Below are 57,671 nucleotides of genomic sequence, written 5' to 3'. Positions count from 1 at the left end.
GCTCGTTCTGGCCGGCTCGCTGCCGCCCGGCGTCCCCGTCGACTTCTACGCCGACATCACCCGGGAGCTTCGCAGCCGGTTCGGCGCGAACGCCCCCCGGGTGGCCGTCGACTCGTCCGGCGCGCCCCTCGCCGCAGCCGTCACTGCCGGGCCGGACCTGATCAAGCCCAACGCGGAAGAGCTGGCCGAGCTCACCGGCATCCCCGACCCGGACAGCCTCGAGGGTCATCCGGTGCTCGTGGCCCGCGCCGCCGAGCGGCTCGTCGCCGCCGGCGTCGGTGCCGTGCTGGCCACCCTCGGTTCCAAGGGCGCCGTGCTGGTGACCAAAGACGGCGCCTGGCTTGCCCAGACGCCACCGATCGTCGCCCGCAGCACCGTCGGAGCCGGCGATTCCTCCCTGGCCGGCTACCTGCTCAGCAGCATCGCCGGCGGCTCCGCCCCGGACTCCCTGCGCCAGGCCGCAGCCCACGGGGCTGCAGCCGCTTCCCTGCCCGGATCAACCGTTCCGGCACTGCGTCAAACGAGACCGGGCGACGTCACCCTGACGTTGCTCAACACCCATCCAAAGGAGGATGTCCAGTGAGTTCACTGATCACCCCGGAGCTTGTCGCTCTGGATATGAACCTCGGAGCCGCACCCTCGAGCGTGATCCGGCATCTTGCCGAGCTCGTCGTCGGAGCCGGCCGCGCCACCGAGATCGAGAGCCTCTACGCGGATGCCCTCGCCCGCGAGGCGAAGACGGCCACCGGCATCCCCGGTGGCCTAGCCATCCCGCATTGCCGTTCGGCAGCCGTGACGGAGCCGACGCTGGCGTTGGCCCGACTGACCTCCCCGGTCGATTTCGGCGCCGCAGATGGTCCTGCGGACCTCGTCTTCCTGATCGCCGCCCCCGAGGGCGCGGACCAGGAACACCTTAAGATCCTGGCCAAGCTGGCCCGCTCGCTGATGAAGGCACCTTTCACCGCGGCGCTGCGCGCCGCGAAGACCCAGGCCGAAATCGTCGAACTGGTCACCAGCGTCGTCTCCCCGGTGCCCGAGGCCGCGGGCGGCGTCGCCGGCGCCCACGTCGGCAGCACGCCGTCCGCAACATCCGTGGGCACCAAGCGCATCGTCGCCGTGACCGCCTGCCCGACCGGCATCGCGCACACCTACATGGCTGCCGAATCCCTCGCCGCCGCGGCCAAGGCCGCCGGCGTCGACCTGCAGGTCGAGACCCAGGGCTCGGCCGGCCTGACGATGCTCGACCCGGCCGTCATCGCCGCGGCCGACGCCGTCATCTTCGCCGTCGACGTCGACGTTCGCGGTCGCGAGCGCTTCGCCGGCAAGCCCGTCATCCAGGTGCCCGTCAAGCGCGGCATCGACGAACCGGCCAAGCTCATCCAGGATGCGCTGGCTGCGGCCCAGAACCCCAACGCCCGCCGCGTCGGCGGAACCGTCGGTGCGGCCGAAGCAGCGGAGACCAGCGAGCACTTCGGCCAGAAGGTCAGGCGCGCCCTGCTCACGGGCGTCAGCTACATGATCCCGTTCGTCGCCGGTGGAGGTCTGCTGATCGCCCTCGGTTTCCTCCTCGGAGGCTACGAGATCACCGAGGTCGCCGACACGGTCACCCTGCAGAACAGCCCGTTCAACCTGCCGGAAGGTGGCATGCTCACCTACCTGGGAGCCGTCTTCTTCAAGATCGGTGCCCTGTCGATGGGCTTCCTGGTTCCGGCCCTGGCCGGTTACATCGCCTACGCGATCGCCGACCGCCCCGGAATCGCCCCCGGTTTCGTCGCCGGTGCCGTCGCCGGGTTCATGGGTGCCGGCTTCCTCGGCGGCATCGCCGGTGGTCTTCTGGCCGGCCTGGCAGCCGCCAGCTTCGCGAAGCTCGACGTTCCGCGCTGGCTCCGCAGCCTGATGCCCGTCGTCATCATCCCCCTGGTCGCGTCGATCGTCGCCTCGGGCCTGATGTTCCTGGTTCTCGGCGGCCCCATCGCGCTGCTGACCACCGCCCTGAACGAGTGGCTCTCCGGCATGACCGGCGCCTCCGCCATCCTGCTCGGCCTGATCCTGGGCCTCATGATGGGCTTCGACCTCGGTGGACCGGTCAACAAGGTTGCCTACGCCTTCGCCGTCGCGGGCCTCGGCACGGCCACCCTCGCCAACCAGGCTCCGTGGGAGATCATGGCCGCGGTCATGGCCGCCGGCATGGTTCCGCCGCTCGCCATGGCTTTGGCCACGGTGCTCGACCGCCGCCTGTTCACGGTCGCCGAGCGCGAGAACGGCAAGGCCGCCTGGCTGCTGGGTGCGTCGTTCATCTCCGAAGGCGCCATCCCGTTCGCTGCCGCGGACGTGTTCCGGGTGATCCCGGCCTCTATGGTCGGCGCCGGCGTCACGGGTGCTCTCTCGATGGCCTGGGGTGTCACGTCCAAGGCCCCGCACGGCGGAATGTTCGTCTTCTTCGCCATCGACAGCTTCCTTCTCTTCGCCCTGGCGATCGCGATCGGTACCGTCATCTCGGCACTCCTGGTGATCACGCTGAAGCGTTACGCTCGGAAGACACCGTTGGTCGTCGCGGACGCAACAGCGCCCGCCCTGGTCAACGCTTAACCGCACGTCGGCCGCCCCGAGAGATTCGGGGCGGCCGACGCGTAGCATCGATAGCGCAGTATTTCTGCTGCGCAAGAATAGAGGTTGTCCCGTGCAGAATTTCACTGGTGTAGGCGTGAGCCCCGGCCGGATCATCGGATCCGTTCGCCAGATGCCCAAACCAATCAGCGAACCCCCGGCCGGTGAACGCCTTACAGCGGCGACAACGCCCGAAGCCGCGACGGCGGAGCTACGGACAGCCTCCAAGGTGGTGCAGACCGAGCTTCAGCGCCGGGCCGAAGCGGCCACCGGCGCCAGCAAATCGGTTCTGGAGGCCACCGCATTGATGGCCACCGACCCGATGCTGATAAAGGCCGCAGTTAAATTAATCGTCACCGGAACATCCGCCGAACGCGCGATCTGGGAGTCCGGCGCATCCGTCGCCGAGATGCTGCACAACCTCGGCGGTTACATGGCGGAGCGGGCCACGGATGTCCTCGACGTTCGGGCCCGGATCGTCGCCGAGCTGCGCGGCGTCACCGCCCCCGGCATCCCCCAGTCCGATGAGCCCTTCGTTCTCGTGGCCGAGGACCTCGCCCCGGCCGACACCGCCACCCTCGACCCGAACAAGGTCCTCGCCCTGGTCACCAGCGGCGGCGGACCGCAGTCGCACACCGCGATCATCGCCCGCGCCCTCGGCCTGCCGGCCGTCGTCGCCGCCGTCGGCGTCGACGCCCTCACCGACGGCACCGAGGTCTACGTGGACGGCGCCGCCGGCACCCTCCAGGTTGACCCCGGCGACGAACAGCGCACCGCCGTCACGGCGTGGGAGCACGTCGCGGCCAGCCTGTCCGTGTTCGACGGCACCGGCACCACCGCCGACGGCCACCTCGTTCCGCTGCTGGCCAACGTGGGCGGGGCCGCCGACGCGGTCAAGGCCGCGGCAGCCGGCGCCGAGGGCGTCGGACTGCTCCGCACCGAGTTCTGCTTCCTCGAGCGCGACACCGAGCCCACCATCGACGAGCAGGTCGTGGCCTACCGCGGCGTGTTCGACGCGTTCCCCGGCAAGAAGGTCGTCGTGCGCACGCTCGACGCCGGCGCCGACAAGCCACTGCCGTTCCTCACCGACAGCACCGAGCCCAACCCGTCGCTCGGCGTTCGCGGTTACCGCACTGACCTGACCAGCCCCGGCGTGCTCAAGCGCCAGCTCACGGCCATCGCGACCGCCGCGGCGGCCTCCACCGCCGTGGTCTGGGTGATGGCACCGATGATCGCCACGGTCGACGAGGCCGCCGACTTCGCCGCCATGTGCCGCGTCGCCGGGCTGAAGACCCCCGGCGTCATGGTGGAGGTTCCCTCCGCGGCGCTCCGCTCGGCGAGCATCCTGACCGAAGCCGAATTCGTCAGCCTCGGCACGAACGACCTGACCCAGTACACGATGGCCGCCGACCGTCAGCTCGGCACTCTCGCCGCGCTGAACTCCCCGTGGCAGCCGGCCGTGCTGCAGCTGATCCAGCTCACCGTCGCCGGGTCCATCGCCGAGGGTCACAACAAGCCCGTCGGTGTCTGCGGTGAAGCCGCTGCCGACCCGGTTCTCGCGGTAGTTCTCGTCGGGTTGGGCGTCAACACCCTGTCCATGACGGCCCGGTCAATGTCCGCCGTGGGTGCCGTGCTGAAGTCCGTGACGCTCGAGCGGGCTCGTGAACTCGCCCAGATCGCCGTTTCGGCACGCAATTCGGACGAAGCGCGTACCCGCGTGCGCGCCGAATTGCCCATACTTGAAGAGCTGGGACTCTAGCCGCTTCGGATTGACGTCGCATCGCATCATCACCGGCGAGCCACCCCGTCGCCGGGCACTAATTAGGAGGAACCATGTCCGAACGTAAAGCCACCATCGCGAGCCGTGTCGGCCTGCACGCCCGCCCCGCGTCCATCTTCGCCGCGGCCGTCGGCGAGCTGCCCCTCGAGGTCACCATCTCCCTCGAGACCGACCCGGCCGAAGACGCAATGGATGCCTCGAGCATCCTGTCGCTGATGAGCCTGGGCGCCGCCAACGGCGACGTCGTTGTGCTGCGTGCCGAGGGCGACGGAGCCGACGCTGCTCTCGACTCCCTCGTCAAGATCCTCGAAACGGACCTCGACGCCGAGTAGCGACACCGACCGAAGGCACCCTCAGTCCGCGTGGAACACACCGGAGTGGGGGTGCCTTTTCGCGTACTCAGGCTCCCGTCGTGCGCTCGGGTGCGACGGGCGTGACCAGGGTGATGAACGCGCTCAGCTGGGCCAGGGTCTCCACCCGGGGCGGCAGCGTCTCGGTCAGGGCCGGCGAGTACACCAGCCAGGCCGCCCACTGGGCGCGGGAGACGGCCACGTTGAGCCGGTTCGCCAGGAGCAGGAACTCGAGGCCGCGCGGAACGTCCTCCGCCGCGGAGGCGGCCATCGAGATCACGGCGACCGCCGCCTCCCTGCCCTGGAACTTGTCCACCGTGCCCACGGGCACGTCGCCCAGGCCGGCCTGGGCGAGGCGGCGGCGCAGCAACTCGACCTGCGCATTGTAGGGTGCCACCACGATCACGTCGTCCTGGGCCAGCGGAGCGCTCCGGCCATCGGATGTCCAGGGTCGGCCGAGCAGATCGGTCACCAGTGCGAGAACGGCTTCGGCCTCCTCCACCGACGAGGTGGAGTTGAATCGGTGCGGCACCGGCACCGGGTGCCGCCCCGGTTCCACGCCCTCAAGGTGGCGGTCGGAGGGGTGCGAGTGCAGCCGACCCTCGTAGGACAGTGCCGACACCGGGGCGCACACGCTCGGATGCATGCGCCAGCTGGTCTTCAGGAAGTAGCCGAATTCCGGCGGGAGCACCTGGTGTCCGTCGCTGAGCCAGCCGAGCGCCGAGCCGTCGACCGGTTCGGGGTGCGTGCCCTGGCTGACCTGGGGCAGCTGTTGCGGGTCGCCGAGCAGCAGCAGGCGTTCGGCCGCGACGGCAGCTGCGATGGTGCTGGCGAGGGAGAACTGGCCGGCCTCGTCGATCACGAGCAGGTCGAGGGAGCCCCGCGGCACCCGGTCGGCGTTGCTGAAGTCCCAGGCGGTGCCGCCGAGCACCCAGCCGCCGGACTGGCCGGTGAACCGCGCGAAGGTCTTGGTATCGAGCAGAGTCCACGGCACCGGCTTCTTCTCGTCGCCCTTCTTCGCCTTCTTGCCGACCTGCGCGGGCTCCAGACCGGCGTCGACGCCCGCGGCCAGCACGGCCCGGAGCATGTTCTCGACCGCCGCATGCGATTGCGCGACCACGCCGATGCGCCAGCCGTGCCGCACCACGAGGTCGGCGATCACCCTCGAGCCGACGAAGGTCTTGCCGGTTCCGGGCGGGCCCTGCACCGCGAGGTAGGACCGGTCGAGCACGAGCAGGGTGTCCCGGATGGCGCTGCGCACATCGCCGTCGCCGGGCTGCGGCAGGGGCTGCGCCGGCCCGCTCGCGCCGAGCAGCCGAGGCGGGACCAGCCCGCTTGCCGCGAGCAGCCGGGGCGGGCGTCGGCGCAGCAGGTCGAAGGCCGCGTCCGGCAGCGGTTCCGGCCATCGGGAGAGCACGGCACGACCCCATTCCGAGATCGCGCCCACCTGAGTGCCGGCAGGCGGCGGAGTGCCGGGGGTGAGGGCGATCGGCAGTTCCCGGTGGGTGGGCGCATCGCGTTCGAGCACCTCCTCGACCAAATAGACCGACTCGTCGATCACATCGATGATGGTCGCCTTGTTGTGCGCGGTGCGCGCGCCGGGGGCGTCGCTGCGGCTGATCGGCGGGTAGGGACGGTCGTAGAGCAGGAACGGCTGCTGCCCGACCTTGAGCGAACTGCCCGGCGCGAGTGCCCCGGCCAGGCGCAGCACCCGGCGGTCGAGCGCCTGGCGGCCCTCCCGGTGCCAGCCCAGGTGCACGGTCGCTCTCTCGACGACGAACACGTCCCGGGTGTCCGCCCACTCGTCGACGGGCGCGCCCAGGCGGCTGTAGTGGTCCCACCAGAACGATTTCTGCTCCCGCCGGTGGTAGTCGATCGCCGCTGAGGCGAGGGCGAGTGCGGTCTGGTCGGCGGTGCGCTCGGCCGGGGGAACGTCGGCGAGCAGCGCGCACAGTTCGAGGTAGACCGGGTCCGGTTCCCGCACCGGTAATGCCACGCCGACCAGGGTCGCCGGTGACGAGGCGCCGCTCGGCTGCTCGGCCGCGCGCGCCAGCAGCCAGTCCCGCAGACGCAGGGTGGAGCGGCAGTCGTACGCGTTGTACCGGGCGATGTCATGCAGAATCTGCTCTGCGGCATCCGTCAGCCCGGCGGCCAGCAGGGCGCGCGAGCGCACGTATTCGGTGATCGAGTCGGCGGCGTTGGCCACGCCCTCACGTTCCGTAAGGCCCATGTAGAGCGGTTCGAGCTTCTTCAGCGAGTAGCTGCGGCTGCCGATCCGCAGCCCCTGGCGCACGATCGGGTAGAGGTCCACGAGCACGTTCTGGCGCAGCAGGTCGTCGATCACCTCCTCGCCGACCCCGTGCCGGGCGGCAAGGCCGAGCAGGTGGGTGCGCTCATAGGGGGCGTAGTGGTAGATGTGGAGCCCCGGATGCCGCGAACGGCGCTCCCGAACGTACTCCAGGAAGTCGATCAAAGCCTGGCGTTCCCCGGCGTGGTCGTGCGCCCAGAAGGTGCGGAAGGTATCGTCCGGTTCGACCAGCCCGAACAGGTAGTCGAGCCCCCACTGTCCGTTGCCACTGCCACCCTCCTGGCCGCCACTCTCCTGATACAGCGGATCGCCCTCGAAGTCGAAGAAGATGTCGCCGGCGTCGGCCACGGGCAGCGACGCGAGGACGGCCGGGTCGATGATCTCCCAGTTCAGGGGTCGGCCGGGGCCCCGCGGTGCGATCTGCAGCCGGGCCTGCCCCTGCAGGGTGCCCAGCGTGGCGTCGGACAGGCCGGGTACGGTCTCGTGCCGCGCTGCGAGGTCGTCGATAGAGCGCACGCCCGCGGCGCGCAGCCGGGCGCGCTGGCTGAGCCGCAGGTTCGCCACCAGGAGCACGTCTCGGTGCCGCTGCACCTGCTCCTCGCACAGGTCGCAGCGGCCGCAGGCGGCGTAGCGGGGGTCACCCCACGGGGTGGCCTCGGGGTCAGCCAGACGCTCGTCGACCAGCCGTTCGAGCCGGGCCCGCCGGGCGCGGTAGACCGGCAGGATGTCCTGCAGCCGGTGCGAGCTCGTGCGGCCGTCGCCCAGCAGGAGGTGCACGTTCGGACCGGTGGGGATGCCCATCCGCTGCAACTGGTCGCTGTACGCCGCCAGCTGCAGCAGCGCCGTGATCTTCGCCGAGCGCGCCAGCTTCGTGTCATAGACCTCGTAGGTTGGGCCCTCATAGTTCGCGGCCTCGTAGGTCGCGGCCTGGTCCTGCTGCTGGCTCTGGTCGTCCTCCGCGGTGCGGATGATGAAGTCCGCGTAGCCCAGGAACCTCCCGTCGAAGAAGGCGGCCTGGAACACCACCTCGGCGCCCGCACGCAGGGCCGTCTCGCTCTGCGCAGTGGCGGTCTCCAGGTCTCCAAGGGCACCACGTTCGATCTCGACGACGGTGCGGGTCGCGCGCAGGTGTTCGAGCATCCGCAGCTCGTGGACGTCACCCAGCTCGGCGGTTCGCCGGAGCATGGCGTCTTCGGTCGCCGGGGCGGCGTCGATGCGCCCCAGTTTCGCGTCGAGCCGGCGAAGGAATGCCCACTCGCAGGCGGCCGCGGCGCTGAGGTCACTCGCTGAGTAGACAACGGTGGCAGAGTCTGTCAGGAACACGTGGATCTCCTCTTTCCGAAAACGCCGAACCGAGGACGGAAGCGCTGGTCACGGATGTTTCGAGGCTATCCGAGACCACCGACGCAAACCCGGGGAAGCGGACTCTTCCCCCGGCCGCCGCACTCAACTAGGGTTGCCCTACACGCGGCGGACGAGGCACCACTCGGCTTCTGCGACGCGGTTCGATGCTGATCCGATTCTGGCCGATCATCCGGCCCGATGTGCGACGACCGAGTGCCGTTTCCCTGCAACCAAGCGAGAAGGAACACACCGTGACTGACAGCCAGAACCCCGTACCCACTGCCAACGCCACCGGCCCCGACGCCCACAACATCAAGGACTGGACCGACCTCGGCAAGGAGATGTGGTCCTACCTGACCGGCAAAAGCGCCGTCATCAACTACAGCTTCATCGACATGACCGTGGAGGTGCCTCGCGACATCGGCCCCGACGCCCCCCGTGCCACCTGGAAGCTGAACGGCACCCTGCGGGTCACCACGAGCGAGGGTTCCGGCACCGAACCGCTCACCAAGTAGTCATGAGCCCCACCACCCGCCTGGACATCGACCTGGAGTTCTCCCTCGCGGAGCCGGGCACACCGGGCGACACCACGGAGGCGACCGGCGCCGAGCAGATGGGCGGAACAATCACGGCCAGCGGCCTCGACGTCGAGATCTTCTCCAGCAAGCCCGAGATGTTCGTGCGCACCAGCACGATGAAGCTGAAGCAGCTCCGCGGCCTGGCCGGTGCCCTGGCCGAACGCGGCCTAACCGTCTCCGTGTCCGGCCCCGACGGCCTGATCATCCGGCTGGGAGCCGTCAAGGCACCCGTCATTCAGCGCCTGCTGACCGGTTCGTCGCACATTACGCTCGGCAGCCGGGCCGCGCTGGTTCCGCTCCTGCGGCGGCGCAGTACCGCACCGAAGGCGGGCCTGACCCTGCCGTTGCCGCCGGGCACCCTGTTGCCGTTGGTGCCGACCTTCGACCGGCGCATCCGTCGCCGGGTGACCACGACGCACTACACACCGGGGGCAGGCCGGCCCCGGCTGGTTTTCGTGATCGGCTCGGAGAACTGGAACGGTCAGATGCCGCGCGAGTTCGATCTGCTGCCGACGATCACCACCATCGGTTCGGCCCCGGATGCCGACCTGCAGCTGGCCGGTCTGCAACCGTTCCATGCCGAAATCCGCCACGACGACAACGACGAGTACATTCTGTATCCGCTCGGCGAGGTCTCCGGCGGAGCCAAGCGGAACTACCGCCAGGGAGACGGCGACGGGCAGATCCTGCGTACCGGAGCCCGGATCGAAATGGGTCCGTGGCGGATGGCCTTCTTCCGCGAGGAGTACGCCGATCACGGTCGCCCCTACGGCGGTCGGGTGGGCGGGGAACTCTCCGTGCAGAAACCGCAACCGAGTCGCCGCGCGGCCCGGGAGGCGCGCGAGGCCAACGCGGCCGGGGCGGGCGGCACGAGCGGGGGCACCGCGCCGACGACCGCGCAGTCGGGGCCGGTGGACGACTCCGAGATCTAGGGATCCCAACCTGGGCGGCGCCACTCGCGGCGCACCCCGTGGAAGCCGGCACTCGGTAAAACGTGTGCCGGCTTCTTTCACGTGCGCCGCATCCGTTGTCGAACGAATTCGACGGAGATTCTGCGAAGAAAGCGGGTTTGCGGGCTGTTTGGGGTGGTTATGGGCAAAATCTCCGTCGAATTCGTTCGGGCAGCAGTGGCAGCAGAGTGCAAGGCAAGGCAAGGCCGGGCGAGGCAGGGCAAGGCAGGGCAGGGCAGGGCGAGGCAGGGCAAGGCGAGGCAGCGCGAGCGTCGCTGCAGTTCCGGCGGATGATGTGGCTAACTCAGGAGATTCGTCCGACCGGGCCGAACATTCGCCCCGACTCGGCACTGGTCCGCGGGGGCGTTCAACCCGGGCGACGGATGTCCTGAATTAGCCACACGCGCAGGCTCGGCCGGGCCTGACCCACGGAAGACTGCGGCGGTGCCGACTCGCGCCGCTAGACGGGCTCCCCCGAGGCCTGTGCCGCCGGGATGCGCTCGCCGGGGGCGGCATCCTCGGGGCGGGGCTCCGCGTGCGGTGCGGTGCCGGACAGGCGCAGCGTGGCCAGGAAGCCGAGCACGAGGAACCCGGCTGCGGCGTACGCCGAGTAGCGGGTACCGTCGCTGAAAGCCTCGCGGGCGGCATCCGCCAGCTCGGGGCTCTGTTCCTCGAGCGACGGGATCACCGAACCCGCGCTGTCGACGACCGCGTCCACGATCTGACTCTGGGTCTCGGCGGGCAGCCCCGGAATCTCGGCCAGTTTCGCGTCGAGCGACGCCCCCACCGAGGTGAACAGCACGGTGCCGAGCACCGCGATGCCGAGCGCCGAGCCGATCTGCCGGGCGGTGCTGGAGGTGCCGGAGCCCTGACCGCTCTGCGCCACCGGCACATCCTTGAGCACGACGCCGGTGAGCTGGGCGGTCGCGAGGCCCACGCCGATGCCGTAGACGAACAGGAACGGCACCACGACGAGCCAGCTGGACTGTGCCGTGACGACCAGGCCGAGGCCTGCGACGCCGATGATCTCGGCGAGGATCCCGAACCGCACGATGGTCTCGGGCGAGATCTTGTTGCCGAACGCACCCGACACCCCGCTCGCCACGAAGGAGCCGAGGGCCAGGGCGAGCAGCACGAACCCGGTCTGCAGTGCGTCGTAGCCGAGCACGTTCTGCAGCCAGAGCGGCAGCGACAGGATAATGCCGAACTCCCCGAGGGAGACGATCAGGGCGGCGATGTTGCCGTTGCGGAACGAAGGGATCGTGAAGAGGGAGAAGGCGAGCAGGGTGGTCTTGCCGGCCCGCTGGCGGTAGAGCCCCCAGTAGATGAAGGCCACGCCGGAGACGGCGGTGACCAGGAACACGAACGGGATGATCGAGATGTCGTGCGGCCAGGTCCAGCCCCCCACCGTGGGCGGGTTGTTGGTGAACCACCAGCCGTAGGTGCGCCCCTCGATCAGCCCGAAGACCAGCGACGCACTGGTGATCACGGAGAGCACCGCGCCGACGACGTCGATGCGGCGCGGCTCGCCGGCATCCTTCGATTCGAGCACGAAGACCAACACACCGACGACGATGATGATGCCCAGGGGCACGTTGATGCCGAACGCCCAGCGCCAGGAGAAGTAGGTGGTGAGCCAGCCGCCGAGCAGCGGTCCGACCGCCACCATGCCGCCGATGGTCGAGCCCCAGATCGCGAACGCGATTCCACGGTCCCGGCCGCGGAACGTGGCGTTGATGATCGAGAGCGTGGTGGGCAGCACCATCGCTCCACCGACGCCCTGGACCAGCCGCGCCAGAATCAAAAGCTCCCCCGTCTGCGCGAGCGCGGCGAACACGGAGGACGCGGCGAACACGATCACGCCGAGAATCAGGATGCGCCTCCGGCCGAACCGGTCGGCGAGCGTGCCGAACACCAGCAGCAGGGCGGCGAAGACCAGGGTGTAGCTTTCCTGCACCCACTGCACCTGGGTGGAGGTGATCGCCAGGTCGTCGACGATCGAGGGGATGGCCACGTTGATGATCGTGGAATCGACGATGATCAGGGCGACAGCAACGCTGATGAAGACGAGCCCGGCCCAGCGACGCCGTGCCGAGGTCGGTGTAGCCGTGACACCGGAGACACCGGGGGTGTGCGGCAGGCTCATGCGGTGAACACTCGGGAGGTGTCCGATGTGGCCGTGCGCGCGCGCACGGTGATGGTGACTATCAGGATGGCGGCCACGGCGACGATCGCCGCGATCGCCGCGGGGGTGGAGAGCAGGTTGCCGGTCAGCCGGGCCACGGCCACCCAGGCCAGCCCCCAGCACAGGGACGCGGCGGGGGCCAGGCGGCCATGGCCGTAGACCCCGAGGAACACGCCGACCAGCCCGGCGACGGCGATGATCAGAACCGCCCACAGGTCGGCGCCGAGGCCGAAGCCCTCGAACCCGGATGCGACGAGCACGGCGGTGACGTTGGCGGCGGTGGCGATGGCGACCCAGCCGAGGTACAGGCCCACGGTGCCGTCGGCGACGACCGTCTCGACCAGGTTCCTGGGCCGGGAGCGGAGCGTGACCTGGAACGCCCGGATCAGCACGACCAGCAGCAGCACGATCACCGGCACGCTGAGCCAGAGCAGGTCGAACTGGATGCTCAGGATCCAGGCGGCGTTCAGGATGAGCGACGCGGCGACCGGGTAGCCCAGGGCGCGCTGACGGTCATCCGTTTTCTGCGCCGGCAGGAACTGCCAGATGGCGTAGGCGATGAGTCCGAGATAGATCACGGTCCAGATGCCGAAGGCCGGCCCGTCGGGGGCGATCGGGGTGGCGTCGGCCGCGAGCGCACCGCCCGACGCGTTCTGCACCGGGGTTCCGCCGGCGGCGCCCGATCCGAGGAATGATCCGACGATGGCCAGGATCGCGCTCACCAGCACCACCGTTTGGCGAAGAATATCGCTGCTCTTTTTCATCTAAGCATCCTAGCGATCAGCTCGCTGATCAGCCGACGGCAACACTGCCGCCGAACGCCGGCAGCCGGTACCGCGGTGCGCGGTTCAGCCGCCGTACGCCACCGAGCAGGTCTGCTGGCCGGCCGTCTGGCCGCGCAGCCCCTCGATCACCTCGGGGCCGGGATCCGGCGTGCTCGGGGGAACGGGCGTCGGTGTCGCTGTCGCTGTGGCGGGTAGCGTCGCCTCGGCGACCGGGGCTCCCTCGAGGGCGGTGCCGGGCGTCGGCTCGACGCTGTCTCCGAGTGACCCGGGCGCGAGAGCGAAGGACTCGCCGGCCCTGATCTTCGTGAAGAGTCGCCCGGCCAGCACCGGATCCGGCACGAGCTTGGCGAGGTCGGCCGGGTTCGGCAGCGCCGGGTACTGCACGAAGAGCAGCCGGTCGAGGTCGATCTCCCTGAGCACGAGGGCCATGCTCACCATCGTCGGAATTCCCGCGAGAGATTCGGACAGCCGGAGGTTCGTGGCCGCCGTGGTGGCCAGCCCGGAGAGTTTTGGCAGGTCGGTGAGCGTGGAGTCGCTGGCGAGCACCCGTACCAGCGAGGACAGGTAGGCCTGCTGGGAGGAGATGCGGGCCAGGTCGCTGCCGTCGCCGACGCCGTGGCGGCTGCGCAGGTAGGACAGCGCGGTCTGACCGGAGACCACGCTGACTCCGGCCGGGAGGTCCAGCCCGGTGTAGGGGTCATCGATGGCCTCGGTGAGGCAGATCGGCACGCCGCCGACCGCGTCGGCCATCGCGACGGTCCCCTCGAAGGAGATCACCCCGGCATACGGAATCGGAAGCCCGGTGAGGCGCTGCACCGTGTCGACCACGCAGCCGAGGCCACCTCGACCGAATGACCCGTTGATCGGCAGGGCCGAGGCGGCGGCGGACACGGTGCCGGTGTCGGCATCCGTGCAGGCCGGCTGCGGGATGACGAGGTCACGTGGGAAGCTGACGACCACGGCGCTCTCGTGGTCGTCAGCCACGTGCAGCAGGATGTTCACGTCGTTGAGGGTGGATTCGCGCCAGCCAAAGGCCGCGCTCTGATTGCCGGCGTTGTCGACGCCGACCATCAGGATGGTGAAGCCGCCGTCGAACTCCGGCACTCCGGCCGGCGCCGCCCGCACCTGCTCCCCGTCCGTGCGGCCGTTGGAGATGTCGACGGCGTTGCCGGTCACCCGCTGGGACACCTGATTGACGAACACGGTGGCCAGCGCCGTCGCGCTGACCAGCAGAACCGCCAGTGAGATCAGCGTGAACCTCGCGACCGGCAGCCCCACGCTGCGCCAGCGCGAGCGCCGCCGGTGCTGGGCCGTTCCGGATGTGTGCCGGGCGGACACCTGTGCGCCCGGTTGCCGATCCGGTTCCATCCTGACCTCCTCCGCCCCCTGGAGTGTGCGAAACTGCCGCATGCGCATCAACGGAGTGCACCACATCGCCATTATCGCCAGCGACTACGAACTGTCCAAGGCCTTCTACCTCGACGTTCTCGGCTGCACGCTCGAGGCGGAATATTTCCGGGCCGAGCGCCGGTCCTGGATGGGCAAACTCACCCTGAACGGCCATTACCTGATCGAACTGTTCTCCTTTCCCGACACCCCGCCACGGAAGAGCGGCCCGGAGGCGCTGGGGCTGCGCCACCTCGCGTTCGAGGTCGACGACGTGCCCGCCGCGCGCGAGGAGCTGATCGGCAAGCACGTCAAGGTCGAGGAACTGCGGGTGGACCCGAACACCCGCAAAGCGATGTTCTTCTTCCGCGACCCCGACGGGCTTCCGCTGGAGATCTACGAACGCTGAGAGTGCGCGCGCCTGCTACTGCTCCGTGACCAGGTGGAAGACCACCCCGTCGTCCTGCACGGAGACGCGCAGGCGGTCCAGGCCGGAGACGACCAGGTCGGCCTCCAGGTCGGCGGCCAGATGGGTGCCGACGACCCCGATCGTGGCGCAGCCGGCGGCGCGGGCGGCTGCGAGGCCGGCCGGGGCATCCTCGACCACGACGCAGCGGGCCGGGTCGACGCCGAGACGCTCGGCCGCCAGCAGGAACGGCTCGGGGAACGGCTTGCCGCGACTGGTGTCGTCGATCGTGACGACCGTCAACGGCACGGGGAAGCCGGCGGCGTTCAGGCGCACCAGGCAGAGGTGCCGGGCGCAGGACGTGACGATCGCCCGGCGGGTCTCGGGGATGCTGTCCATGAGTTCGGCCGCGCCGGCCAGGATCCGGACGCCATCCGTGTCGGCCAGTTCGAACTCGGTGAGCCGGGTGACGGATGTCTCGACCAGCTCCTCGGCCACCAGGGTCGCGATCATCTGACGTGCCGGCACCCCGTGCTCGGGGCCGGTGAACGACGGGCCGAGGCCGACCTCGGCACCCCAGCGCAGCCAGGACCGGAGGACGGCGTGGGTGGAGTCGACCAGGGTGCCATCCATGTCGAAGAGCACCGCCTGGAAGACCTGTCCCTGCAGGGCCTCGGTCAAAGTGGTCTCGAGCGGGGTGGTTCCGGGCTGTGTCATGGTGGTTCCGTTCGTCTCTGGGCTGGTCACTCAAGTCTGCGCCCTCGCGGAACTACGCTGGGACTCATGACCACTCCTCCCCGCGCGGCACGGAAACCACAGCAGCGCAGCTTCCACAACGACGTGTTCACCGACGACTACGAGTGGCTGCGCGACAAGGACAGCCCTGAGGTGATCGCCCACCTCGAAGCCGAGAACACGTTCACGGATGCCCGCACCGCGCACCTGTCCCTCCTGCAGGAGCAGGTGTTCGAGGAGATCAAGGGCCGCACCCAGGAGACCGACCTCAGCGTTCCGGTGCGCCAGGGGCGGTGGTGGTACTACACCCGCACGGTCGAGGGGCAGTCCTATGGCATCCACTGCCGTGCGCCGATCTCCGCAGCCGGCGACTGGACCCCGCCCGTGCTGCCGGAGCAGACCCCCGGGCAGACCGGCGGGTCCGCGGGGCTCGCCGGTCTCCCGGGCGAGCAGATCGTGCTCGACGACAACGCCGAGGCGGCGGGCCACGAGTTCTACTCGCTCGGCAGCACCGATGTGAGCGTCGACGAGAGCCGGCTGCTCTATGCCGTCGACACCGAGGGCGACGAGCGCTACACCCTGCGCGTACGCACCATCGCGACCGGTGAGAACCTCGCGGACGAGATCCCGAACACCGGCGAGGGTGCCCTGTTCGACCCGAGCGGCCGCTACGTCTTCTACACGACCGTGGACGACGCCTGGCGGCCCGACACCGTGTGGCGCCACGAGGTGGGCACCGCGGCCGCCGCCGACGTGTCGGTCTTCCACGAGCCCGACGAGCGTTTCTGGGTGGGCATCGGCCTCACCCGCAGCCGCCGGTTCCTTCTGATCGAGGCCGGTTCGAGTGTGACCACCGAGACCCGCCTGCTCGACGCCGCCGACCCGACCGGCGAGTTCACGCTGGTCTGGCCGCGGCAGGACGGCGTCGAGTACGACGTGGAGCACGCGGTGCTCGGCGGCGAGGACCGCCTGCTGATCGTGCACAACGACCACGCGGTCAACTTCGAGCTGGTCAGCGTCGCCGCCGCCGACCCGCAGGGCGCGAAGCGGACACTGCTGCCACACGATCCGGCCGTACGCCTGGAGAGCGTCGACGCGTTCCGCGACTTCGTGGTGGCCGAATACCGGCGGGACGGACTCACCCGCGTGGCCGTGAGTGCCGAGGCGGCCGATGAGGCGCTCGATTTCGTCGAGCTCGCCTTCGAGGAACCGCTGTACTCCGTCGGCACGTCGGCCAATCCCGAGTGGGAGACGCCGACCATCCGTCTCGGCTACACCAGCTTCGTCACCCCGTCGACGGTCTACGAGCACGTGGTCGCCACCGGCGAGCGCCGCCTGCTCAAGCAGCAGCCCGTGCTCGGCCGCTACGACCCGAGCCTGTTCGAGCAGCGCCGCGAGTGGGCCACCGCGGCCGACGGCACGCGCATCCCGATCTCCCTGGTCTACCGGCGCGACCTGGTCACCCCGGGAGACCCTGCCCCGACCCTGCTGTACGGCTACGGCTCCTACGAGATCAGCATCGACCCGTCATTCAGCATCGCCCGGCTCAGCCTGCTCGACCGCGGCATGATCTTCGCGATCGCCCACGTGCGCGGCGGCGGCGAGCTGGGCCGGCTCTGGTACGAGAACGGTAAGAAGCTGCACAAGCGCAACAGCTTCACGGACTTCATCGACTGCGCCCGGCACCTGATCGACCAGGGCTACAGCACCCCCGACCGGCTCGTCGCCGAGGGTCGAAGCGCGGGCGGACTACTGATGGGGGCCGTGGCGAACCTGGCGCCCGAGCTGTTCGCGGGCATCCTCGCCGGGGTGCCGTTCGTCGACGCGCTGACGTCGATCCTGGACCCGTCGTTACCGCTGACCGTGATCGAGTGGGACGAGTGGGGCGACCCGCTGCACGATGCCGAGGTGTACGCCTATATGCGGGGCTACTCCCCCGTTGAGAACGTGCGCGACACGCACTACCCGCGGATGCTCGCCGTGACCAGTCTCAACGACACCCGGGTGCTCTACGTCGAACCGGCCAAATGGGTGGCCCGGCTGCGCGAAGTGGGAGCGGATGTTCTGCTGAAGACCGAGATGTCGGCAGGCCATGGCGGGGTGTCCGGCCGGTACAGCCGCTGGCGCGAGACGGCCTTCGACTTCGCCTGGATCATCGATGCGGCGCGGGCGCATCCGTCGGGCGAAACCGCGGTCACCGCCGCGTAGCCGAGTGTCACCGCTCGCCCAAACGAATTCGACGGAGATTCTGCCCAAACCGCCCCTAAACGGGCCGAAACAGCCCTATTCGCTCAGAATCTCCGTCGAATTGGTTCTAGACCGGACGCGGTGCCCGACCGGCGCCGCCCCCATGAGAGCATGGAGCCATGTCTGACGCCGGGTCTCCCCCGGCGCGGGCGGACTGGAAACGGGTCGCGGGATCGGCGCCCGGCGGGCCGGCCGGGAACACCGGACCGGGTGGCAGCACCGGACCGGGTGGCGACACCGGGCCGGCCGGGAACAGCGGGCCGGGGGGCGACTCCGAACCCCCCGTACCGATGGGGCTCCAGTTCGAGCTGCGCGAGCTGACTCCCCGCACGAGCGACCGCTGGCGGGGCGCGACGGCCCGTCCGGTCACGAGCGTGCGCCCCGGGCAGGGCGAGATCCGCCTGGGGGTGCGCCCGGTCAGCCGGAGCGCCCGCGGCAACCTGGTGCACACGCCCGGTTCCTGGAATCAGCTGGCCTTCCACCGCAACCGCCTGAACCTGAACGTCGAGCACCACCGCTGGCTGAGCGAAGTCCTCGCCCTGCACCGGGCCGTGCGGGGCGTCTACACCAGCCAGGAAACCGATTGGCTCTACCTTGACGATTTCGCCAGCCCCCTGCTCTGGTCCCTCTTCGACGAGGCCGAGACCCTGGGGCTGCGTCTGGTGGGTAGCAAGAAGGGTTCCACGGTCACCGTGGGCCGTGGGGCCCAGGTCAGCCTCGACGCCGGCACGGATGCCGCGGGTCTGCTCCTGACCACCCGCCTCCTGATCGACGGCACCCCGCATCCGCCCGAGCAGGCCGGGGCGATCGGCAGCCACGGGGTTTACGGCTACGCCCTCGGACCGCGCCCGGTGTTCACCCTGGCCCCGGCCGCCGACGGCCCGCTCAGCGCCGAGCAGCGCCGGCTGCTCGGCGCGCCCGGCACGGTTCTCGTGCCCGCCGCAGAGACCGCCGAGTTCCTGACCGACTTCTATCCGGCCCTGCGCCGCACCCTGCCGGTGACGAGCACGGATGGCTCCGTGCACTTCCCCCAGGCCGACCTGCCTCGGCTCGTGCTCACCGCCCGGTTCCGGCCGAAGCAGGCGCTGGAGCTGCACTGGCACTGGGAGTACCGCGAGGGTGCCCTGGTGAGGCAGCTGCCCCTGCTCCCGTTTCCGTTCCCGGCGCCGACCGGATTCCGGGACGAGCCGGCCGAGCGGGTCATCCAGGAGCGGGTCACGCGTCTGGTCGAGGAGGCCGGCCACACCGGCATGGGTCCGGCCCCGGCTGCCGTCACCCTGCACGGCGTCGACGCGGCCGAGGTCACCGAGCGGGTGCTTCCGCGACTGGAGGGGCTGACCGGCCTGCGCGTGGACATCCGCGGCACCCGGCCCGACTACCGCGAGCTGACCGAGACGCCCGAGCTCACCATCACCACGGTCGAAACGGACCAGCGGGACTGGTTCGACCTGGGCGTGCTCGTCACAATCGGTGGCCGGAGCGTGCCGTTCGGCCCGCTGTTCAAGGCCCTCGCGAAGGGGCAGACGAAGCTGCTGCTGGTCGACAACAGCTATCTCTCGCTGCGGCAGCCGGCGTTCGAGCGCCTGCACGAGCTGATCACCGAGGCCCGCGCCCTGCAGGAATGGGACACCGGCCTGCGCATCAGCCGCTACCAGGCCGCCCTCTGGAGCGACTTCGAGGACCTCGCCGACGACACCGAGCAAGCGGTGGCGTGGCGGGCGGCCGTGTCCGGACTGATCGCGCTGGCCGAGGATGCCGATCTTGCCCGGCCGACCCCGCTACCGGCCTCCGTGCACGCCACCCTGCGCCCCTACCAGGAGCAGGGCTTCACCTGGCTGGCCTTCCTCTGGCAGCAGCGGCTGGGTGGCATCCTCGCCGACGACATGGGCCTCGGCAAGACCCTGCAGACGCTGGCACTGCTGGCGCACGCCACCACGCAGCCGACCGAGCCCACCGAGCAGCCCGAGCCCACCGAGCAGCCCGAGCCCACCGGGCAGCCCGACCGGCGGCCGTTCCTGGTCGTGGCCCCGACATCCGTCGTTGCCACCTGGCGATCCGAGGCCGCCCGCTTCACACCCGGGCTCGATGTGCGGGTGGTCACGGCCACCGAGGCGGCCGGCGGCATCCCGCTGACGGATGCCGCGGCCGGCGCCGACGTCGTCGTCACCTCCTACACGCTGTTCCGTCTCGACTTCGAGGCCTACCAGGCGCACGGCTGGGCCGGCTTGATCCTGGACGAGGCGCAGTTCGTGAAGAACCGCGCCACCCGGGTGCACCAGTGCGCCCGCGACCTGACGACGCCGTTCAAGCTGGCGATCACGGGCACGCCGATGGAGAACAGCCTGCTCGAGTTGCACGCCCTGTTCGCGATCGTGGCGCCGGGACTGTTCCCGTCCCTCCGGCGTTTCACGGAGGAGTACGTGCGCCCGGCCGCGCGCGACGACACCCCCGAGGTGCTCCCCCGGCTGCGGCGGCGCATCCGCCCGTTGTTGCTGCGTCGCACCAAGGAGGTCGTCGCCCCCGAGCTGCCGCCCAAGCAGGAGCAGGTGCTCGCGATCGAGCTGAACCCCCGGCACCGCGCGCTCTACGACACGTTCCTGCAGCGCGAACGGCAGAAGCTGTTCGGGCTGATCGACGACCTCGACACGAACCGGTTCATCGTGTTCCGCTCGCTGACCCTGCTGCGGCTGCTCAGCCTGGACCCGTCGCTGGTCGACGAGAAGTACGCCGGGGTGCCGTCCAGCAAACTCGACGCCCTCTTCGGACAGCTCGGTGACGTCGTCGCCGAGGGCCACCGTGCCCTCGTCTTCAGCCAGTTCACGTCGTTCCTGAAGAAGGCGGCCGCGCGGCTGGACAAACTCGGCATCCCCTATAGTTACCTCGACGGGTCGACCCTGCGCCGGTCCGAGGTGATCGACCGGTTCAGGACGGGCGCCGAACCGGTGTTCCTGATCAGCCTGAAGGCCGGGGGGTTCGGCCTCACCCTCACCGAGGCCGACTACGTCTTCCTGCTCGACCCGTGGTGGAACCCGGCCACCGAGACGCAGGCGATCGACCGCACCCACCGCATCGGCCAGACGAAGAACGTGATGGTCTACCGCCTGGTCGCCACCGGCACCATCGAGGAGAAGGTGATGGCCCTGCAGAGGCAGAAGGCCGTGCTGTTCGACCGGGTGCTGGGCGCAGCCGAAGCGGACGCGCCCGGGTTCAGCGACACTCTCACGGCCGAGGACATCCGCAGCCTGCTGGAGCGTTAGGCGGACAGCTCCCGGGCGATCTCCGCCGCCCACTCGTCGATCGCGGGCCAGTCGCGGAAGTCGCCTTCGGGCAGCAGTTCGAGGCCGCTTGGGATGCGCCGCACCAGCTTGTCCCGGCGGCCGAGCACGGAGGCGTCGAGCGCACCGAAGAACACCTGCATTCCGCGCGGCTGGAGCGATTGGCCGAACTCCTCGAACTGCTTTGGCTCGCTCTCCTTCCGCAGATCCCGGCCCAGGGCGTCCTTCCCCGCGGTGCCCAACGGCCCACTGCTGAACAGCCACACCGGATGCGCCCTGATCACGTCCTCGTGGCGCCGGACGAAATGGGTCGCCTCCTTACGCCACGATCCCATGTAGGCGGAACTGCCGATCACGAAGGCGTCGTACTCGTCGACCTGGTCAACGGATGCGACCGGTCGGGCCACGGCATCCTGACCGGCCTCCCGCAGTTTGCGGGCGATGCGCTCCGCGATTCCCTCGGTGGCGCCGTACTTGCTCGAAAACCCCACCAGTGTCGTCATGATTGCCTCCAACTCGTCGGTCCTGCAGATCAATCGTATGGCGGTGCGAGGGTCACCCCAGAACAGATCTTCACCCCCATTTGCGCGGAAGGGTTGATTCACCTGCCCCCGCCGCTGCTAATCTGACTATTGATAACGTGGGGGTTCCGTGCAGGTGAATTCAGGGGCGCACTACGGCCACCTTCTTAGTGGCATCCTGACCAGAAGCGCCTCCTGGCTCGCCTGGCTGATGGCCGTGTTCCTGGGCGGTTACGTCATCGGGCTGCTGATACCCGACAGCGGGTTCAACCTCTTCGTCGACGGCTGGCTGGCGTCGCTCCTGAAGCTGTCCTTGGTCGCCGTGTGCTGGGTCGCCGTGGTGCGGAAGCGCTCGGTGAGCCGGGTGCGGGTCGGGGCCCGAGGACTGGAGCGATTCCGGCATTTAGAACTGCTGCTCACCGCCGCGGCGGTCTCCATCATCGCGATCGTCGACTCCTACTCCCTGTGGATGCTGATCTGGGGAACCAGGATCTTCCCCCAGGTGAGCGAGGTCGGCTACTTCCTGTTCTTCGCCCTCATGCTGGCCGTGCTGGTCATCATCGTGCGCCGCCAGCTCCGGGGGATGGTCTGGTCGGTGGTGCTGGACAGTGCCATCGGGGCGCTGGGCGCGGCCTCGGTGCTGGCGGTGCTGCTCGGCCCGATGGCGAGTGCACTCGACGCGGCCGGTGCGAACGCGGCCATCACCGCCGCCGTCGCCTATCCCCTGTTCGACCTGTTGCTGGTGGCGGTCGTCGTCGCGCTCACCACCTCGCAGGGCCCGGTTGCCGGCCGCCGCTGGATCCTCCTGGTCTTGGGCCTGTTGGTGTTCACCTCCACGGGCCTCGTCTTCGCCCTGCTCGAAACCCGGTACGTTCTCGGCACGCCCCTGGACGCCGGCTGGGCCGTGGGTCTGGCACTGATCGCGGTGTGGGCGGACACCTCATCACGCCCCGATCTGGTGCAGAACAACTCCACCAACGGCCTGGCAGCCCTGGCGTTACCGGCGGTGTCGACGGCGGCCGGCCTGGGAGTCCTCCTCCTCGCCAGCCAGACGTCGGTTCCCCCGATGGCGGTCGGCCTGGCGGCGGCGACCCTGGCCCTCGCGGCCGTTCCGCTGGTCTCCCGGCAGGTGGCCCTGCGGCGCCAGTCCACGACCGACGAGCTGACCGGCCTGCCGAACCGGCGTGCGCTGTACGCCGGCGTCCTGGGGCGCCTGGCCGACGACAAGAGCCGCAACCGCGCCCTGCTCTTGCTGGATCTGGACCGCTTCAAAGAGGTGAACGACAGTCTCGGGCACGACGCCGGCGACCGGTTGCTCGTCCAGGTCGGCCGTCGCCTGCAGGGCGGACTGCGGCCCGGCGACCTGTTGGCACGGTTGGGCGGAGACGAGTTCGCCATCCTGCTCGAGCACACCGATCAGGTGGAGGCCGAAGCCGTGGCCGGCAGACTGCGCGCCACGCTGGCCGACCCGTTCACCCTGGAAGGCATCTCCCTGCAGACCAGCGCGAGCATCGGCATCGCGCTCTATCCGGATCACGGCGACGACCTGACCGCGCTGCTGCGCAAGGCCGATATGGCGATGTACAAGGCGAAGGCGACCCACAGCGGCCACCACGTCTACCGCAACACGGACAACCGGCACGGTGACGCCCGGCTGCGCACCCTGCAGGAATTGCGCCTCGCCCTGACCCGGGACCAGCTCGTCCTGCATTACCAACCGAAGATCTGCCTGAAGACCGGGTTCGTCGCCGGCGTCGAGGCGCTCGTGCGCTGGAACCACCCCGAGCGGGGTCTGCTGTTTCCCGACCAGTTCCTGACCCTGGTCGAAGAGGCCGGTCTCATGCACGCGCTGACCCAGGAGGTTCTGCGGAAGGCTCTGGACCAGTCCGTGCTCTGGTCGGCTCAGGGCCGCACCCTGACGGTCGCGGTGAACCTGTCCGCCAGCTCGCTGATCGACTCCGATCTGCCCGAGCGCGTGGGCACCATGTTGTCGGCTCGCGGCCTTCCACCCACCGCGCTGATGCTCGAGATCACCGAAGACTTCCTGATGGTCGACCGCGACCGAGCCCGGGACATCCTGACCCGTCTGCGCGCGAGCGGCATCAAGATCTCCGTCGACGATTTCGGCACCGGCTACAGTTCTCTCGCCTATCTCCGCGACCTGCCCATCGACGAGCTCAAGCTCGACCAGTCCTTCGTCTTCCCGATGGCCGACGACGCCCGGGCTGCTGCACTGGTTGCCTCCACGATCGACCTCGCGCACGGCCTCGGCCTGAAAATGGTCGCCGAGGGCGTGGAGAACAGCGTCGCCTATGACGAACTGGTGCGCTACGGATGCGACTTCGCCCAGGGCTACTTCATGTCGCGCCCCATCTCCGCCGAAGCACTCGACGAGTGGCTGACCGCCCGGCAGAGCGCGGCGGCCCGACCATGACCGGCGGCACCCGTGAGCGGTTCCGCATCGGGGCACTGACGCTCATGGTGGTGCTGGCCGTCGCCTATACCCTCGGTCTCACCCTGAAGGGCGAGGACTTCAGCCCTCTGGTCGACGGCTGGCTGGCAATCCTCGCGGTGTGGGCACCCGTTCTGGTGGGCGCCGCCGCCGTGTACCGGGTCGAGCGCGGGCACCTCGAGGTGACCCTCGCCACCGCCGCACTGGCGGCCAACGCCCTGGCGGACAGCTACTCCCTCGTCATCACGGATGCCGACGGTGCGATACCGTTCCCCTCGCCGGCCGACATCGGCTATCTCCTGTTCTACGGGCTGCTTCTCGGGGCGCTGGCGCTGCTCGTGAACCGGCAGCTGCGCGGAGCGGCCTGGTCCGTCTTCCTGGACACCGCCGTGGGTTCGCTGGGTGCCGCCGCCGTGCTGGCCGTCATCCTCAGCCCCGTCTTCGCGTCCGCGACCGCGGGCCCGCTCAGCCTCAGTTCCACCGTCGCGGCCGCCTACCCGGTGCTCGATCTGCTGGTGGTGGCGGCGATCGCCGGGATCATGGCGTCACACGGCCCGGATGCCGGGAAGCGCTGGATGCTGCTCGTCGCGGGCCTGGTGATCTTCGCCGCCGCCGACACCGTCTTCGCCCTGCAGGGCGAGCTCTACCTGGTCGGCACCCCGCTCGACGCGAGTTGGGCCATCGGAGTCGTACTGGTCGCATTCTGGGTGGACGGCACCGCCCTCCCCCTCCCGGTGCGGGATCGCACGAAGACGACAACGGGCACCACCGTGTCCGCTCTGGCCGTTCCCATGGTGTCGACGATCGCCGGGCTGGCCGTGCTGATTCTGGCCAGCCAGGTCGAGGTGTCGACCTTCGCCGTGGCCCTGGCCGGGGCCACCATGGCGCTGGCGGTGGTGCCGCTGGTCGGCCGGCAGCGGGTGCTGAACCTGTTGGCGCGGACGGATGACCTCACCGGGCTGCGCAACCGCCGCGCCTTCAACGTGGATGTGCCGACCCGCTTGGCCGCGGTCGAGGGCAGGACGAGCGCCCTGCTCCTGCTGGACCTGGACCGCTTCAAGGAGGTCAACGACAGCCTCGGCCATGACGTGGGTGACCGGCTGCTGATTCAGGTCGGCATCCGCCTGAACCGGCAGCTGCGTGCCGGAGACCTCCTGGCCCGGCTCGGCGGCGACGAGTTCGCGATCCTGCTCACGAACTCCGGGCGGGAGGACGCACGGACGGTGGCCGTCAAACTGGGTGCCGCGCTGGCCGAACCGTTCCTTCTGGAGGGCATCACACTGCAGACCAGCGCCAGTGTCGGGATCTCCCTTTATCCCGACCAGGGCAGCGATCTGACGGCGCTGCTCCGCAAGGCCGACATGGCCATGTACACGGCGAAATCGAACCGCGGCGGCCATCACGTGTACAACAGCGACGACGACAGCCACGGCGAGGTCCGGTTGCGCACCCTGGCGGAACTGCGGCTCGCCCTCGCCGCCGACCAGCTGGTGCTGCACTACCAGCCCAAGGTCGACCTCGGTACCGGCGGGGTGCAGGACGTCGAGGCGCTCGTGCGCTGGAACCACCCCGACCGCGGCCTGCTGCTGCCCGATCAGTTCGTGGGGATCGCCCTGGAGGCCGGGCTGATGCACACGCTGACGCAGGTGGTGTTGCGACAGGCGCTGGACCAGGCGGCGCTCTGGCAGGCGCAGGGGCATCCGCTGACCATCGCCGTGAACCTGTCGGCCAGTTCCCTGGTCGACACGGAACTGCCGGACCGGATCGGCGCCATGATCGCCGACCGCGGCCTGCCACCGGCGCTCCTGGCCCTGGAGATCACCGAGGAATTCCTGCTCAACGACCGGGACCGGGCCCGCGGCATCCTGACCCGGCTGCGCGAGCAGGGCATCCGCATCTCCGTCGACGACTTCGGCACGGGCTACAGTTCGCTCGCCTACCTGCGCGACCTGCCCATCGACGAGCTCAAGCTCGACTCGTCCTTCGTCTTCCCGATGGCCGGCGATGCGCGCGCCGCAACCCTGGTGTCTTCGACGATCGCGCTGGCGCACAGCCTGGGGCTGCGTATGGTTGCCGAGGGTGTGGACAGCGGCGCCGCGTACGACCAGCTGATCGAGTACGGCTGCGACTTCGCGCAGGGCTTCCACCTGTCCAAGCCGGTCCCCGCGGCCGAACTGGAGGTCTGGCTCGCCGACCGGCGGGTCGCCGATGCCCAGTCGGGACCCGTTACTGTGATCGCACGCGCCGGGTCGGACGTCGACCTCGTCGCGGAGCCCGCCGAGGTGTAGACCGCCGGGAAAGGTTCCGAGCAGGGCGAGCATTTCTACGTCGTGGCGATCCGGATCGACGCCGCGATGTGGCGCTGAGCCGGGGGTCTGGACGCTCGCGGCTTCTCCGGCTCGCGCTCAGCCTCCGACCGGGGCATCCGTTGTCACGTAAACGCGGAGATTTTCGATTCACGCCGGTTGCGGTGCCTGGGATCAACGGCGTGTCGCGAAAAGTCCTCCGTTAGCTTTGCCTCCGCCACGGATGCCCGGGGTTTGGCGGCAGCTACGGGCCACCGGGTCGCGGCGAACGTCACCACCGGGGTCGCCCAGGGCCCGAGCCCGAGCCCGACCCGGACATCGACCCCGACCCCGACCCCGAGCCCGAGCCCGACCCCGACCCCGACCCCGACCCGGTTCTACACTGGGAGGAGCCGCGGGCCAGACCGACCCGGCACTCCCGGAAACGAGGAACCCACCCGATGGACGCGTCTGCTCAGTCGGAAAGACCGGACCTGACCGCTCGTCCGGACGTCGATCCCTCCATCACCGACGCCGCCGAGATCGCCCGCCGGCTCGCCACCGATCCCGCCCGCGGCCTCACCGGCACGGAAGCCGCGCGCCGTCTTGCGGCCGAGGGCCCGAACGAGCTGCGCAGCGTTCCCCCGGTGCCGTTCTGGCGTCGCATCCTGGCCCAGTTCAATGACCCGTTGATCTACCTCCTGCTGGTCGCCACCGCGGTGTCGCTCGGCGCCTGGCTGATCGAGGGGGCAGGCGGCCTGCCCGTCGACGCCCTCGTGATCGCCGCGATCGTGGTGCTCAACGCCGTGCTCGGGCTGGTGCAGGAGGCGCGCGCCGACAACGCCGTGGCCGCCCTGTCCAGCATGACCGCAGCATCCTCAACCGTGCTGCGCGACGGCCTGCTCACCACCGTGCCCAGCACCCAGCTGGTGCGCGGCGACGTGCTGGTGCTGGGTGAGGGCGACAGTGTGGGGGCGGATGCCCGCCTCACCGAGTCGAGTTCGCTGCGGATCGCGGAGGCCTCCCTCACCGGCGAGAGCGAGGCCGTCACCAAGAACCCGCGCACCCTTACCGCGGCGGCCTCCCTCGGCGACCGCCTGAACATGGTTTTCAAAGGCACCGCCGTCAGTCAGGGCGTCGGCCGCGGCATCGTCACCGGGACCGGCATGGACACCGAGGTGGGCGCCATCGCCACGATGCTCGACCGCACCACAGCTAACCCCACCCCGTTGCAGACCGAGATCGGCCACATCGGCAAGCTGCTCAGCACCGTCGTGATCGTGATCGCCCTGGTCGTGATGGTCACCATCGTGCTCGTGCAGGGCGTGTCCACCCCCGCCGACTTCGTCACCGTGTTCCTGCTCGGGGTGTCCCTCGCGGTCGCGGCCGTCCCCGAGGGGCTGCCGGCGATCCTGTCGGTGATCCTCTCCATCGGGGTGCAACGGATGGCGCGGCAGAACGCCGTGGTCAAGAACCTGAAATCCGTGGAGACGCTGGGCTCCGCATCCGTGATCTGCTGCGACAAGACCGGCACGCTGACCCGCAACGAGATGACGATCCAGCAGCTGCTGACCGCCTCCGGCCGGGTGGACGTGACCGGGGTGGGCTACCGCCCCGAGGGCGAACTGCGCCAGGGCGCCGACCCGCTCACCGACCTGTGCCTCCGCTTCGAGGCCCAGCTGGTGCTGGGCGTCGGGTCCCTTGCCGGCAACGCCCAGCTGACCGAGCGGGACGGCGAGTGGGAGATCCAGGGTGATCCCACCGAGGCCGCGTTCCTGGTGGCCGCCGCCAAACTCGAGGGCACCACCGTGCACATGGCCCGATTCGGCCGCCTCGAGGAGATGCCCTTCACCTCGGAGCGCAAGATGATGTCCACCCTGCACCAGGAGACCGACGACGACAGCCTGCGCATCTTCAGCAAGGGCGCGCCCGACGTTCTCCTCCAGCGTTGCGCTTTCCTGCAGGTCGGCGAGAGCGTCGTGCCGTTGACCGATCAGCTGCGGCAACGGATGCTGGCCGACATCGACGCGCTCTCGGCCCAGGCCTTCCGCACCCTGGGTGTCGCCTACCGCCGCGCCGACGAGAACACGGCCCCGCTCGACGAGGCCGACGAGCAGGGCCTGATCTACGCCGGGGTCGTCGGCATCATCGACCCGCCCCGCGCCGAGGTGCCGCCGGCCATCCGGGAAGCCCACCGGGCCGGCGTGCGCGTGATCATGATCACGGGCGACCACCCCGCCACGGCCGCGCGGATCGCGAGCGACCTCGGGATCGTCGAACCGGGGGCGACCGCGCTGGCGGGCACGGACCTCGACCACCTCGACGAGGCCGGGCTGCGCGAAGCGGTGCGCGGGACATCCGTGTTCGCCCGCGTCTCACCGCGCCACAAGCTGCGGATCGTCGACGCCCTGCAGGCCAACGGCGACATCGTGGCGATGACCGGCGACGGGGTCAACGACGCCCCGGCCCTGAAATCGGCGGACATCGGTGTGGCCATGGGCATCACCGGCACGGAGGTGACCAAGGAGGCCGCGAAGATGATCCTGGTCGACGACAACTTCGCCACCATCGTCGCCGCGGTGCGGGCCGGCCGGGTCATCCTCGACAACATCAAGAAGTTCCTGCGCTACCTGCTCTCCTCGAACATGGGCGAGGTGCTCACCGTGTTCCTCGGCGTACTCCTCGCCGGGGTGCTGGGCCTGACCGGCGCCAGCAGCGAGGCCGTGGTGCTGCCCCTGCTGGTCACCCAGATTCTCTGGATCAATCTGATCACCGACTCCGGCCCGGCCCTGGCGATGGGCGTCGACCCGGAGATCGACGACGTGATGGCCCGCCCGCCGCGCGGGATCGACGAACGCATGATCGACCTGCGGATGTGGATGGGCATCATGTCGACCGGCCTGGTGATGGCGGTGGTCACCCTCGCCACCATCGACCTGTTCCTGCCCGGCGGGCTGCTGCCGGCGCTGGACCCTGGTACCGACGGCCTCACCGTGGCCCGCACCGCCGGCTTCACCACCCTGGTCTTCGCCCAACTGTTCAACACCCTCAACGCGCGGTCCGAGCTGACCACCGCGTTCCACCGCCTGTTCGTGAACCCGTGGCTGTGGGGGGCGATCCTGCTCGCGATCCTGCTGCAGGTGGCCGTGGTCGAACTCCCGTTCCTGCAGACCGCGTTCGGCACGACCTCGATGGACCCTCTGCACTGGGCCGTCTGCGTGGGCATGGCCTCAGTCGTGCTGTGGGTGGAGGAACTGCGCAAATGGATGCTGCGGGCGCGGGCCTGACCTCGTTCCGCAAAGCGGATTAGCATCGGGGGCATGAGCGTTCAAGGACCGCCGGATCCCGCTGCCGAGGACCCGGCATCCGCTCTCCGCCGCGACGAAACGGACCTTCAACGCCTGGACCGAAACTGGCTGTCACTGTTGCAGGAGCTCAGGGTCACCCAGACGGGAACCCAGATCGTCGGTGGCTTCCTGCTCGCCCTCGCCTTCCAGCCGCGGTTCACCGAACTCGACTCGTACCAACTCGGCGCGTATTTGATCCTCGTCGCGACGGCCGCCACCACCACCGTGCTGGCGCTCGGGCCGGTCAGCCTGCACCGGGTGCTCTTCGGGAAGCACGCGATGAAGCAGATCGTGCGGGTCGCCGACGTACTGGTGCGGGCCACACTGGTCGGCGTCGCGGTGATCCTCGCCGGCACCACGCTGCTGGTCTTCGATGTGGTTCTGAGCCGAACCGCCGGTCAGGTGGCCGGAGCCTCGGTGCTGCTGGTCATCGTGGCGGTCTGGCTGATCCTGCCGCGCGCGGCGAGGCGCTGACACCGGTGGTGCGACGGCGCCGCTGTGTCAGCAGGCTCCCCATTGGCCCGCGCCTGCACTCGTCGCGGCGTCCTCGGCAGCGCGCAGCAGCGGGTAGTGGGCGTCGTTCGGCGCGATCATGAGCGACTCGGCGGCACCGCCGGCGACGAGCTCGTAGTTGACGAATCGCCCGTCCTCGGTCCAGAGGTAGAACAGGCTGCGGCCGTACTGGTCGGTCGGGTCCTGATCGGCGGTGACCCAGGTCAGGCTGCCCTCCGGCAGCAGGGCCCGCAACTGCTCCGTGGCCTGGTCGCCGAAGCATTCTGCACGGTCCCCGACCTCGGGGGTATCGATTCCGAGGAGCCGCACCTTGACGTCGTCCGTGGTCGCCACCAGCGCGTTCGGCTGGTCCGTGCGTAAGAAGAGCGTGTCGCCGTCGTGCACATAGTCCACGGTCATCGAGACGGCTCCACTCGGCGGCGCCGGGATCTCACCGACCGCTGTCTCGAGGGCGTTGCCCGCAGCATCCGCCACCGGGTCGGCGCTCTCACTGGAGCTCGAGCCGGAGCTCTCACTCAAGGAACTCAACATGCTCTCGAACGCGGTCGCCATAAATCCGGTCTGCTGATCCCACGTGAAACCGACCGCGCCGAGCACGAGAACACCGACCAGCATGCCGGAACGGCCCCCTTGTCTACCCATTCCCCGAGACTAGGGCAAAGCCCGGGAGTTTAGCGCCGACCACCACAGCGCACGGTGGAGCTCTGGGCCGGTCCGCCGTTGAACCCGCCCAGCACCCCGTCTGACGGGCTACAGCGCAGCTGTGTCCTCCACCGCGTGGAACCACGGCGGGTACACGACGACCTTGGGCTTGTGCGCCCCGGTGGCGAGGATGGCCCGCACGGCGTCGCGCACCTTGTCGTTGGCGACGCCCACGAGCGTGACCAGCTCGAACGGGAACTGCTCGGTGACGAGCAGTTCCGCCTCGCGGATCTTCTGTGATTCCACGTCGGCCCGCAGCGAGCGCAGCATGCGATCGGCGGTCTCGGGGGCGGCGCCGAACCGGGTCAGGGCCCCGGCGGCATCCCCGTTGGTCACCGCGACGGCTGCCGCGGCGTTGTCGTCGGCGCCGGTCCGGGCATCGTGGAGTTTCTTGACCGTGCTGACCAGAAAGACGAAGTCGTACGTTTCGGAGCTGTGCGCCTCCGGCGACAGGCGCGGGTCGTTGGATGCGGTGAGGAGGCTGTCCCACAGGCGCGCATTGGGCGACAGAAAGAACGGCACATAGCTGGCGACGCTGGCGCTGTCGTCTCCGGCGACGAGCGCGGCACGCCGGGCGGCGCGCTGGGGTGCCGACGACAGGTCGACGATCGGGCGTGCGATCCAGGCGTCACTCGCGTCGGCGAGCAGGCGCCCGCTGTTCAGGATGCCGGCCAGGTTGCGGATGTGCGTGACGTGGTAGATCCGCTGCTCACCGACGTTGTCGTGGGCGGTTCTGGTGCTCCTGACAGGCTTCACGGTGCCGGTGGCCTTGGCCTCGGTGATCGGCTTCGCGGTGGCGGTCCTCGCTCCCAGGGTGGGGTTAGGCCCGCCCAGGGTCACCGTGAGCGGTGACGGCGAGCTCCGCAGTGACGGTGCGCGGCCTGCGGACTTGCTCCGGCTACCGCGGGTGGCCACTCCGGGCGCGATGTCGGGAGCGGCCTTCGGGAAGCAGCTGGCGCACAGGCCGCCCTCGAGTCCATGGATACATTCGTCGCTCAAGCTAGAAAAACCTCTCGTGTGCGTGGCCCCCACACTCTTCAAGTCCGATGCTCGAAGACCACATATCAACGGTACGGTCATTTCTGACCTCGTGGTGACCGTTGGCGGGATTCGTTGAGAGCATTTCGCCCGGTTCCGCATGCCTTGCCGTGGCCGAAAAAGAATGCTACTACCGACGTATGAGTAGCGTTGACGATATCAACGAGGACAAGATCGAGGTCGGCAAGCCCCGGGAGTGGGCGGCGGGGGTGCCCGGCGTCACCCATGCGATGGGGCCGGCCTTCAGGCAGATGGGCGTGCCTCGCAGCCTGAAGGCCCTGACCGCGATGAACCAGCGGGACGGCTTCGACTGCATGAGCTGCGCCTGGCCCGATCCCGAGCATCGCAAGACGTTCGAGTTCTGCGAGAACGGCGCCAAGGCGGTGACCTGGGAGGCAACCCCGATCACGGTTCCCACCGAGTTCTGGGCCGAGAACCCGATCAGCGAGCTGCTCACGAAGTCGGAGTACTGGCTCGGTATGCGGGGCCGGCTGGTGCAACCGGTGCACAAGCCGGCCGGGTCCGAGCACTACCGGCCGATCACCTGGGAGGACGCGTTCGCACTCATCGGCGACACCCTGCGCGGACTGGACTCGCCCGACGAGGCGGCGTTCTACACGAGCGGCCGCACCTCCAACGAGGCGGCCTTTCTCTACCAGCTGTTTGTGCGCGCCTTCGGCACCAACAATCTGCCGGACTGTTCGAACATGTGCCACGAGTCGACCAGCCATGCGATGGCGGAGACCGTCGGGATCGGCAAGAGCACCATCACCTACGCCGATTTCGCCCTCGCGGATCTGATCATCATCATGGGGCAGAACCCGGGCAGTAACCATCCGCGGATGCTCACGGCCCTGGAGGAGGCGAAGGATGCCGGTGCCGCCATCGTCGCCGTCAACCCGCTCCCGGAGGCCGGGCTGATGCGCTACAAGAACCCGCAGCGGGTGCGGGGCGTCGTCGGGGCCGGCACCGTGATCGCCGACCAGTACCTGCAGATCCGGCTCGGCGGCGACATGGCGCTGATGCAGGCCCTCTCCCGGCGGGTTCTCGACGCCGAGGCCGCCCGGCCCGGAACCGTGCTCGACCATGAGTTCCTGACGGAGAACTGTGTCGGGCTCGAGGAGCTGCGCGCCCACCTCGCCCGGCTTGACGACGACGCCGTCCTGGCCGCCACTGGGCTGCGCGCGGCCGAGATCGACGAACTGGCCGCCCGTTACCTGCGCGCGGAGAAAGTCATCATCACCTGGGCGATGGGCATCACCCAGCACAAAAAGGCCGTGCCGACCATCCGGGAAATCATCAATCTGCTCCTACTGCGGGGCAACATCGGCAAGCCCGGCGCGGGCGCGTGCCCGATCCGCGGGCACAGCAATGTGCAGGGTGACCGCACCATGGGCATCTGGGAGAAGATGCCACCGGCATTCCTGGACGCCCTGGAACGGGAATTCGGTTTCGACCCGCCCCGCGAGCAGGGCCTGGACAGCGTGGGCTCCATCCGCGCGATGCGCGACGGCCGGGTCAAGGTCTGGATCGCCCTGGGCGGCAACCTGGTCGGCGCGATCTCCGACACCGCCGTCGCCGAGGCCGCGATCCAGAAAACGTCGCTGAGCGTGCAGATCTCCACCAAGCTGAACCGGTCCCACGCGGTGGTCGGTGAGCAGGCGCTCATCCTGCCTACCCTGGGCCGCACCGAGATCGACCTGCAGGCCACCGGCCCTCAATTCGTGTCGGTCGAAGACACCGTCTCCGCGGTGCACTCCTCCACCGGGCGGCTCAAGCCGGTGTCGGATCAGCTGCTCTCCGAAGTCGCCATCGTGTCGCGTCTTGCCCGGGCCACCCTCGAACGCACCACTTCGATCGACTGGGCCGGTTTCGAGAACGGCTACGACAGCATCCGTGACCACATCGCGCACGTGATTCCGGGCTTCGCAGACTTCAACCAGCGGATCCGCCAGCAGGAGGGCTTCTACCTCCCCCATGCGCCGCGCGACCTGCGCACCTTCCCGACCCCCAGCGGCAAGGCCCGGCTGACGGTCAACGATCTGGAGCCCCTCGAACGCCCGCCGGGGCGTCTGCTCCTGCAGACCCTGCGCTCGCACGACCAGTTCAACACCACGATCTACAGTCCCCACGACCGCTACCGGGGTATCAAGAACGGCCGCCAGGTCATCTTCGTCAACCCGGAGGATCTCGCGGAGTTGGGCCTGATCAGCGGCATGCTCGTCGATGTGCACAGCGAGTTCAGCGACGGCGTCGACCGCGTCCTGCGGCGGTTCCGGCTCGTCGCCTACCCGAGCGCCCGCGGCTGCGCCGCCGCCTATTTCCCCGAGGCCAACGTGCTGGTGCCCCTGGATTCCGTGGCGGAGGACAGCAACACGCCCGTCTCGAAGTCGGTGCTGGTGCGGCTGGAGCCGTCGCGCTGAGCACGCCACCGCCGGCTGGAACACGCCGTGCCGGAACACCCGGTGCCGGAACACCCGGTGCCGGAACACGTCGTGCCGGAACACGCCGTGCCGGAACACGGACAGGGCACCCGATCCGCTGGACCGGGCGCCCTGTGCTGTGGGTGGTGCAGTGTGGCTAGCTCACCCTTACTTGTTATTCGACTTCGGTGCGCCGATGCCCGGGTCGATCTGGTGCGGCCCGGCGGCGGAGGGGCGAACGTCGAAATCGAAGATCGCCGTGGGGATGTAGACGGTGGAGCAGGAGTTCGGGATGTCCACCACCCCCGACAGCCGGCCCTCGATCGGTGCGGCGCCGAGGATGATGTAGGCCTGCTCCGGGCTGTAACCGAACTTCACCAGGTAGTCGATCGCGTGCAGGCAGGCCCGCTGGTAGGACAGGTGCGAATCCAGGTAGCGCTGCTCCCCGTCCAGGGTCACCGAGGTGCCCGAGAACGCCAGCCACTCGCTGTACCGCGGGTCCACGTTGCCGGGCATGAAGATCGCGTTCTCGCTCACGCCGTAGGTGTCCATCCCGCCCTTGATCAGATCCACCCGCAGGTCGATGAACCCGCCCATCTCGATGGCGCCGCAGAAGGTGATCTCGCCGTCGCCCTGGGAGAAGTGCAGGTCGCCGAGGGACAGGTTGGCTCCGTCGACGAACACCGGGTAGAAGATGCGGGTGCCCTTGGACATGTTCTTGATGTCCTGATTGCCGCCGTTCTCGCGGGGCGGTGCGGTGCGGGCTGCTTCGCCGGCCACCCGGTCGAACTCGGAGGCGGCGAGGCTGCCGAGCACCGCGAACTGGGGCTCGGGCGGCAGCGCCAGGGGCGGAACCCGGTCGGGGTTCGTCTTGATCAGGTCACCCTCACGCTTGTTCCATTTCGCGAGCAGTTCGGCCGACGGCGCGGTGCCCATCAGACCCGGGTGGATCAGGCCGGTGAAGGAGACGCCGGGTACGTGGCGGGAGGTCGCAGTCTGGCCGGTGAAGTCCCAGATGGCCTTGTAGGCATCCGGAAACTGGTCGACCAGGAAGCCGCCGCCGTTGTTCTTGGCGAAGATGCCGGTGTAGCCCCAGCCCTGCCCCGCAAGCGGTCCGGAATCCTCCTGCGGGATCGGGCCGACATCGAGGATGTCGACGATGAGCAGGTCACCCGGCTGGGCACCCGTGACGGCGAAGGGCCCGCTGAGCTTGTGTACCGTCATCAGTGGGGCGTTCAGGATGTCGTCGGCCGAGTCGTCATTGACGATCGCACCATCGAACCACTCCCGGCAGTCCACCCGGAACGATTCGCCCGGCTTGACCGTGGCCACCGGTGGAATCTCGGGGTGCCAGCGGTTGTGGCCGACGAGCTCCTGGTCCTCGAACTTCTTGCTGGAATCGAGGGGGAATATTTTCTTGGGCATGTCGTCTCCTGTACCTGGTCGAGCCGGACCGATTGCTAGGGCCGCGGCAGTTTCTGATGGAGCGGGTTGGACGTGTAGCGCTGGGTTTTGCCCGTGCGCACCCCGGGCTTCGTCGAATCGACGACGGTCGGCTCATGCGCACTGCGAGTGGCCGCGTCGATCAGCTGGAACGCCGACGAGCCCGTTCGGGAGATATTCGGGGCGGTGATGCGCCGCCGGGCGTCACCCTGGCAGGTCGGGCAGGCCGTGACAACCGGGGCCGTGCCCATCGGAAGGATCAGCTCGAAGTCCGGGCAGCCCGCGCAGCGGAACTCGTAGATGGGCATGGAGTCTGCGTTCCCTTCTCAGGCGGGCCTGGTCGACGTCGCGGGTGCGGTCGACGCCGCGGGTGCGATCGACGCCGCGGGTGCGGTCGAGGTCTTCGGGGGGTCGGCGCCGTGCCCGAGCACCCATGCCACCCCCAGGGACAGCGCGGCGGCGAGCGCCACGATCAGCGCGTAGCCGGTGGTGGTCTCGTATTCGCCCAGCAGCAGCAGGAACGCGGGGATCGTTCCGGTCATGTGGCTGATGAAGATGGTGAACCAGCCGGTCGTGCGGGTCAGGGATTCCTTGCCGAGGCCCAGCACGAGGAAGAAGAGGAACCACAGCACCGCCCAGATGAGCCAGATGACACCGAAGACGGGGTCGTCCACCAGGGTGAACTGAAGAATGCCGATGACCGTGGCACAGAAGACCACGAACAGCGAGAACCAGCCGAGGCCCTCCCCGCTGATGCCCGTGAACTGCAGAATCGCCACATAGAGGTAGGTGAAGCCGAACAGGTAGAGGCCCGCCGCCCCGAAGATGGTGGCCTGGTCACCGTCGGCCCCCAGGATGATCAGCGTCGGGAAGATGACCTGCATCCCGCCGACGAAGAAGTTGAGGATTCCGGCCGACTTGCCCGGAATCGCCCCCACCAGCATCAGGCCGTTGATGAAGAGAACGGCCCCCACGTACAGCAAACCCACTGCGCCCATCAGAAAACTCCCAGTTCAGGAGCAGCCGCAACAGATTGCACAACCACTCAGTTGGCGGAGAACGCGCTCGAACACCGGCCACGGTAGACCCGGCCTCCGGGGGTGTCAACGGAGGCGGACGCATCCGTTGCCGACGCCCAACAGTTCGAACTCCGATATGCCAATATTCCTAGACATCTGGCCGGAGTCTGCCTACAATTGAGGCTGCGAATGCCCTTCTCTGGGCTGGGGAACTCGTCTTCAGAATCGACATGAAGCTCCGAATGAACGACGACAGTCTTCTTCCGACACCCACCTGCGCTACCTGCTACGACTCGATGGCACCGGTCGGCGGCGGCTGGTGGTGCGATCGCTGCGAGGAATTCGCGTAACCGATCGCGTTTCTCCGCGCCTGCTCCCAGCGGGCGCAGGCCGACCCTGGCCGGTGGGCACGGCTCCCCCGGCCCGAACGAATTCGACGGAGATTTTGGTCCCTGAGGACTGTTTCTGGCCGTAACCGGCCATCTCAGGCAAAATCTCCGTCGAATTGGTTCGAGCGGCCGGACCGGGACGGGAGACGGCGGGACGACGGCGGGAGAGGGCGGGAGAGGGCGGGAGAGACGGCGGGAGAAGGCCGGACAGACGGCGGGAGACGGCGGGACAGACGGCGGGAGACGGCGGGACAGACGGCGGGACGACGGCGGGAGAGGGCGGGACGACGGCGGGAGAGGGCGGGAGAGGGCGGGACAGACGGCGGGACGACGGCGGGAGAAGGCCGGACAGACTGCGGGAGAAGGCCGGACAGAGGGCCGGAGAGGGCCGGACAGACTGCGGGACAGGGGCCGGGGCAGCAGGGGCAGGGAGGTTGGGTACTGTGGATGGGTTCCACCAGCGCCTGACCGGGCATCAACCCAGAGGAGTCCCATGTCGATCACCGTTCAAGGCGTCATCGCTCGATCGAAGGGCGCACCGGTGGAGCTCGTCGACATCGTCATCCCCGATCCGCTTCCCGGCGAGGTCATCGTCGACATCGAGACCTGCGGCGTCTGCCACACCGACGTGCACTACCGCGAGGGCGGCATCAACGACGAATTCCCGTTCCTACTCGGCCACGAGGCGGCGGGCCGGGTCAGCGTCATCGGCGCGGGCGTCACCCACGTCGCCGTCGGCGACTTCGTCGTTCTGAACTGGCGCGCCGTCTGCGGCGACTGCCGCGCCTGCACGCGTGCCGAGCCCTGGTACTGCTTCAACACCTTCAACGCCACCCAGAAGATGGCCCTCACCGACGGAACCGAGCTCAGCCCGGCCCTCGGCATCGGCGCCTTCGCCGAGAAGACCCTCGTGCACGAGAAGCAGTGCACCAGGGTCGACCCGGCCGCCGACCCCGCGGTCGTCGGACTGCTCGGCTGCGGCATCATGGCCGGCATCGGGGCCGCCATGAACACGGGCAACGTCACCCGCGGCGACTCGGTCGCCGTGATCGGATGCGGCGGCGTGGGCAACGCGGCGATCGTCGGGGCCCGGCTCGCCGGGGCATCCGTCGTCATCGCAATCGACCGCGACGAGAAGAAGCTCGCAACCGCAGAGACGCTCGGCGCCACGCACACGATCGACTCGGCCGGCCTCGACGAGGAGGGCGTGGTCGCGGCCGTGCAGGCGCTGACCGGTGGCTTCGGTGCGGATGTCGTGATTGACGCCGTCGGGCGTCCCGAGACTTGGCGACAGGCCTTCTACGCCCGCGACCTGGCCGGCACCGTCGTGCTGGTGGGCGTGCCGACCCCCGAGATGATGCTGGAGATCCCGCTGCTCGACGTCTTCGGCCGCGGCGGCTCGCTGAAGTCGTCCTGGTACGGCGACTGCCTGCCGGAGCGCGACTTCCCGATGCTGACCGACCTCTACCTGCAGGGCCGCCTGCCGTTGGACGAGTTCGTCAGCGAACGCATCGGCATCGGCCACATCGAGGAGGCCTTTGCGAAGATGGCCCGCGGCGACGTGCTGCGCTCCGTGGTCGTGCTCTGATGACGGCGCGGATCGAACATCTCGTCACCTCGGGCAGCTTCAGCCTCGACGGCGGCACCTGGGACGTGGACAACAACGTCTGGATCGTCGGTGACGACGACGAGTGCGTCGTGATCGACGCCGCCCACGATGTCGGCGCCATCCTCGCGGCGGTCGGCGACCGCAAGCTGGTGGGCATCCTCTGCACGCACGCTCACGACGACCACATCGGCGCCGTCGCCGGCGTGCAGGCCGCGCACACCGCGCCGACCTACCTGCACCCGGACGACATGATGCTGTGGGACCGCGTCTACCCGGATGCCCCACCGAGCCGTCCGCTCGAAAACGGCCAGCACATCCACGTGGCCGGCATCGATCTCGAGGTTCTGCACACCCCGGGGCACTCCCCCGGCGCCGTCTGCTTCCATGCACCCGCGCTCGGCACGGTCTTCAGCGGCGACACCCTGTTTCACGGCGGCCCCGGCGCGACCGGCCGGTCGTTCAGCGACTTCCCGACGATCCTCGCGTCGATCAAGGGCAAACTCCTGATGCTCCCGGCGAGCACCGTAGTGCTCACCGGCCACGGCGAGTCGACGACGATCGGCGCCGAGGCCGGGCACCTGGACGAGTGGATCGCCCGCGGCCACTAGGACGTGACCCCGGACGGCCTCCCGGGACATCCGTCGGGCGTCGCCACTTCGGTCAGAACCGGCTGTTGGCAGCACGAATTGTGGCTAATTCAGGAGATCCCGGCGCACGGTCGGCATCGACCCCGTGATTCCGCGGCCGATGCCGGCCAACTCACATCAGGCCCGCCGTTCTCCTGAATTAGCCACACACTGCCAGCGCAGGAGAACCAGCGCAGGACAGCAGGGACAGGACAGTCAGGACAGGACAGCAGGGACAGGACAGCAGGGACGGATGCCCTGCCCCGGCAGGTCAGCGGCGCACGATCGAGCGCAGCAGCCGCACGACCACGGAGAGGGACGCCATGTCGTCCTGACCGAGGGCGTTGACCTCCTCGAACACGCTGCGGGCGCGTCCCAGCTGTTCCGCGTTGAGGGCCTCCCAGGCACCGACGCGCTCGTCGGCGTTGCCGGCATCCGTCTCGTTCAGCACCGCCCGCGTCATGTCGGCGACGACCGCATAGAGGTCGTCGCGGAGGGCGGCCCGGGCCAGGGCCTGCCAGCGGTCCTTCCGCGGCAGCACCGTGATGCGCTCCAGCAGGTTGTCCACTTTGAACCGGTCGTAGACCGTGTAGTAGAGGCCGGCGACGTCGGTCAGCGGTTCGTCGACCTGGGCCGCGATCTGCGCCACGTCGAGCAGGGCGAAGGCCTCGAACAGTTCGGCCCACCGGCGGCCGAGGTTCTCCGGCACGCCCCACTTCCGGGCCGTCTCCAGCAGCGACAGCACACGCTTGAGGTCGCCGCCCTTGAGGTAGTCCTCCAGGTGGGCGCGCATCAGGTCCATCTGCGGCTTGTACTGGGCGACGACCTCGCCCACCGGGCGCGACGCTCCCTGGTTGACCTGCCAGCGCACCGACCGGTCGAGCAGCCGACGGATGTCCAGGTGGATCGCCGTCCAGTGCTCGGTCGGGAACGACGACGGCAGGGCGTTGACCTCGGCGACGAGCACATCGATCTCGAAGATCTCGCGCAGGGCCACGAAGGCCTTGGCGACCGTGGCCTGGTTCGCCGAGGTCTCCTCCATCGCCCGGAACGCGAAGGTCACCCCGCCGAGGTTGATCATGTCGTTCGCGACGACGGTGGCGATGATCTCGCGGCGCAGCGGATGCGTGTCGAGCTCGGCGTCGAAGCGCTCGGACAGCTGCACCGGGAAGTACCGGCGCAGGGTTCGGCCGAACCAGGGGTCGTCGGGCAGGTCGCTGTCCCGCAGAGTGGTCGCCAGTTCGATCTTGGCGTAGGCGGCCAGCACCGACAGCTCGGGCGAGGTCAACCCCTGGCCCGTCTCGAGCCGTTCCCGCAGCGTCGCCGTGGTGGGCAGCGCCTCCAGCTCGCGCTTGAGGTCGCCCGAGGCCTCCTGCCAGTCCATCAGCCGCTCGTAGCTGGGGCTCCAGGTGGTCACCTTCGCCCGGTCGTTCAGCAGCAGGATGTTCTGGTCGACGTTGTCTTCCAGCACCAGCCGCGCCACCTCGTCGGACATGGAGGCGAGGAACTCCGACCGCTCCGATTCGGCCAGCTTGCCGGCGGACACCATTCGGTCGACGAAGATCTTGATGTTGACCTCGTGGTCGGAGCAGTCCACCCCGGCGGAGTTGTCGATCGCGTCGGTGTTCAGGATCACGCCAGTGAGGGCCGCCTCGATGCGCCCGAGCTGGGTCATCCCGAGGTTGCCGCCCTCGCCGACGACCTTGACGCGCAGATCCCTGCCGTCCACCCGGATGGCGTCGTTCGCCTTGTCGCCGACCTGCGCGGCCGTCTCGGTGCTCGCCTTCACATAGGTGCCGATGCCGCCGTTGTAGAGCAGGTCGGCCGGGGCGGTCAGGATGGCGCGGAGCAGTTCCGGCGGGCTCAGCCGCACGGTGCCCTCCGGCAGCCCGAGCGCGACGCGCACCTCGGCGGAGATCGGCACGACCTTCGCCTGGCGCGGGAAGACTCCACCGCCGGTGCTGATCAGGCCGGTGTCGTAGTCCGCCCACGACGACCGCGGCAGGGCGAAGAGGCGCGCTCGCTCCTGGAAGGAGCGGGCGGCATCCGGATTCGGGTCCAAAAAGATGTGCCGGTGGTCGAAGGCCGCCAGCAGACGGATGTGCTCGGACAGCAGCATGCCGTTGCCGAAGACGTCGCCGGACATGTCGCCCACACCGACGACCGTGAAGTCCTCGGACTGCGTGTCGACGCCCAGTTCGCTGAAGTGGCGCTTGACCGACTCCCACGCGCCACGGGCGGTGATGCCCATGGCCTTGTGGTCGTAGCCGATCGAGCCGCCGGAGGCGAACGCGTCGCCCATCCAGAACCCGTACTCGGCGGCGAGCCCGTTGGCGATGTCGGAGAAGGTGGCCGTGCCCTTGTCGGCGGCGACGACGAGGTAAGAGTCGTCGTCGTCGTGCCGCACCACGCGGAGGGGCGGCACGAGCTGCTCTCCCTCCGCCGTGGTCACCAGGTTGTCGGTGAGGTCGAGCAGCCCCCGGATGAAGGTCTTGTAGCTTGCGATGCCCTCGCTCATCCACGCCGCGCGGTCCAGCGCCGGGTCGGGCAGCTGCTTGGCGAAGAACCCGCCCTTGGCGCCGGTCGGCACGATCACCGCGTTCTTGACCGTCTGCGCCTTCACCAGGCCGAGCACCTCCGTGCGGAAGTCCTCCCGCCGGTCCGACCAGCGCAGCCCACCGCGGGCCACCTTGCCGAAGCGGAGGTGCACGCCCTCCACCTGCGGGGAGTACACCCAGATCTCGTACTTCGGCCGCGGGAACGGCAGCAGTTCGATCGAGGTCGGGTCGAGCTTGATGCTCAGGTAGGGCTTGCCCTGGAAGAAGTTCGTGCGCAGCGACGACTCGATCAGGTTGATCAGGGTGCGCAGCACCCGGTCGGCGTCGAGCGTGGTGACCTGTTCCATGGCGGCCGTGAGCTCCTCCTTGACCTGCAGGGTGCGACGGATGCGCTCCGGCTCGGCCTGGTCCGGATCGAACCGGGCCTCGAAGAGCGCCACCAGCCCTCGGGTGACGGCCGGATTGGCCAGCAGGGTGTCGGCGATGAAGCCGTAGGAGTTGGTGTTTCCGGCCTGGCGCAGGTACTTGGCGTAGCTGCGCAGGATGACGACCCGGTGCCAGGGCATGCCCTCCCGCAGCACGAGGCGGTCGAGGCCGTCCGACTCGATGGCCCCGCTGACGGCGGCGCCGAAGGAGTCGGCCAGGAGCGCGCCGGTGCTGACCGGGTCCACGCCTTCGGGGTAGTTCAGGCCGAGGTCGTAGAGGTAGAAGGCGCGGCCGTCGGCGGTCTCGATTTCGAAGGGCACCTCGTCGAGCACCTCGATGCCGAGGTTCTGCAGGTACGGCAGGATCTGGCTGAGGCTCTTGGGCTCCGTCATGTAGAGCTTGACCCGGGCATCCTCTTCCGCGAGCTCCCCGGCGCCGGCCGGGAGGTAGACGTAGAGGCCGGGGATGGCCGTGCCCGAGCCGGAGCGGACGGCCGCCGCGGCGGCGTCGGCCGACGCCTCGAACCGGCCGATGTCCTGCAGGGCGTCTTCGATCTCGTAGTCGACCCGGTAGCTGGCGGGGAACGCCTCGGCCCACAGGTCGGACAGGCGCTCGGCCTCCTCCAGCGGGCGGCTCTCCCGCAGCTGCTCGCTGAGGCCCTCGGACCAGGAGCGCACCGCCATCACCAAGCGGCGTTCCAGTGCGGTGGCGTCGACGGAGACGGCCGGGGCATCCTTCTGCAGACGGATGCGGAAGAACAGCCGGGCGAGGGCGGATTCCGTCATGCGGGCTTCGAAGTCGACGGACTCCGCGTTGAAGGTGACCCGCAGCTCCTCCTCGATGCGCAGACGCACGGCGGTCGTGTAACGGTCACGAGGCAGGTAGACCATGGCGGTCATGAAGCGGCCGTAGACATCCGGTCGCAGGAAGAGCCGGGTGCGGCGCCGTTCCTGCAGGCGTTGGATGGCGAGCGCGGTGGTCAGCAGGGTGGGCACGTCGATCTGGAACAGCTCGTCGCGCGGGTAGGTCTCCATGATCCCCATCAGGTCCTTGCCGCTGTGCGATCCGGCCGGGAAACCGGCCTGGGTCATCACGGCGTCGACCTTGTCGCGCAGAATCGGAACGTCGCGCACGGAGCTGGTGTAGGCCGTGGCGGCGAACAGGCCGATGAATCGGCGCTCCCCGGTGACCTTGCCGTCGGCGTCGAAGCTCTTGATGCCGATGTAGTCGAAGTAGGCCGGACGGTGAACGCTGGACCGGGAATTCGCCTTGGTGATCACCAGGGCGGCGCGTTCGCGCGCCTTCTGGCGGCCGGCATCCGTGAGGTGCTGGATCTGGTGGCCGTCGATCTCGGAACGCAGCAGCCCCAGGCCGCTGCGTTCGCGGATGGCGAGCACGTCTTCACCGTCGACGGTCTCCAGGTCGTACTCGCGGTAGCCGAGGAAGGTGAAGTTGTCGCCGTCGAGCCAGCGCAGCAGCTCCTGCGCCTGCCGGATGTCCTCGATCCCCTCGGCGTGGGCCACCTCGCCGAGGGCGTCGGCGATCTCCTGGGCCTTGCGGGTCATCGCCGGCCAGTCTTCCACGGCGGCGCGCACATCACTGAGCACCGTGAGCAGGCCGTCGCGGATCCGGGCCTGGGCCTCGTCGGTGACGCGGTCGATCTCGATGGCGATCCAGGACTCCCGCTGGGAGGCGTCGTCCTTCGCGGCGGAGCCCGACACTCGGGCCGCGCTCAGGAGCTCGTGGGTGTCGCGGTTGCGAGCCACGACCAGCAGCGGGTGGACCACCAGTCGGATGGCGGCGTGCTGGCGCACAAGCTCGGCGGTGACGGAGTCCACCAGGAACGGCATGTCGTCCATGACGATGTAGACGACGCTGCCGTCGGACTCGTTCCGGATCTCGACCCGGGCGGTGCCTGGCATGCGGTCACGGGCGACCTGCCAGTGATGTACGGCGCGGGCACGGAGGAGATCGCCGTCGTAGTGCTGGCGGTCTTCGCCGGCGAGATGTTCGTAGTAGTCGAGGATGAAAGCGTCGAGCGTGCGATCGAGCGGGATTAGATTCGCACGGGTGGACTCAAACGTCATTGAGAAAAGCCTCCATCAGATAGCTGGTGCCCGCGTCGTTGCGGTCACCGTCGAGCCGTGGGGCACTCCGCCGCGAACGTGGAACCCCCCTCCCATCGTAGTTTTGTTCCGGTGATCCGCCACCCGCCCGGCGGCGGGTCCCGGAATCGGCGCGTGCGAGAGTCACCTTTCCGGTCGGCAGCGCCCGTTGCGCCGGTCACTCTCGACCGGAACAGGCACGGTCGGCGATCGTAGGATGGGCGGATGCGCGCAATCCTCGTGAACTCCCCCGGCGGCCCCGAAACGCTCAGCCTCACGACGGTGAGCGACCTGCCCGTGGGGCCCCGGGACATCCGGATTCGGGTGGCCGCCGCGGGCGTGAACCGGGCGGATGTCGCGCAGCGCCAGGGCAGCTACCCGTCGCCGGCCGGCGCACCCGAATGGCCCGGGCTCGAGGTCTCCGGCGTGGTGATCGAGATCGGTGCCGACGCCCGGCAGTTCCAGGTCGGCGACCGGGTGTGCGCCCTGCTCGCGGGCGGAGGCTATGCCACGGAGGCCGTGGTGCACGAGAATCTGGCGCTGCCGGTTCCGGGTTCCGTCGATCTCATCGAGGCGGCTGGGCTGCCCGAGGCCCTGGCCACGGTCTGGTCGAACGTGTTCCTGAGCGCGGGCCTGGCCGCCGGGGAGACGCTGCTCGTGCACGGCGGGGCCAGCGGTATCGGCACCACCGCCGTTCAGCTGGGCGTGCTGGCCGGCGCCCGGGTCGCCGTGACCGCCGGCTCCGCCGAAAAGCTCGAGGTGTGCCGCAGCCTGGGCGCGGAGATCCTGATCAACTACCGCCGGCAGGACTTTCCGGCGGAGATCCAGGCCGCCACCGAGGGGCACGGCGCCGATGTGATCCTCGACATCATCGGCGGCTCCTACGCGGCCCGCAATGTGGCGGCCCTCGCGGTAGACGGCCGCATCATGGTGATCGCCAACCAGAGCGGCGAAAACGCCGACTTCAATCCGTTCCACCTCATGCAGAAGCGCGGCCGGTATTGGGGCACCACCCTCCGCGCCCGCCCGTTCGAGCAGAAGGCCGCGATCATGCAGGCACTGCGAACGGATGTCTGGCCCTGGCTGGAATCCGGCCGCTTCCGCCCGGTGATCGACAGCACGTTCCCGTTCGAGGAGGCCGCGGCGTCCCATCGCCGGCTGGAGGCATCCGTTCACGTGGGCAAGATCCTGCTGGTGCCCTGAACCGTGGGAGTTGAGCCGGCCGGGTTTCGACAGGCTCAACCACCGGCAGGCTGAACCGACGCCGGGCACGGCGGGCACCCCACGCGCCCTGCTACCGTGAGTGCTCACGCCCTCACGGCTGTCGAATTCCCACCCGATTGGAACCACCCGGATGAAGAACTGGTCGTTCACCACCTGCGCCGTTGCCGGGTTCAGTTTCAGCGCCCTGGGTGTGGCCCTGATCATCCTCAACGCGGTGACGGCCAACGTGTTCCTGACCGCCCTGCTCTGGATGGCCGGCGTGGCTCTGCTGATCGGCGGATCCCTGTCGGTGCGCGCGCACCTGCTCTGGACCCGCGGCGACACTCAGTAGCACCGGAACCAATTCGACGGAGATTTTGGCTCACCGCCTTGTTTTCGAGCCTCAACACGCAGTTCTGAGCAAAATCTCCGTCGAATTCGTTCGGGACGAGTTGCCGCAGGGCCTCGGGCCCCGGCCCGGCATCGGCATCGGCCTCGGACCCGGCCTCACGCTCCTAGATCGCGAATTCGCCGCCCGGGGACCGTTCGGTTTCGGCGAGGCTGGCCGGGACACCCGTGGCGTTGACCGGCTCGTCGCTGTAGGTGGACGTGACCAGGATAGGCAGGTGGTCGGAGGTGCCGAGCGGCAGCGTCTCGACACTGTCGATGGTCAGTCCGATGGACGTGGCCAGGTCGAAGTGCCCACGGAAGAACTTGTAGCGCGTGTAGGTGCGGGTGTCGCTGAGGGTGAGGTCGTAGCCGGACTGGGTGATGTGGTCGCCGAGACGGCCCTTGAAAACCGGGTAGTTGTAGTCGCCCACCATCAGGGTCGGCAGGCCCGGTCCGAGCTGGTGCAGCTCTTCGTGCGCGGTGCGGATCTGGTTGCGTCGCAGGGAGTTCAGCGCGGTGAGCGGCGCGGCGTGGAACGACGCGACGACGAGTTCGCGGTGGGCGACGATGTCGGTGAGCCGGGTGCCGATCAGGCGCTCATGCGCGGGTGTCAGCACGCGGTCGTGCAGTGACTTCTTGAGAGCGAAGGTCTGGGTCTTCTCGTTGGTGAACCGGTCCTTGCGGTAGTAGATCGCCAGGCCGAGACGGTTGCGCACGGTGGAGTCGGCGAGGTGCATGCGACCGATCTCCTCGGGGAGCCCGAAGGTGTCGCACTCCTGCAGGCACAGCACATCCGGATCGTAGTTCTCGGACAGGGCGATGAGTTCTCCACTGGCACGATTCTTGCGGAGGTTATAGCTGATGACTTTCACGACTGACCTTTTTCGACTCGACTCGACTCGATGAACACCCACCCAGCCTACGTTTTCGACGAACAAAAGCTATATCGTCCGGGTGAATTCTCGGCGGCGCGCGTGCGAGAATTCAGGCCATGATGCATGATGCGCGAGCAACTGAGCCGGCCACGGTGGAGTCGGTCTGCCGGGACGACCGGCACGCGTTCAGCAAGCCGACGGTTCCGGAGATCCGGATGATCGCCGGCTTGGGGATCGAGGGCGACGCCCATGCCGGCGCCACGACCCAGCACCGCTACCTGGTGGTGAAGGATCCGACCCGGGCGAACCTCACCCAGGTTCACTTCATGGCCGCCGAACTCTTCGACGAGCTGCGCGAGGCCGGCTTCGAGGTCTCCCCCGGCGAGTTGGGTGAGAACATCACCACCCGCGGGCTGGACCTGTTCGGCCTTCCGCTGGGTGCCCGGCTGCGGCTCGGCCCCGATGCCGTCGTGGAGATCACCGGGATGCGCAACCCCTGCTCCCTGATCAACGGGTTTCAGAAAGGGCTGATGAAAACGCTGATCGACACGGATGATGCGGGTCAGGTGATCCGCAAGGCCGGGATCATGGGAATCGTCGTCACCGGGGGGACGGTCGCCCCCGGCGACCCGATTCGGGTGCAGCTGCCGGCCGGGGAGCAGTTGCCGCTCGGCGTGGTCTGACGCCTCCCGGACGGCGGTCGGTCACCCTGCTAGTCTCGGCCTCACCCGCACCAGAGAAGGAGTCACGATGGCACGAACGACCTACACCCCCGATCAGAAGATCTCCCGCCTCCGCGTCTACAACATCGTGGCCGGCTCGCTGCACCTGGTGCAGGCCCTCGGCTTCGCATACGTGCTCACCCTTCTCAGCACGCAGGTGACCTTCGCGGTCACCGCAGACTACCTGTCCGGTCCTCCCGGGGTGCCGCTGCCGCCCGAACGCGTGACCCTGTTCGACGTCAACGTGGGTATCGGCGTCGTCTCATTCCTGGCGCTGTCGGCTCTCTTCCACTTCCTGATCTCGTCGCCGGCATTCTTCCCGCGCTACAAGGCCGGACTCATCGCCAACCGGAACTACTTCCGCTGGGTCGAATACTCCCTGAGCTCCTCGATCATGATCTGGCTGATAGCCCAGATCACCGGCATCACGGACATCGCGGCCCTGTTCTCGATCTTCGCCGCCAACGCCGCCATGATCATGTTCGGGGCGTTGCAGGAGAAGTACGAGACGCCCGGCAACGGCAAGTTCCTGCCCTTCATCTTCGGCTCGATGGTGGGCGTGGTGCCGTGGGTCGTCATCCTGATCTACTTCATCGGCCCCGGCTCGACCAGCGAGGCCGAACCGCCGGCCTTCGTCTACGGCATCATCATCTCCCTCTTCCTGTTCTTCAACACGTTTGCCGTCAACCAGGTGCTCCAGTACCGTCAGGTCGGCGGTTGGCGGGACTACCTCCGCGGCGAGCGCGCCTACATCACGCTGAGCCTGGTCGCCAAGACCGCGCTGGCCTGGCAGGTGTTCTCCGGAGCGATCATCCCCGCGCTCACCTGAAAACTGCGGCACTCAGCTGACGGCCGCGTGGAAGGTGCTGAATTTCGGTGCGACCGGCTTGATGTTGTGGTTGAGGTGGAAGAGATTCTCCGGGTCGAACTTCGTCTTGATGGTTGCCAGCCGGTCGTAGTTGGACCGGAAATTGTCCTCGATCCGCACCTGGTCGTCCGAATCCATGAAATTGATATACCCACCGGGTTCGGAGAAGGGCCGCAGTGCGGTCCAGAAGTCACGCACCCACTTGATGTTCGCCGGACTGTCGGCGGGGTCGTCCCACATGCACGCAATCCCCGGGGAGAACTTCGCGTGCCGGTAGGCAAACGCCGTCTCCTCCGCGCCGACGCGTTGCACCGCACCGTCAATGGGATAGATGTGCACGGATGTCTGCAGCGTTGGCACCATCCGGCCGAAGTCCAAATACGCGGTGATGGCGCCGTCACTGAGCTCGGACAGGAAGTTGGCCTTCCAGTACGCGTGCAGGCCCGAGCGCAGCCCCTCGCCGAAAATCGTGTTGACCTCGGGGTAGGGCATGCGCTGAACCATGGCGCCGACGACGGGTGCGACGTCCAGGTAGGGCTGCCAGCGGGCCTCCCCCTCGGCCGGGTTTCCGAGCCAGACCCCCGCGACGACGCACACCGGTTTGCCGTGCCAGTCGGTGGGCAGGTAGGACGCCGTCGGGCACAGATGGAAACCGAGAAAGGCGCTGAACTCTTCCGGGGCACTCGCCAGGTGCTCCCGGTAGAACTCCGCGACCGTGCGAGCGTCGGCGATGGAGTAGAAGATGACGCCGGCGTGCACCATATCCACCGGATGCAGCTGGTATTCAAACGATGTGACGACGCCGAAATTGCCGCCGCCGCCCCGCAATGCCCAGAACAGGTCTTCATTCTCCGTCGCGCTGGCGGTGTGCACAGTTCCGTCTGCGATCACGACCTCCGCTGACAGGAGGTTGTCACAGGTCAAGCCGTAGGCCCTTGCGAGATAGCCGACTCCTCCGCCCAGGGTCAGTCCGGCGATTCCTTCCGTGCCGACGAGGCCGCCGGTGGTGGCCAAGCCGAAGGAATGTGTCGCCTGGTTGAATCCCGCCCAGTGCACACCGCCCTCCGCGCGCGCACGGGCGGTCACCGGGTTCACTCTGACCCGGTCGCGGTCGGCGAAATCGATGACGATCCCGCGGTCACAGGTGCCGAATCCCGCCGCGCTGTGGCCGCCACCGCGGATGGCGAGATCCACGCCGAATTCCTGCGCGATTCTCACGACGGCGACGACGTCGTCGGTGCCGGCCACGCGCACGATGACGGCAGGCCTCTTGTCGACCATGCCGTTGTACACGAGGCGCGCGATCTGGTATTCCCTGTCCTCGGGGGTGATCACCCGCCCCTGAACGTGGGCCACCAACTGGGAAATCATGTTGTCAGGCACGAGGGCCTCCTATGCGACCACTTCTGGCCAGGGCCTCCTGTGGAAAACGATATGCACCAGGCTCCTACCAGACTTTCAAAATTACGCCCGGCCGCTGCACCTGTCAACGAAAAGCCGCTCCCTGCGCGGGCCGCATCAGGGCCTTTTGGGGGCCGAAGCCGGGGACTACATTGGTCGCCGTCGGCCTCCGCCGGCCGGCATCCGTTGTCAATCGCAATCGCAATCGCAATCGCGATGGCGTCGGCAGGCAAGGAGCACCCAATGAAAGCCGAGCGAATCGAACGCGAACCGCGCACCCTGGTGGGCGTGCACGAGACGCACCGGTGGGACGAATTGACCGAATTTATGGGGCGGGCCTTCGGCACCGCCGCCACCGAGATCGGCAAGCAGGGTGCCCACCCGGCCGGCCCACCGATCGCGATCTACCACGGCGCTCCCTCCGACGTCGTCGACGTGACCGCGGGGTTCCCCGTGACTCAGCCGGTCACCCCGGCGCCCGGCGTGGTGATTGAAACGCTGCCGGGCGGCCCGGCGATAGAAGCCATCCACACCGGGCCGTACGACACCCTCACCGAGACCTATGCCGAGCTCACCGATTGGATCTCGGCGCAGAACCTCGATCTTGCACCCGACATATGGGAGGAGTACGTGGTCGGCCCCGACACCGAGCCGGACCCGGCCAAGTGGCAGACCAGGATCGTGTTCCCACTGAGTTGAGCCGCATTGAGTTGAGCCGCATTGAGTTGAGCCCCACTGAGTTAATCAGCACTGGGTTGATCAGCACTGAGTTGATCGGGTGCCGGGAGGACCGAACCGCCGGCATCAGCGGCGGCGGGCGGTGATCACGTCGAGTCGGCGGCTGACGACGGTGCCGTCCGCCCAGGCCGCAGCCAGTCGCATCAACTCGTCGACGGCCGCCGGCACCGATCGCCGGGTACGGCAGGAGCACCATGCCAGCGCCGCGAAGCTGGCCCGCAGCGCCACCTCGTAGTCGTCCCGGGTGAAGCCCGGGATCTCCCGCACGACCGCGGTCGTCGTGCTGCCGTCGGAGTTGAACCCCGAGAACGAGCGCCCGCACGCGCACCTGCCGTCGGGGTTGGCCGCGCTGGTCGGACACGGATCGAGCATCCACACGAGTTCCCCCGGGATGCAGTCCGTGAAATCCCGCGGGTGCGAGCCCTGGGTCGCCATGGTCGCCACAAAAGCCTTCATCGTCTTCTCCAAATCTCGGCACGAGTGTCTGTGAGTAGATATGAAGAACGCTAGCTGCGGCCACCGACACTGGATCGGCGTCCGGGGCGAGCGACGCCACTGCGTGCCGGGCACGGTCGGCGAGACGACAACTCCGAGGGGTTGACGGATGCTGCCACCCAGCAGGGTCGTCGTCTCACCGACGTTCCGGGTCAGGAACGACCGAGGGGATTCTGCTACGGCACGGCTACTGCCACGGCTACGGCTACTGCCACTGCCACTGCCACTGCCACTGCCACTGCCACTGCCACTGCCACTGCCACTGCCACTGCCACTGCCACTGCTACTGCTGCGAGGGACGCTTACCCACGGAGCGCGCACTCGGCGAGTGCGCTCCGGTTGCGCGGCCGGTCGCGCCGGGCCCGTCGAGGAAGTCGAGCACGTCCAGCATCAGGCGCGGGTCGGAGATCACGGACATGTGCCCCTTGCCGGGGTAGAGGATCAGGCGGCCGTTGGGGATGCGCGCCGCCGCCTCGCGGAACAGTTCGGTGCTGTAGAAGGCGTCCTGGTCTCCGCCGATCACCAGGGTGGGAGCTTCGATCTCGTCGAGCCGGTCGCTCAGGTCGAAGGCGCTCTCGGCGCGAATGGTGGTGATCAGGTCGGGGCTGGCATCGCCGAACATCGTTCCTCCCATCACCCAGCCCATGCCCGCAGCCAGCCGACTCCGCGGCTTGTCGCCGAGAGCACTGAACATCTCACGGCCGGCCTGACGCGGGCGCCCGGCGAGGACCTCTTCGGCGACACGCCGCTGCACCTTCTTGCCGATGGGCCCCAGGGCGTGCGCCGCGCAGACCACGATGAGCCGCTGCACCACATCCGGGTGGTCGGCGGCGAGCTGCAGGGCGATGCTCCCACCGGTCGAGGTGCCCATCACGTCGACGGGCCCCGGAAACTCCAGGCGCAGGGCGTCGGCGTAGTCGCGGGCGATGTCGGCCATGGTGGAATTCGGGTCGAGGCCCGGGTGCGGGGTCAGCCTGAGCACGCGGTGCCGGTTCGCGACCGGCGTCAGTGTCTGGGCAACGATCATGCGCTCGAAGCCGACCGTCGGTTCGTAGTTCTGGGCCAGGCCAGGGATGGCCACCAGCGGCGGGCCCGTGCCGAACCTCAAGTAGGGCATCCCGCCGAGGAGGGTGCCTGTGCGCCGCGCCATGGCACGAGCGTCGGAGACATTCTGTTGCTGTGTCGTGAGGGGCATCGAATCGACCCTTTCGTTTCATGGACTGTTCCGGATGTCATCAGCCGGCTCCGCAAGAACCGTTGGTGACAGTACCCGCGCCCCGGGACCCTCGGAAGCGTCCCGGCGGATTCGGCCGACGTCCAGAGCCCGGGCGCCGGACTCGAGACGGACAAGCCGAACGCGGGACGCACGATCAGCACGCCGGTTCCGGGACGGTCGGTCAGGCGGTGCACGTGGAGGCGGGCGCTCCGGCAGCCGTCGCCAACACGGGGTTGGCCAGGAAATCATCCCGCCGGATGCCCGGCAGCACCCGGTACTGGATCGAACCGGGCACGGTGAACGGTTCCAGAACCCGCCGGAGGATGCGAGCATAGTTCTCCGCGCGCAGCGGACCGTCCCACTCGGAGATGCCGCGGTAGAAGCCCTTCTCGTCGTTGCCGAGCCACAGTGTCGACACGTAGCCGGGGAAACCGACGAACAGTGGCGTGTTCAGGATGCTCTCGGCCCGGAACAGGGCATGGCCGCGGCCCCGCACGAGCAACAGTGTGAACCGCACCAGGACCACGGCCGGGCGGCGGGTCGGATCGCGGTCGACGACGGTCTCGCGGAAGACGACCGCCGCGGTGCCGTCGGTGAAGGGCAGGCGGCACCCTACGTTGTGACGGGGCAGGTGCACGCGACGCCGGGCGAGCAGCGACCCGGAGCGGGCAGTGGACCGAGCAAGATAGTTGACCGTCGGCCACGGGCCGGCCGGTGGTTTCGGCATATATGCGGGGGTCATCAAGAGCCTCCCCCACCTGGAGCGAGTGAGTGGAATATGAATTTCTAGCCGGATGCTGTCAGCATAAGGAGAGGGTCCGCGCCTGTGAAGACCTGCCCCCTCTGGTGCCGACGGTGGAGCCGCGTGACGAAAGGGTGGCGGCATCCGTCTTATGGAGAGAGACCTGATTGAGATATCCCAGTGCCGGAAGGCACCCGCTTCCACCATCGAACGGACCCACATGACGAGCACCGACCTGAACCGAGACGACGTGACCGGCGACGCGACCACCCCCAAGCTCGCTGCCATCGTCTACAACCCCGTGAAGGTCGACATCGACGATCTCCGGGACTCCGTCGAGGCCGAGCAGACGGCCGCCGGCTGGCCGGAGACCCTGTGGTTCGAGACGTCGGCAGAGGATCCGGGGCAGGGGCCGGCCCGGAAGGCGATCGCGGCCGGGGCCACCCTGATCATCGTGGCCGGCGGCGACGGCACCGTGCGCGCCGTGGCGGAGGCCGTGCACGGCACGGACTGCGCTCTCGCGCTGCTGCCGTCGGGCACCGGCAACCTGCTCGCCCGCAACCTGCAGCTGCCCCTCGACGACACCCGGCAGGCGCTGCACATCGCGTTCGCCGGCCAGGACAAGGTCATCGACGTGTGCATGATCGACATCGAGCGAGCGGACCGCTCGGTCGACCGGCACGCCTATCTGGTGATGGCCGGTCTCGGCCTCGACGCCAAGATGCTCGCGAACACCGACGACGCCCTCAAGGCGAAGGCCGGCTGGCTGGCCTACGTGAAGGCCCTGATCGCCGTCGGCAAGGACGACAGCGAGCTGCGCTTCCGGTACCGGCTCAACGGCCAGCCCGAGAAGTCGCTGCGGGCGCACACCATCATGATCGGAAACTGCGGGTCGCTGCCGGCAAGTATCGAGCTGATTCCCGACGCGGCCCTCGACGACGGCGCCTTCGACGTGGTCGTGCTGAAGCCCGAGGGCCTCGGCGGCTGGGTGCAGATCGTGTCGAAGGTGATCTGGGAGAACGGCGTGCTCAGCCGCACGAAGTTCGGGCGCAAACTGCGCACCGGCGATGTCGACGCACTCAATTACGCCACCGGCACGGAACTCGTGCTGCGGCTGCACGGCTCCGAGGAGATCGAACTCGACGGCGACGGGTTCGGCACCGCCGTCGCGCTCAAGACCTGGATGGATGCCGGCAGCCTCACCCTGCGCGTGCCGACCGACGACGAGTAGTCGGCGCCAGGCGGGGCGCCCCGGCCCCCGTTCAGCGACGGCTGTCAGCGGCCGCCGCCACCGCCTCCGCCACCACCACCGCCGGAGAACCCGCCTCCGCCGGACCCGCCGGAGAAGCTGCCGCCGCCGATGCCGCCCCCGGAGCTGGCGGGCGGAGTCGCGGAGGTGAGGACCGAGGCGACCAGGCCGTTCATGGCATTGCCGAAACCGTACGCGGAGAAACCGGCCTGCGAGACGAGCCAGTCCGGCTCCGGTGCCCCGTGCTCGTAGAGCACGACGAGCTCCTTCGCCCACTCCCGTTCGACGCCCCAGAGCACCGCGAAGGGGAGCAGCTTCTCGTAGAGCTTGACCAGTTCGACGGTGTCCGGTGCGCCGGCGGCATCCGTCACCGGGCCCGGCACCGCGCCCGATGCGACACCCGGCACGGTGGGCACGGCGACCCGTGGGGCGCCGTCGGGGCTCTGCAGCATGCGGAAGCGATCCGCTTCGGCGAGCTCCAGATAGACCCTCATGCCCTTGAGGTAGTCGCGCTGCTCGGCGCCGGAGTCGGTGAGGTGCACCGTGCCCTGGGCCAGGTAGAGGGCAAATGCCAGGAAGAGCGTGGCGATGACGGCGACCGTCATCACCTCGCCGAACGCCGGGGAACCGTTGATCAGCGCCACCGCAGCGAGCAGGGCCAGAGCAGGAAGCAGCACGGCGGCCATACCGATGGCGATCCACCGGCCGCCGCGGCGGGTCACCTTGGCCCGCCAGCCGCGGGCGGTGACCGACGCCGTTGCGTCGGCGCGGAGATTGCTCAGTTCAGCGGCGAGCGTGCTGTCCGTGACCCCGAGTTGCCGCGTCGTGCCGTTCGTCAGGCGGGGGAACAGTGTCTTCAGCAACTTTCGCTCCTGGGCGTCCACGCCCTCCGCGGTCAACAATTGCAGTGTGTAGTCGCCCGCGCCTGCGCTGACCGGGTAGTCGAGGATGCGCACCTTGCCGCGCACCGCCAGACTCACGAGCTGGGCGGCGATGGCCGACTTCGACCGGTTCGCGAGGTCGCCCGCCTCCATCAGGTTGTACCCCTCCGGCACGCTGTACTGGGCGATGATGGTGCCCCGTCCGCGGGCGTCGCGCTGGCCGAACCGGCGACGGATGAAGGCGAGCACGACCCCGAGGAAGCCGACCGCCGACACCAGGAACAGCAGCCCGGTCGCAGTGCCTCCCCCGCCGGTGTCCGCTTCGCCCGCACCGGAGCTGTCCGAGGCCGGCACCTGCACGAAGGTTCCGGGCGCGAAGCCGATGGCCACGGTCAGGTTCTGCCGCGGGCCGAGATCTCGCACGGAGGAGGAGAACAGCTGGCCTGTGGTTCCGGTGACAGCGGCATCCGTGGTCTGGGTGATCCCGCATCCGGTGGTCTCGCCCTGGGCTCCGACGTAGCAGGCGGCGTCGCCGGTGAGGAACTCGGCGACGCTCGGGTCGACGTGCACGCGCGCGGTGACCGAGCCGAACGGCTGGTCGAAGCCGGTGCCGTTCGTGTCCCAGTAGAGCTCGTCGTCGTCGGTGTCGGCGAACGCGCGCACCACGTTCTGCTGGGTGTATGTGATCGTGTACGTCTGCGTGCCGCGCACGAAGTCGTCGGTGCCGAGGGGCAGCTCGATGCTGCCGCCCTGATCGATGATCTCGAAGAAGACGGGTGCGCCACTGGCGTCGGTGACCGATTCGACAGTGGTGTTCAACGGCACCCCGTCGTAGTCGGTCGGGAGCACGCGAACCATGCCGCGGTTCTGGTCGAAGTTCGGGAACTGCGCCACGAACGTCTCGACCGTGCGCAGGGTGGAGTGGCCGGCATCGTCCCGGGAGAGGTAGTAGTCGGCTTCGAACGAGGTGAACGTGAAGTCGCCGGTGTCCGCGGAGGCGGCCAGGGGCATCCCGAGCGCCAGCGCCGCCGTCACGGCGAGCGCCGCGACACCCTGCACGAATCGCCGCAACGGATGTCTGGTCGGTGCGTTCCGGTGCATGCTGCGGCTCCCCTGTTTCGGCCGGCTGTCCCCACAACACCCGTTCTCAGAAGGCTAGTGCAGCCCCGGGCCGGGGTGCTCTGTTGCCCGCGAACCGGCGACTTTGAGGGGTGCGACTGCCGTCGCACCCCTCAATCGTGTCGTCTCACCGGGGTGTTGCGAACGTGCTGGGATTCAGGGCTTCAGTACCAGTTGTTGGCCTGCGAGTGCGACCAGGCGGCGCACGGGGTGCCGTAGGAGGAGGCCTTGATGTAGCCGAGGCCCCACGCGATCTGCGTGGTCGCGTTGGTGGCCCAATCGCTGCCGGCGGTCGCCATTTTGTTGCCGGGCAACGCCTGCGGGATGCCGGTGGCACCGCCGTTGGAGTTTACGGCGTCGTACTGCCACTCGGATTCCTTCTGCCACAGCTGGTTCAGGCAGGAGAACTGGTCGGCGCCCCAGCCGTACTGGGACGCGGCCATGGCCTGAGCGGTGGCGCGCGCGCCGGCGGGGGTGTTGCCGGCGGCCACCGACTGTGCCCGGGCGGCCTCGGCGGCGGCGGCCTGAGCGGCAGCCTGTGCTGCGGCCACGGCTGCAGCCTCGGCGGCGACCCGGTCGGCTTCGATCGACGCGGCGGTGACGGCGGCGGTCTCGGCCTTGGTTTTCGCGGTCAGCGAGGTGACCTCGTCGATCGGAAGAATCTCGTAGCTGGCGAGCGAGCTGGCGACCGCGGTGAGGCTGGAGGCGTCCACCTTGTCCTGGGTGGCGACGATGACCTGGTTGGCTTCGTTCAGGGTGATGGACGCGGTGTTGTCGATGTGCGCCTTGGCAACCGCGTCGTAGGCGCCGAGCTGTTCGCGGTGCAGGCCGGTGCTGTCGGCGAGTTCTTGTGTGGCCGAGACTCGAGCCGAGGTGGCGGCTGCGGACTGACCCGCGAAGCCGGCGCCGACCGCGAGGCCGGAGATGGCGAGAACGCTGCCGGCGATAATCGCGATGCGGTGCGGGCGTTTGACCTTGGTGCTGTTGGTGCTGTTGCTGCTGGGAGCGCTGTTGCTTCGCTTGTTCTGGGCGGCGAACCGGGCGCGGAGTTCTTCGGGTGACTCGGGCATAGAGGACGTTGTCTTCCGTGTTACGCAAGCCCGCGCGCGTGAGCGCACCGGCTCACTGAGCATCGGATCTGCGCTCTCGGAGGGCGGCGCAGACGAAACCTCTAATATGCCTCATGTTTCTGAACAAATACTCATAACAGGCGAAAGTTATGAGCGGCAAGGGATTGACACCGGGGGCGTCGGGCTGCGCCGGGTCGGGCTGCGCCGGGTCGGGGCGCGTGCTGCGCCGCTGCGCCGGGTCGGGCTGTGCCGGTTCGGGGCGCGTGCTGCGCCGCTGCGCTGATGAAGTGCCACGCGCGGAACGGCGCAG

At 68.8% G+C, this 57,671-nt stretch carries 41 protein-coding genes (1 of these 41 running past the window's edge); 22 read left to right on the top strand and 19 right to left on the bottom strand.

Annotated features, from left to right (window positions below; all coding sequences use genetic code 11):
* From E3O67_RS00630 to E3O67_RS00615, 4 genes are all read left to right on the top strand, one after another.
* On the top strand, nucleotides 1-583 hold the 3' portion of the coding sequence (locus tag E3O67_RS00630) for a 1-phosphofructokinase family hexose kinase (RefSeq protein WP_135101404.1). Its footprint begins 389 nt before the window's first position; only the last 583 of its 972 coding nucleotides appear in the window; its start codon lies off the left edge, out of view; the stop codon is at nucleotides 581-583.
* Nucleotides 580-2,589, top strand: a complete 2,010-nt coding sequence (locus tag E3O67_RS00625) for a fructose-specific PTS transporter subunit EIIC (RefSeq protein ID WP_135101402.1) — start codon at nucleotides 580-582, stop codon at nucleotides 2,587-2,589. The genes E3O67_RS00630 and E3O67_RS00625 overlap by 4 nt, the downstream gene beginning before the upstream one ends.
* A gap of 91 nt (nucleotides 2,590-2,680) precedes the next feature.
* Nucleotides 2,681-4,366, top strand: a complete 1,686-nt coding sequence (ptsP, locus tag E3O67_RS00620) for a phosphoenolpyruvate--protein phosphotransferase (protein ID WP_134427702.1) — start codon at nucleotides 2,681-2,683, stop codon at nucleotides 4,364-4,366.
* Between the two features lie 74 nt (nucleotides 4,367-4,440).
* The gene (locus E3O67_RS00615; RefSeq protein WP_134427704.1) at nucleotides 4,441-4,719 is read left to right on the top strand and encodes an HPr family phosphocarrier protein; all 279 of its coding nucleotides are present in this window, start codon (nucleotides 4,441-4,443) and stop codon (nucleotides 4,717-4,719) included.
* Between the two features lie 67 nt (nucleotides 4,720-4,786).
* On the opposite strand, the gene E3O67_RS00610 is transcribed toward E3O67_RS00615, so the two are convergent.
* Entirely contained in the window at nucleotides 4,787-8,368 is a 3,582-nt protein-coding gene (locus tag E3O67_RS00610; protein ID WP_135101400.1) for a TM0106 family RecB-like putative nuclease, read from the bottom strand.
* Between the two features lie 272 nt (nucleotides 8,369-8,640).
* Here E3O67_RS00610 and E3O67_RS00605 point away from each other — a divergent pair, with 272 nt between their 5' ends.
* On the top strand, nucleotides 8,641-8,904 hold the full coding sequence (locus E3O67_RS00605) for a hypothetical protein (protein WP_174776774.1): 264 nt from the start codon (nucleotides 8,641-8,643) through the stop codon (nucleotides 8,902-8,904).
* A gap of 2 nt (nucleotides 8,905-8,906) precedes the next feature.
* Nucleotides 8,907-9,899 (top strand): FHA domain-containing protein, encoded by a 993-nt coding sequence (locus E3O67_RS00600; protein WP_174776773.1) that lies wholly within the window; start codon nucleotides 8,907-8,909, stop codon nucleotides 9,897-9,899.
* Nucleotides 9,900-10,377: 478 nt separating this feature from the next.
* Here the strand turns inward: E3O67_RS00600 and E3O67_RS00595 are convergent, their stop codons facing one another.
* The 3 genes from E3O67_RS00595 to E3O67_RS00585 all read right to left on the bottom strand — a co-directional run bounded on the left by E3O67_RS00595 (nucleotide 10,378) and on the right by E3O67_RS00585 (nucleotide 14,255).
* Nucleotides 10,378-12,063: an MFS transporter gene (locus tag E3O67_RS00595; RefSeq protein ID WP_134427708.1), complete on the bottom strand. Its 1,686-nt coding sequence runs from the start codon at nucleotides 12,061-12,063 to the stop codon at nucleotides 10,378-10,380.
* On the bottom strand, nucleotides 12,060-12,866 hold the full coding sequence (locus E3O67_RS00590; protein ID WP_135101398.1) for a tryptophan-rich sensory protein: 807 nt from the start codon (nucleotides 12,864-12,866) through the stop codon (nucleotides 12,060-12,062). The genes E3O67_RS00595 and E3O67_RS00590 overlap by 4 nt, the downstream gene beginning before the upstream one ends.
* An 84-nt stretch (nucleotides 12,867-12,950) precedes the next feature.
* Nucleotides 12,951-14,255, bottom strand: a complete 1,305-nt coding sequence (locus tag E3O67_RS00585) for an LCP family protein (protein WP_167726394.1) — start codon at nucleotides 14,253-14,255, stop codon at nucleotides 12,951-12,953.
* A gap of 40 nt (nucleotides 14,256-14,295) precedes the next feature.
* On the opposite strand from E3O67_RS00585, the gene E3O67_RS00580 reads away from it, so the two are divergent.
* Complete coding sequence (locus tag E3O67_RS00580) at nucleotides 14,296-14,682, top strand: VOC family protein (RefSeq protein ID WP_134427714.1); 387 nt, start codon at nucleotides 14,296-14,298, stop codon at nucleotides 14,680-14,682.
* A 15-nt stretch (nucleotides 14,683-14,697) separates the two neighbouring features.
* On the opposite strand, the gene E3O67_RS00575 is transcribed toward E3O67_RS00580, so the two are convergent.
* The gene (locus E3O67_RS00575) at nucleotides 14,698-15,396 is read right to left on the bottom strand and encodes an HAD-IA family hydrolase (protein WP_134427716.1); all 699 of its coding nucleotides are present in this window, start codon (nucleotides 15,394-15,396) and stop codon (nucleotides 14,698-14,700) included.
* 66 nt (nucleotides 15,397-15,462) lie between these two features.
* On the opposite strand from E3O67_RS00575, the gene E3O67_RS00570 reads away from it, so the two are divergent.
* Both E3O67_RS00570 and E3O67_RS00560 read left to right on the top strand, forming a co-directional pair.
* Nucleotides 15,463-17,622, top strand: a complete 2,160-nt coding sequence (locus E3O67_RS00570; RefSeq protein ID WP_134427718.1) for a S9 family peptidase — start codon at nucleotides 15,463-15,465, stop codon at nucleotides 17,620-17,622.
* Nucleotides 17,623-17,780: 158 nt separating this feature from the next.
* Entirely contained in the window at nucleotides 17,781-20,918 is a 3,138-nt protein-coding gene (locus E3O67_RS00560) for a DEAD/DEAH box helicase (protein ID WP_167726392.1), read from the top strand.
* Here the strand turns inward: E3O67_RS00560 and E3O67_RS00555 are convergent.
* Nucleotides 20,915-21,439: a flavodoxin domain-containing protein gene (locus E3O67_RS00555; protein ID WP_134427722.1), complete on the bottom strand. Its 525-nt coding sequence runs from the start codon at nucleotides 21,437-21,439 to the stop codon at nucleotides 20,915-20,917. The two genes, E3O67_RS00560 and E3O67_RS00555, sit on opposite strands and share 4 nt — an antisense overlap.
* A gap of 148 nt (nucleotides 21,440-21,587) precedes the next feature.
* Here E3O67_RS00555 and E3O67_RS00550 point away from each other — a divergent pair, with 148 nt between their 5' ends.
* The 4 genes from E3O67_RS00550 (at nucleotide 21,588) to E3O67_RS00530 (ending at nucleotide 30,015) form a co-directional block, all read left to right on the top strand.
* Nucleotides 21,588-23,891, top strand: coding sequence for a bifunctional diguanylate cyclase/phosphodiesterase (locus tag E3O67_RS00550; protein ID WP_135101390.1), 2,304 nt, complete (start codon nucleotides 21,588-21,590; stop codon nucleotides 23,889-23,891).
* Complete coding sequence (locus E3O67_RS00545; protein WP_134427726.1) at nucleotides 23,852-26,197, top strand: bifunctional diguanylate cyclase/phosphodiesterase; 2,346 nt, start codon at nucleotides 23,852-23,854, stop codon at nucleotides 26,195-26,197. The genes E3O67_RS00550 and E3O67_RS00545 overlap by 40 nt, the downstream gene beginning before the upstream one ends.
* A 458-nt stretch (nucleotides 26,198-26,655) precedes the next feature.
* A complete protein-coding gene (locus E3O67_RS00535; RefSeq protein WP_135101388.1) occupies nucleotides 26,656-29,481 on the top strand; it encodes a cation-translocating P-type ATPase in 2,826 nt (941 codons plus the stop codon).
* A gap of 33 nt (nucleotides 29,482-29,514) precedes the next feature.
* Nucleotides 29,515-30,015: a DUF6328 family protein gene (locus E3O67_RS00530; RefSeq protein WP_134427730.1), complete on the top strand. Its 501-nt coding sequence runs from the start codon at nucleotides 29,515-29,517 to the stop codon at nucleotides 30,013-30,015.
* A gap of 27 nt (nucleotides 30,016-30,042) precedes the next feature.
* On the opposite strand, the gene E3O67_RS00525 is transcribed toward E3O67_RS00530, so the two are convergent.
* Complete coding sequence (locus tag E3O67_RS00525; protein ID WP_134427732.1) at nucleotides 30,043-30,696, bottom strand: thermonuclease family protein; 654 nt, start codon at nucleotides 30,694-30,696, stop codon at nucleotides 30,043-30,045.
* A 108-nt stretch (nucleotides 30,697-30,804) separates the two neighbouring features.
* Nucleotides 30,805-31,755 carry a DarT ssDNA thymidine ADP-ribosyltransferase family protein gene (locus E3O67_RS00520; RefSeq protein ID WP_166786903.1) on the bottom strand — a complete coding sequence of 317 codons (951 nt, stop codon included), beginning with the start codon at nucleotides 31,753-31,755 and terminating at the stop codon, nucleotides 30,805-30,807.
* 179 nt (nucleotides 31,756-31,934) lie between these two features.
* Between E3O67_RS00520 and E3O67_RS00515 the strand changes: the two genes are divergently transcribed.
* Nucleotides 31,935-34,217, top strand: a complete 2,283-nt coding sequence (locus E3O67_RS00515; protein ID WP_134427736.1) for an FdhF/YdeP family oxidoreductase — start codon at nucleotides 31,935-31,937, stop codon at nucleotides 34,215-34,217.
* A gap of 168 nt (nucleotides 34,218-34,385) precedes the next feature.
* Here the strand turns inward: E3O67_RS00515 and fmdA are convergent, their stop codons facing one another.
* From fmdA to E3O67_RS00495, 3 genes are read right to left on the bottom strand one after another with little or no spacing between them, the layout of a single operon-like run.
* Nucleotides 34,386-35,642 carry a formamidase gene (gene fmdA / locus E3O67_RS00505; protein WP_134427738.1) on the bottom strand — a complete coding sequence of 419 codons (1,257 nt, stop codon included), beginning with the start codon at nucleotides 35,640-35,642 and terminating at the stop codon, nucleotides 34,386-34,388.
* Between the two features lie 35 nt (nucleotides 35,643-35,677).
* Entirely contained in the window at nucleotides 35,678-35,968 is a 291-nt protein-coding gene (locus E3O67_RS00500; protein WP_134427740.1) for an FmdB family zinc ribbon protein, read from the bottom strand.
* 18 nt (nucleotides 35,969-35,986) lie between these two features.
* Nucleotides 35,987-36,658: an AmiS/UreI family transporter gene (locus E3O67_RS00495; protein WP_134427742.1), complete on the bottom strand. Its 672-nt coding sequence runs from the start codon at nucleotides 36,656-36,658 to the stop codon at nucleotides 35,987-35,989.
* A 903-nt stretch (nucleotides 36,659-37,561) separates the two neighbouring features.
* Between E3O67_RS00495 and E3O67_RS00490 the strand changes: the two genes are divergently transcribed.
* On the top strand, nucleotides 37,562-38,656 hold the full coding sequence (locus E3O67_RS00490) for an S-(hydroxymethyl)mycothiol dehydrogenase (RefSeq protein WP_135101386.1): 1,095 nt from the start codon (nucleotides 37,562-37,564) through the stop codon (nucleotides 38,654-38,656).
* Nucleotides 38,656-39,285, top strand: a complete 630-nt coding sequence (locus E3O67_RS00485) for an MBL fold metallo-hydrolase (RefSeq protein ID WP_135101384.1) — start codon at nucleotides 38,656-38,658, stop codon at nucleotides 39,283-39,285. Before E3O67_RS00490 ends, E3O67_RS00485 begins: the two co-directional genes overlap by 1 nt.
* A 289-nt stretch (nucleotides 39,286-39,574) precedes the next feature.
* On the opposite strand, the gene E3O67_RS00480 is transcribed toward E3O67_RS00485, so the two are convergent.
* A complete protein-coding gene (locus E3O67_RS00480; RefSeq protein WP_135101382.1) occupies nucleotides 39,575-44,374 on the bottom strand; it encodes an NAD-glutamate dehydrogenase in 4,800 nt (1,599 codons plus the stop codon).
* Nucleotides 44,375-44,617: 243 nt separating this feature from the next.
* Between E3O67_RS00480 and E3O67_RS00475 the strand changes: the two genes are divergently transcribed.
* Nucleotides 44,618-45,595, top strand: coding sequence for an NAD(P)H-quinone oxidoreductase (locus tag E3O67_RS00475; RefSeq protein WP_134427750.1), 978 nt, complete (start codon nucleotides 44,618-44,620; stop codon nucleotides 45,593-45,595).
* A gap of 151 nt (nucleotides 45,596-45,746) precedes the next feature.
* Complete coding sequence (locus E3O67_RS00470) at nucleotides 45,747-45,947, top strand: hypothetical protein (protein WP_134427752.1); 201 nt, start codon at nucleotides 45,747-45,749, stop codon at nucleotides 45,945-45,947.
* 163 nt (nucleotides 45,948-46,110) lie between these two features.
* On the opposite strand, the gene E3O67_RS00465 is transcribed toward E3O67_RS00470, so the two are convergent.
* Complete coding sequence (locus E3O67_RS00465) at nucleotides 46,111-46,857, bottom strand: endonuclease/exonuclease/phosphatase family protein (RefSeq protein WP_134427754.1); 747 nt, start codon at nucleotides 46,855-46,857, stop codon at nucleotides 46,111-46,113.
* A gap of 122 nt (nucleotides 46,858-46,979) precedes the next feature.
* Here E3O67_RS00465 and E3O67_RS00460 point away from each other — a divergent pair, with 122 nt between their 5' ends.
* Both E3O67_RS00460 and heR read left to right on the top strand, forming a co-directional pair.
* Entirely contained in the window at nucleotides 46,980-47,543 is a 564-nt protein-coding gene (locus E3O67_RS00460; protein WP_174776775.1) for an MOSC domain-containing protein, read from the top strand.
* A 67-nt stretch (nucleotides 47,544-47,610) separates the two neighbouring features.
* Nucleotides 47,611-48,411 (top strand): heliorhodopsin HeR, encoded by an 801-nt coding sequence (gene heR, locus E3O67_RS00455; protein WP_134427756.1) that lies wholly within the window; start codon nucleotides 47,611-47,613, stop codon nucleotides 48,409-48,411.
* Between the two features lie 12 nt (nucleotides 48,412-48,423).
* Here heR and E3O67_RS00450 read toward each other — a convergent pair whose 3' ends face one another.
* The gene (locus E3O67_RS00450; protein WP_241981896.1) at nucleotides 48,424-49,833 is read right to left on the bottom strand and encodes an FAD-binding oxidoreductase; all 1,410 of its coding nucleotides are present in this window, start codon (nucleotides 49,831-49,833) and stop codon (nucleotides 48,424-48,426) included.
* A 261-nt stretch (nucleotides 49,834-50,094) separates the two neighbouring features.
* Here E3O67_RS00450 and E3O67_RS00445 point away from each other — a divergent pair, with 261 nt between their 5' ends.
* Complete coding sequence (locus E3O67_RS00445) at nucleotides 50,095-50,550, top strand: GyrI-like domain-containing protein (RefSeq protein WP_167726390.1); 456 nt, start codon at nucleotides 50,095-50,097, stop codon at nucleotides 50,548-50,550.
* Nucleotides 50,551-50,655: 105 nt separating this feature from the next.
* Here E3O67_RS00445 and E3O67_RS00440 read toward each other — a convergent pair whose 3' ends face one another.
* The 3 genes from E3O67_RS00440 to E3O67_RS00430 form a co-directional block, all read right to left on the bottom strand.
* Nucleotides 50,656-51,045 carry a hypothetical protein gene (locus E3O67_RS00440; RefSeq protein WP_134427760.1) on the bottom strand — a complete coding sequence of 130 codons (390 nt, stop codon included), beginning with the start codon at nucleotides 51,043-51,045 and terminating at the stop codon, nucleotides 50,656-50,658.
* A gap of 322 nt (nucleotides 51,046-51,367) precedes the next feature.
* Nucleotides 51,368-52,279 (bottom strand): alpha/beta fold hydrolase, encoded by a 912-nt coding sequence (locus E3O67_RS00435; protein ID WP_135101378.1) that lies wholly within the window; start codon nucleotides 52,277-52,279, stop codon nucleotides 51,368-51,370.
* A gap of 202 nt (nucleotides 52,280-52,481) precedes the next feature.
* Nucleotides 52,482-53,042 carry a hypothetical protein gene (locus tag E3O67_RS00430; protein ID WP_135101376.1) on the bottom strand — a complete coding sequence of 187 codons (561 nt, stop codon included), beginning with the start codon at nucleotides 53,040-53,042 and terminating at the stop codon, nucleotides 52,482-52,484.
* A 220-nt stretch (nucleotides 53,043-53,262) separates the two neighbouring features.
* On the opposite strand from E3O67_RS00430, the gene E3O67_RS00425 reads away from it, so the two are divergent.
* The gene (locus E3O67_RS00425) at nucleotides 53,263-54,273 is read left to right on the top strand and encodes a diacylglycerol kinase family protein (RefSeq protein WP_135101374.1); all 1,011 of its coding nucleotides are present in this window, start codon (nucleotides 53,263-53,265) and stop codon (nucleotides 54,271-54,273) included.
* A gap of 44 nt (nucleotides 54,274-54,317) precedes the next feature.
* Here E3O67_RS00425 and E3O67_RS17150 read toward each other — a convergent pair whose 3' ends face one another.
* Together E3O67_RS17150 and E3O67_RS17105 are read right to left on the bottom strand one after the other, a co-directional pair.
* Nucleotides 54,318-56,273 (bottom strand): DUF2207 domain-containing protein, encoded by a 1,956-nt coding sequence (locus E3O67_RS17150; protein ID WP_135101372.1) that lies wholly within the window; start codon nucleotides 56,271-56,273, stop codon nucleotides 54,318-54,320.
* A 182-nt stretch (nucleotides 56,274-56,455) separates the two neighbouring features.
* Nucleotides 56,456-57,361, bottom strand: a complete 906-nt coding sequence (locus tag E3O67_RS17105; RefSeq protein WP_174776772.1) for a hypothetical protein — start codon at nucleotides 57,359-57,361, stop codon at nucleotides 56,456-56,458.
* Nucleotides 57,362-57,671: the final 310 nt, after the last annotated feature.

The organism is Cryobacterium sp. TMT3-29-2 (assembly GCF_004564305.1).
GTDB classification, from domain to species: Bacteria; Actinomycetota; Actinomycetes; order Actinomycetales; family Microbacteriaceae; genus Cryobacterium; species Cryobacterium sinapicolor.
The sequence above is the reverse complement of the archived record's forward strand: the minus strand, read 5'-3'. Positions and strand labels throughout refer to the sequence as shown.

Coding starts and splice junctions, on each gene's coding strand:
- E3O67_RS00480 (WP_135101382.1), bottom strand. CDS start 44,374: ATGACGTTTGAGTCCACCCGTGCGAATCTAATCCCGCTCGATCGCACG.
- E3O67_RS00525 (WP_134427732.1), bottom strand. CDS start 30,696: ATGGGTAGACAAGGGGGCCGTTCCGGCATGCTGGTCGGTGTTCTCGTG.
- E3O67_RS00615 (WP_134427704.1), top strand. CDS start 4,441: ATGTCCGAACGTAAAGCCACCATCGCGAGCCGTGTCGGCCTGCACGCC.
- E3O67_RS00600 (WP_174776773.1), top strand. CDS start 8,907: ATGAGCCCCACCACCCGCCTGGACATCGACCTGGAGTTCTCCCTCGCG.
- E3O67_RS00515 (WP_134427736.1), top strand. CDS start 31,935: ATGAGTAGCGTTGACGATATCAACGAGGACAAGATCGAGGTCGGCAAG.
- E3O67_RS00425 (WP_135101374.1), top strand. CDS start 53,263: ATGACGAGCACCGACCTGAACCGAGACGACGTGACCGGCGACGCGACC.
- E3O67_RS00430 (WP_135101376.1), bottom strand. CDS start 53,042: ATGACCCCCGCATATATGCCGAAACCACCGGCCGGCCCGTGGCCGACG.
- E3O67_RS00500 (WP_134427740.1), bottom strand. CDS start 35,968: ATGCCCATCTACGAGTTCCGCTGCGCGGGCTGCCCGGACTTCGAGCTG.
- E3O67_RS00470 (WP_134427752.1), top strand. CDS start 45,747: ATGAAGAACTGGTCGTTCACCACCTGCGCCGTTGCCGGGTTCAGTTTC.
- E3O67_RS00595 (WP_134427708.1), bottom strand. CDS start 12,063: ATGAGCCTGCCGCACACCCCCGGTGTCTCCGGTGTCACGGCTACACCG.
- E3O67_RS17150 (WP_135101372.1), bottom strand. CDS start 56,273: ATGCACCGGAACGCACCGACCAGACATCCGTTGCGGCGATTCGTGCAG.
- E3O67_RS00485 (WP_135101384.1), top strand. CDS start 38,656: ATGACGGCGCGGATCGAACATCTCGTCACCTCGGGCAGCTTCAGCCTC.
- E3O67_RS00570 (WP_134427718.1), top strand. CDS start 15,463: ATGACCACTCCTCCCCGCGCGGCACGGAAACCACAGCAGCGCAGCTTC.
- E3O67_RS00530 (WP_134427730.1), top strand. CDS start 29,515: ATGAGCGTTCAAGGACCGCCGGATCCCGCTGCCGAGGACCCGGCATCC.
- heR (WP_134427756.1), top strand. CDS start 47,611: ATGGCACGAACGACCTACACCCCCGATCAGAAGATCTCCCGCCTCCGC.
- E3O67_RS00580 (WP_134427714.1), top strand. CDS start 14,296: ATGCGCATCAACGGAGTGCACCACATCGCCATTATCGCCAGCGACTAC.
- E3O67_RS00535 (WP_135101388.1), top strand. CDS start 26,656: ATGGACGCGTCTGCTCAGTCGGAAAGACCGGACCTGACCGCTCGTCCG.
- E3O67_RS00585 (WP_167726394.1), bottom strand. CDS start 14,255: ATGGAACCGGATCGGCAACCGGGCGCACAGGTGTCCGCCCGGCACACA.
- E3O67_RS00435 (WP_135101378.1), bottom strand. CDS start 52,279: ATGCCCCTCACGACACAGCAACAGAATGTCTCCGACGCTCGTGCCATG.
- E3O67_RS00490 (WP_135101386.1), top strand. CDS start 37,562: ATGTCGATCACCGTTCAAGGCGTCATCGCTCGATCGAAGGGCGCACCG.
- E3O67_RS00495 (WP_134427742.1), bottom strand. CDS start 36,658: ATGGGCGCAGTGGGTTTGCTGTACGTGGGGGCCGTTCTCTTCATCAAC.
- E3O67_RS00440 (WP_134427760.1), bottom strand. CDS start 51,045: ATGAAGGCTTTTGTGGCGACCATGGCGACCCAGGGCTCGCACCCGCGG.
- E3O67_RS00590 (WP_135101398.1), bottom strand. CDS start 12,866: ATGAAAAAGAGCAGCGATATTCTTCGCCAAACGGTGGTGCTGGTGAGC.
- E3O67_RS00555 (WP_134427722.1), bottom strand. CDS start 21,439: ATGACGACACTGGTGGGGTTTTCGAGCAAGTACGGCGCCACCGAGGGA.
- fmdA (WP_134427738.1), bottom strand. CDS start 35,642: ATGCCCAAGAAAATATTCCCCCTCGATTCCAGCAAGAAGTTCGAGGAC.
- E3O67_RS00575 (WP_134427716.1), bottom strand. CDS start 15,396: ATGACACAGCCCGGAACCACCCCGCTCGAGACCACTTTGACCGAGGCC.
- E3O67_RS00445 (WP_167726390.1), top strand. CDS start 50,095: ATGAAAGCCGAGCGAATCGAACGCGAACCGCGCACCCTGGTGGGCGTG.
- E3O67_RS00560 (WP_167726392.1), top strand. CDS start 17,781: ATGTCTGACGCCGGGTCTCCCCCGGCGCGGGCGGACTGGAAACGGGTC.
- E3O67_RS17105 (WP_174776772.1), bottom strand. CDS start 57,361: ATGCCCGAGTCACCCGAAGAACTCCGCGCCCGGTTCGCCGCCCAGAAC.
- E3O67_RS00460 (WP_174776775.1), top strand. CDS start 46,980: ATGCATGATGCGCGAGCAACTGAGCCGGCCACGGTGGAGTCGGTCTGC.
- E3O67_RS00475 (WP_134427750.1), top strand. CDS start 44,618: ATGCGCGCAATCCTCGTGAACTCCCCCGGCGGCCCCGAAACGCTCAGC.